Here is a 42,137-nt window from a genome sequence, read left to right as displayed (position 1 = left end):
TCCGCCCCCCAATCCACTTCCTACGTCATTGACATCTGCCACAGCTTCTTCTTCTACATCTTCTGATCCTGTTGATCTTCCACCTTCTCCCCCCGATCCACTTCCTACCTTGTTGATGTCTGACTCGCCTTCTGTTTCGGAATCTCCTTCATCTACAGATTCTGTTTCTCCTGCTCCTATTGAACCAAAGCCTTCTACATCTTCTGATCCTGTTGATCCTTCGTCTAATCTTCCTGTGTCGCTTGATGTTCAGTCTAATCTCCAAATTAGAGCTGTTGTTCCTCAATTGCCAACTTATCTTCTTTTGCCAAATACCTTATTTCATGCTGGTTTATTGGATATGACCACGCAAAATAAGACGGTAGAGACAATGCGGAATGCTATTCATTCCTCTTGGAAGGATGATGAAAAGACAGCCTTTTTTCTGCATGCTTATGGTGGTAGTCATCATTATGCTTCCAATTTATCTGCTTTTGAATATGGCTATGGCGCTGAGCTGAATTATAGTGCACTCGAAGCAGGTGTTTTGTTAAACGAGATTGAGAGTTTATACAGTCGTACATTCTTTGGGGCTTTGGGGAACTATGGAAATCTTTTTCTAAACCCACAGGATGTTGAACAGAGCAAAAAGAGTCCATTTGATAAATGGTCTGTTGGAGCCTATGGAAGTTTACAGCATGATACGGGTTTTTATATCGATGGAGTATTATCGTATGGATTTTTTAAGGGAGATGTTTTGACACTAGCACGGGGCAAGGTTGTGGCGTTAAAGGGTAAACAGTTTAGCGGTTCTTTAACCAGTGGCAGAATGTTTGCAACAGGGTATAAAGGTGTTATTTTTGATCCGCAGATTCAGGTTGTTTATCAGCATCTTCAGTTTAATCCGGCACATGATGTTGATAATATTGAGGTTGATTTAGGAAAATTTCATCAATGGGTGGGGCGTGTTGGTGGGCGTTTAAGCAAGACACTTAATGTTTCTGAAGAGGGACGTGTCATTTCTTTTTATAGTAAGCTTTCTTATTTGCATAGTTTTGAAGATAAGCAATTTGTTTCTTTTAAAAATGATTTCCAATTAGGTGATTTTGGTTCTTCTTTAGAAGCGGGGCTTGGTTTTAATGCCAAATTATCTTCGAAATTTGTACTTCATGGAGATATAAATTATCAGCATAGACTGACAAAAGCAGGGTTTTCTGGAATGAGCTTTTCTGGTAGATTACAATATCATTTTTAGTTATCCATGAAATATAGAATAATTTATATATAAGTATATAAGTGTTATATTAATAATTAAGTTAACTATTTATCGTATATTTATTTTATTTTAAGAAGTTTGTAATATACATTATTTGATTGTTCTTCGTTAATAAATAGGGGTAAGGAAGAATGGTGATAAATGTATTTTACAAACATGCATTTTTATATAATTTTACAACAGCTATTATTTATTTTTTGCAAATTTCCCATCTTGAAGCTGCTGGAAGTTTATGTGATCCAGAGGCTCCATTTTATAAATGCGATGATAGAAAAACACACTTTCTCGCAGATAAAGTTTATTACTTAAAAAATTCTCAGGAGGCTGCGCCTATTGCAGCTATATATGTAGCAAAGCAAGGCACAATTGTTAATGCGTCTCGTATAACTGTTACGGGTGATAATCCAGATGAAATATCTCAATATGGTGCATTCGTACAAGATAGCGGAAAGCTTATTCTAAGGGATTCAAACTTTAAGGATATCCCCGGTCTTCGTGTTCTAAATGGAGTTATTCAGATGAATGACGGGAAGATTGAGGGAACTTCGCACGCTATTTATGCATCGGGGAAAGAGACGGATGTTATTTTAGTTAGTGTCAATGTTGAGATTAAACCAGACAATTTGAATGCAAAGGGTATAGGGATTGTAAGTGGTCTTAATGCATTTGTTAGGATGTCAGGTAGCACTGTTACTTTTAATGAGATTGGCGCGTTTTCAACAAAGTTTGGGGGGAGATATCTTCTCGATACCATGACGATTGAGGGAAAAGGAAAAAAATACACTGCTATAGTTGATAATGAAAGTGTCGATAAATTACCAGAGGCTTTTGACATATTGCAAGGTGGGGATGTTCATTTGAGGAGTAGTTCTATTGTGCTTAATGATATGCATGGCTTTTTGGTTAAAAATTTTTCAGCTTTTGTAAATAGTAGAGGCCAGCCTATTCATAATTATGATCTATCAGACGCTTTTAAGAAGACAAATATTGAGATTGAGAGCTCAAATATTTCTGTGCAGGGAAAGGGAGTTTATGGTCTGTATTTTAATCTATTAGATCCAAACACAGTGGCAGAATATTATGGACAAAAAGGTGTTTCAAAAGAGCCAAGAATCACTATGGGAGAGGCATCTGTTCGTTTAAAACAGACAACTTTCACAGTTCCAGATGGTACAGCTATTTATGTTACTGGGCAGGGCGGTTATGGAGCCAGTGTTTCTCTTGATTTATCAGAAGCAACAAAGATCTCTGGTGATTTGTTATTAAAAGCTGAAAAGAACTCTTCTATATCTATTAAAGCAAGCGCTTCTTCCCTTACAGGGGGTGCGCACGTTGAAGATACTTCTACTGCTAGATTAGAATTAACGCGTGGTTCTACTTGGTATCTCACAAAAAGCAAATATAAAGGTTTGCAGGGTTCTGTTTTTACAGATTCATCACTTTCATCTGTGAGTCTTTCTGATAGTACATTTATTTTCAATCGGGATGTATCCAGCGGTTATCAAACATTGCGTATCGGGAATGAACGATACAAGGAGGCATACAATGCGGAGGGTAATGTTCAGATTAAGCTCAGTACGTTTTTGAATGATGATGGTTTGTTTGATTCTCAAAAAACCGATCGTATTTTGATCGATGGAGATGTTTCCGGCGCTACATTGCTCGTGATGGAAAATTTTTCCAAAACTTCAGAAAAGGAAGTAAGCAGTGAAGGAAGCAACAGTATTTCACTTATCCAAGTTTCTGGATATGCGCGTGAAGATTCTTTTAAACTAATGGGCGATTATACTGCAATAAATGGTTTGCCTTATCAATATCGTCTTCGTGCTTATGGACCAAGTTCTTCTTTTGGAAAAGCAGATCCTATGAATAGATTAGTTGCAGGAGATCGGGACTTTTGGGATTTTCGTCTCGAGGGTATTTATATTAGTCCTAAAAAAGATTCTTCTACGATTTTACCTATTCCACCTTCACCTTCTGCGCCGGTAGATCCTACACCTACAGACCCTGTTCTCACTCCATTACCTACACCTATTACACCAACACCTGCTCCGTCTGCGCCCTCTGATCCAAGTGATCCTATACCTACAGATCCTTCATCATCTTCTTCTGTGCCTATTACACCAACACCTGCTCTGTCTGAGCCCTCTGATCCAAGTGATCCTACACCTGCAGATCCTTCACCTTCTTCTTCTGTGCCTATTACACCAACACCTGCTCCGTCTGCGCCCTCTGATCCAAGTGATCCTACACCTGCAGATCCTTCATCTTCTTCCTCTGTGCCTATTACACCAACACCTGCTCTGTCTGAGCCCTCTGATCCAAGTGATCCTACACCTGCAGATCCTTCATCTTCTTCCTCTGTGCCTATTACACCAACACCTGCTCCGTCAGCGCCCTCTGATCCAAGTGATCCTATACCTACAGATCCTTCACCTTCTTCTTCTGTGCCTATTACACCAACACCTGCTCCGTCAGCGCCCTCTGATCCAAGTGATCCTACACCTGCAGATCCTTCATCTTCTTCCTCTGTGCCTATTACACCAACACCTGCTCCGTCTGAGCCCTCTGATCCAAGTGATCCTACACCTACAGATCCTGTCCCCACTCCGCCTGTTCCTGTTAAGCCTGATATTCAGCCAGAAATGGGAATTAGGGCGGTTGTCCCACAGTTGCCAACTTATCTCCTTTTACCAAATGCTTTATTCCATGCCGGCTTGATGGATTTTGCCTCTCAAAATAAAAAATTGAAGGCAATACGAAGCTTTTCTGGAGGTTCTTTGAAAAGTGATGAAAATCCAGCATTTTTTATCCGTGGTTATGGTGGAAGCTACCACTATGCTTCAAATCTTTCTGCTTTTGAATATGGCTATGGAGCAGAACTTGATTATAGTGCACTGGAAGCAGGTGTTTTGCTGAAAGAAATTGAGAGTTCAGAGAGTTGCACATTCTTTGGGGTCACGGGAACTTATGGAAAACTCTCTCTCCATCCTCTAAATGTTGAACAGAGAAAAAAAAGCGCATTTGATAAATGGTCTGTTGGAGCCTATGGAAGTTTACAGCATGATACGGGTTTTTATATCGATGGAGTATTATCGTATGGATTTTTTAAGGGAGATGTTTTGACACTAGCACGGGGCAAGGTTGTGGCGTTAAAGGGTAAACAGTTTAGCGGTTCTTTAACCAGTGGCAGAATGTTTGCAACAGGGTATAAAGGTGTTATTTTTGATCCGCAGATTCAGGTTGTTTATCAGCATCTTCAGTTTAATCCGGCACATGATGTTGATAATATTGAGGTTGATTTAGGAAAATTTCATCAATGGATGGGGCGTGTTGGTGGGCGTTTAAGCAAGACACTTAATGTTTCTGAAGAGGGACGTGTCGTTTCTTTTTATAGTAAGCTTTCTTATTTGCATAGTTTTGAAGATAAGCGATTTGTTTCTTTTAAAAACGATTTCCAATTAGGTTTTTTTGGTTCTTCTTTGGAAGCAGGTCTTGGGTTTAATGCGCGTCTTTCTTCAAAACTTTCTCTTTATGGAGATATAAATTATCAGCATAGACTGACAAAAGCAGGGTTTTCTGGAGCAAGTTTCTCTGCTGGTTTGCGCCACCTTTTTTGACAAAGTATGATATGTCTTTTTATAAAAAAGGCAGTAGAAAATGCTGCCTTTTACTTTATTAAAATCTTCTCTTATTTTTTCTAAATGGTTCTTTTGTCTTGATGAAAAAGGTCCACAATATATGATTTCTTTGGTTTGTGATTGAAAATGCCTCGTAAGTGTGTTTATTTTTTAGAGAGGAAGATGGGTTTCATGCGCAATTGCTTCTGGAGGATTGTGCGGCTATTTTAGCTGTAATGGTTGTTGTTTTTTTCTTAAACAGAGATGTTGATAATACCACACTCACCATTTTCGCTACCAAAGGCAAGGTTGTGTCCTGCCTGATCCCAGTTGAGCGCTGAAATGGCGCTTTTTCCATAGCCTTTTAGAAGAACCTCTTTTCCATCGTGAAAATGTGCACACAAAATCATTCCGTCATTGAAGCCTATTGCTACAATGTCTTCGCTTGGATGGCATGCAACGGTGCTGACAAGTGCATTTGCTCGTGTGCCCAGTTCTAATGGTGTTTTTCCCATGGGGCCATCTTTTGTATGAAAGGGCCAGACAATGGCTGCTGATGCACCGGATGTTGCTAACCATTTTCCCTTCGCGCTCCAAGACCAGCTTTTGACTTTGCTTGGGTAGCCACTCATGCGGAGATGCTGATTATCAGTGAGACGCCAGCCATGGAGGGCATTTTCTTGCATGGTAGAAATGACATAGCGGTTGTCTGGTGAGAAGGTGACACCAAAGTGTGCTCCTTTCCAGACCAATGTGGTGGGAGATGTTTGCGTTGATAACCAATGAAGAGTAACACCATTGTAATGGGCAACGGCAAGGCGTAATCCCTTTGGAGCAAAAGCAAGACCTTCTATACTGCGTTCATGTGTGAGCTCTTGCAGTTCTTTGCCAACATTTGCCAGTGTGATACGTGAGGAGGAAAAAGCAAAAACTTTCCGTGGTCCAAATGCAACATTGCTTATCCATTTGCCTTCCTGTTTGCCCAGTACTTTTGTATGACCATCTGCTGTTGTTTGACAGACCTTTCCGTCTTCTCCACCTGTAATGATAGCTGTGTTATCATGGGAAAAATGGCTAGAAATTATTCCTTGGTGAACTTCAATGGTTTGTGGGATTGGGTTAAAAAAAACAATAAAACCTTCAACCGAGACAAAAGCTGGTTTGTTATCAATAAAACCGGAGGAAAGACAATAATTTTGTAAATTGTAATTGGTAATGCTTGGCATTGTTACTCGCTTATGCACAATTTTCAAAACCCGTTCTCAGTTTTTCGGCATCAAGGGTGCGGCCAATAAAAACAAGTCGGCTTTCACGTTTTTCATCTTCACGCCATGGACGTTGGTGCTGTCCTTCAAGGATCATGTGGATGCCTTGAATGACATAACGATCATCGTCTCCTTGAAATGCGATAATGCCTTTTAAACGCAAAATATCGGGACCCTGTTGTTGCGTGATCTGTTGAATCCATGGGAAAAATTTTTCTGGTTGAAGGGCACCTGTTTTTAAACTTACAGAGGTTATTGTAATATCATGAATGGTGGATTTGTGGTGATGTGCATGATCATGATTACAATCGGGACCACAGACATGGTCTGCGTGCTGATGGTCAAGAAAATGGGGATCATTATCTAAAGTGCGTTGGAGGTCAAAGGAACCTCGATCGAGGAGTTTATCAAGAGGGATGTTAGCGCGCTCTGTTGCGTAAATTATGGCTCTGGGATTAATTGCAAGAATGAGCGATTGCGCGTGTGCACGTTCTCCTTCGCTGACAAGATCAATTTTATTTAAGAGAACAATATCAGAGAAAGCAATTTGCTCTTCAACTTCTCGGCTTTTTTTAAGTTGGTGTGAAAAATGCTTTGCATCAACGACTGTGATGACACTGTCGAGAGCGGTTTTTTCATGGACCGTATCATCCATAAAAAAAGTTTGTGCAACGGGGATTGGGTCAGCAAGCCCTGTTGTTTCTATAATGATAGCATCAAATCGATGAGAGCGTTGCATTAGACTTTCCAAAATGCGAATAAGATCGCCGCGCACGGTGCAACAGACACAACCATTATTCATTTCATAAATTTCTTCGTCCGATTCAACGATAAGATCATTATCGATGCCAATTTCACCAAATTCATTGACAATGACTGCGTAACGTTTGCCGTGGTTTTCACTCAGAATGCGATTGAGAAGAGTGGTTTTTCCTGATCCAAGATAGCCTGTGAGAACCGTAACAGGAAGTTTTGTGGGAGTGTTTTGCGTCTTTTCCATGGTTCATGCCTTTTTATTGAAATGTGTTTATTTTAAATCGATTGATATCATCAAGTAAACCATGAAGCCCACAAAGAACATGAGAGAAAATTGCTTCACCGGCTTGCGGTGTTGCTTCACTTGCATTGCCTGCTGCTCCTTGTTTGTTAAGGTCACGCATTGTCCATCCAAAGGCATGAGGACCATAAGCGCGTAAATACTGATAGTTAGCAATCATATCAGCTTGCTTATTATGAAAATTTTCTGCTTTCTCCATATGCACTTTTTCGGGTGCTAAATAGAGCATTAAAGAGGTTTCTATAAATCCTCCATGGATATCAAGATGCTGTTGAGACGGTGCCATTAAACCTTGTGGTAGGCCAAAACGACTCCAACTTGTTGCTACCGCAAGCATTGAAAAACGCCTCCGTAATTCGGTGATAACAATGCTCATTAAAGGCGAATTGCCTCCGTGGGCATTGAGAAGAAGAAAACGCTTTATTCCTTTGCGATAGCAGTTCTCACCAATGCTTATCCATCGCTCAATAGCCTCGAAAAAGGTGAGGGTTTGTGTGCCTGTAACATCCATATGTTCTATAGAATAGCCAATCTTTTCAACCGGTAAAAGTGCGATATGAAATTGCTCTTTTGTTTGTAAAGTGAGGGCTTTTGCAAAAGCTTCAGCAATGATCCAGTCGGTTTCGAAGGGAAGGTGCTCTCCGTGATATTCGTGTGCGCCCAAAGGTAAAAGAGCGAGAAAAGGCGTGTTAGATATCATAAATTATTGCCCAAAAGAGAAGTTAACACAGATAAAGTGATCAAAAGTGCTGTCACTATTTAATCTATCTATAAGAGAAACGCAAATAGGCGTTTTTTTACATCACATATGGATGCTATAAAAATGAGAGTTTTGTTAAAAATAGTGAAGATTTTATTGAGCAAAGCCAACTCAATTTTTTTGTAATATGAGGCGAACTTTCTAAAGATAGCTATCTTTGGTAAGACTTTCTGATGAAGATTCTCATTTTTAATAAGTAAATATTCATACAGATTAAATACTTAACATCATGTAATGAAAAATAATTTTTCATTGTTTATTGAAAACACAATTTTTTCTGTAAGTTGCATATTCTTCTTTTTACTATGGAGCGAGGATAACCAAACTATTTCTATTGTTGCAATAGTACAGACTTTGGTTGCAATCAGAAGTTCTAAATTCTTAATTCAAGTATCTGTATATTACAAAAGAATAGAAATGTTTATTGATTGATTTTACTTTGGATAGTGTCTTAATAGACTTTAGTGCTCATGAGAAAAAATGAATATAAAGGGAAGGATTCACGTAAGATAAACTTGCAGTCTCAGAGAGCTCGATGAGTTTATAAGATGATTCAAGAAGAAACACCGTTGGATACATGATAAACAGAACGCCATTGTGTTGCACATTGATATGCTTGTTTTAAAGAAACCTTTCCTAAGGTATTCAAGCCTATTTTGCGACGCTGTTCGTGAAGGGTATAACGGTAAATCCTCATAATATAAAATATATTGTACTTCACTATATTTACTTTTTTAAAGTAAAAAGCGACACCACCATTCACTTTGCCAGTTTTCAATATTGTGTTAACAGCGCTTGATAGTTAAAATATCTCATAAGTGAAATTTTCCTTTTTTCAAGTGTGTTTACACACACATCGTTTTCTTTTGTGATTTGAAAGCGAAGAATTTTGATTGATTCAATATAAACAGAGTTAAAATTAAGAGAGTCTTATAATAATCAGCCCTCTCATTCAACATGCAAAACAAGAAATTATTATTATAGATTAGTATCCTGCTATTAATTAAAATGATCGATTGCTAAATTTATCATTCAATATCAGTTTTCATGGCGTTATTTTTTCAATGCGCTTACTTAAGTTGGTATCTCAAAAATGCAATTTTTAGTCAGTTTCTCTACCACTTTTCTTTCAAGCATTTGATTAATTATTTATTATTATTTATTTTGCACAAATTGCAGACAGTTATGTGAATATTGCCAAAAATTTATTTCAAAGAGAATTATTTTTTACTAATACAGAGTAAATATAATTACTCAAAAGATAAATAGGGCTGCGCTCTACAATATTGACGAAAAATATGGAATAACTTTTATGAGAATTAAGAAAGAAAATTGCTTTTCAGTATTTTGGGGGATCATCTCATTTTTCATGACTCTCTTTTTATTTAATTTTAGGTAGTTTGTTGGTGCTCTAGTGTTGCTTATAATGTTTTTGTAAATCTGATAGATTTACTTATTTTATGCGTTTGTTTTATTGGGTTTTAAAGTCAATATTTAAGTTCTTTATGCTGTATGAGATAAAGGTGCTGAATTACCTTTTTGAAGATGCTATGCGCTATTTTTCTTTATATATCAGTAAAAGTTGAGAATCATTTTATTAACGTCTTTTCTATTTGAAAATAGAGATCTTGATTTATTTTTACATTTTATAACTGTTTTATAGAAAAATAATACACTATTTTAAGGTTTATTTATTAGGATAGATTTGTTTTAGATCGAGCTTTTTATTCGCTATCAATTTTATTTTCAAGTTTATTGATGAGCGATATAATAAAAATTCATTAAGTAATATTTCATTTTTATATTTATTGAAATAATAGAGAAGAATTATCATTAGATTGACAGTTTTAAATGTTATAGTTCTTTAAAATTTAATTACATTTTAAATTATTTTTATCATTTGTTGTTTTTGTGTCTTTACATGCAATACACAATGTGTTATATCTGTAATATAATTACAGATAATATTTTATTATGTGTAATTATATAAATAATTAAATATAAGTTTTGGTTTTTATATATGTGAATATTCTTTCATTTTTTCAGTGAAGAAAAGAGGAGCAAAGAAAGCTATGTTTAAAATATTTAAAAATCGTGTATGTTCATTTACTTTTACACTATTTATTCTTTTTTTTGTACAAACTATAGAGGGAAATGCAAGTTTTGTAAAAAATCAATTTCAAGAGAGAGTGGCAGTTACTATTTCTACACTAGAAAAAAAAGTAGTTATTAAAGCTGTGGATAGAGCTGTTATTCAAGGCGTTGAGGAACAAAATGCTATTGCTTTGGGGAAAGCTGAAAAAACTGCTGCCTTTTCAGGTGCAGCTTTTTGGGGGGGAATAGGTATTATATCACTTCTTGCTTCTTTATGTATTGGGGATGTATTAGGTGCTGTTGTATCTCTTTGGGGAATATTCACTACACTTTAGTAGAAAGCTCATCGACAAAGTCGATGATTTTTTTGTTCATTTCATGATTTTGAAAAAATAAATATTTGAACTTATTTATACTGTATTGGATGGAAAAATCACTATTATTAATACCAAATGTAGCTTTTATTAACATTATTAAAGTTCAATGTCCTACATTTATGTTTTTTTACAAAATAATGTAACCTCATTTTTTACAGTTTATGGTTATTTCCTAGTAATAAGGCTAGTATACTTACTATCTTTATCAGCCTTTTAATATTGTTTACCTTCTCTCATATGAAGATTATTCATTAAAGGCATATTTTATCCTTTTTAAATTTTTTTATCTTTTATAAGAGGATAAAATAAAAAGATTCCTGTATTCATAGCTCTTATACAATAAGAAAAATGACAAATTATCATTTCAAATTTGTTTATGTTAAATCCATCAAAAGTATTTTTTACATAGAACAAGTTGCGTTCGTGTATGGATAAGATTATCAAAAAAAGAGTAAAAATTCTTCTCATGAATCATCTCAAGGCTCAAGGGCTGTCGTAATATTGACAAATAAAATGATGATGCCGGTTTGTATCTTTATAGAGTAAAGATAGTGATACACAATGAATCTTATGCCATCTCATGGGGTGGTTTATATTGTAGCATTTACGCGCCATATTGTGAGAAGGAAGTGGTGATATGCATCGTTGAAAATGCCTTTATTAAAAGATAAATACTTTTATTTGCGATACAAGTGTATTCTGGGTTGTTCTGTCGTGTCAGGGAAAGATGCTGTTAAGTAAGGTAATTAAGGAGTGTTTATAGCTTAGCGGAAGAAGGGACATGAAGTAAAAGGTCTTGTTTAGCACGAAGACGCGCAATCCATTGATCTTCACGAATAGCAGTATTATGTATTGTAATGAGTTCGTTTTTTTTAATTGCAGCTGTTACTGTTGCTTTTTCTAAAAGACCACAAGGAATGGCGTGGTGAGCGCGTGCTTCTGCGATGTTCATTATCCAAGCGCGATAAGTATAAAGACCGATAAAGTCTAGCTGATCACCTGGATGTAAATCTTTTTTAGCAACAGCACAGACTTCTACTACGGGATGGCTAAGAGGAACCATATCTTTTTTGCCATAAAGCATAGCGCGTGCGCAGGTGAGGGGAACTTCCATTGCTGTTAAATGATAGGGACGGTGAAAGGTGAAATAAGGCCCCTGACCAATTTTTAAATCTTCCATACGTTCGCGTAAACGTGGGTGTGCTATTTCTGCAATGACAAAGACACCTGGGGAAACACCTTGGCCTGTTGAATAATCTACAATACCATATCGCTGCAAAATGCCTCCATCTTGTTTTGGGATAAGCACTTTGTTTAGATCTTGCAACGCCGCTTGTGGTCCATGCATTCCTGGGCAATCGGGGAGAAGTCCAGTGGCATTGGCAATTGCTGCCATTTCAACCATTGTTTTGGAACCATCAATAAATTCAACCAACATGCGCACATTCATATTACGCCGGAATGCTTCTTCTTCGTAAGCATCAGGTGTAGCATCAAAGCGCAGAGGATTATTTTTTCCTTTACCTGCTGCAACAATCTTATGTCCAAGGGCTGAAACAAATTCTATGAGTTCCATACAAGAAGTTGGTTCATCTCCGGCACCAAGTGTATAAATGAGCCCTCGTTTTTCTGCTTCATGTTTGAGATAAGCGCCAATTGTAACATCTGCTTCAACATTCATCATGACAAGATGTTTGTTATTCTCAAGCGCTTTGATACCAATTTCTGCTCCTGCTTCGGGATAGCCTGTTGCATCAACGATAATATCAATTTGTTCATGACGTAAAACAAGGTTAATATCATCTGTTGCTGCAATCAAATTTTTTTCAATGCTTTGCGTGAGAGCATAAGTATTTTCAACTTCACAGACATGTCCATCCTCGCCATAGGCCATTGTAGCGGCATCAAAAATACGTGACGGCGTCCTAGTGGCTACTGCAGCGACTGTTATACCATCCATATGCGCAATACTTGATAATAAATCTGTGCCCATTTCACCACAACCAATCAGTCCAATACGGATGGGGGGATGCTTTTCTGCACGTTGTTTCAAATCATGCGCTAAACCTGTTAGGTTCACATTGCTTGCCATTCTTTTTTCCCATTTGAAAACTATTCTGCTAAAGAGCTTTTCTCATTCATAAGGTGCATTTGCTTTTAAGACAATTAATCTTTTATTCTTGATGCTCTAATCAATGGATTTTATAAAAGCAAGAGGGGTGGTTGTTTTTATCAAATAAAATAGGAATAGCGTTATGCAGCAAAAAATAGCAGTACAAGATGTCACCAGTTTTATTGGGAAAGAAGTGGGATTATCGGGGTGGCGTCTTGTTACACAGGATATGATTAATCAGTTTGCATGCGCTACAGATGATCATCAATGGATACACGTTGATGAGGAAAAGGCTAAAAAGACACCTTTTGGAGGCACAATTGCTCATGGGTTTTTAACATTATCGCTTTTGTCTACGCTCGCTTATGAGGCACTTCCAGAGTTGGAGGGGAGCACAATGGGGATTAATTATGGTTTCGATAAAGTACGCTTCATGAGTCCTGTGAAAACAGGGGTACGGGTACGTGCGCGTTTTGTGTTAGATGATGCAGAAATTCGCCCTTCTGGTCGAGTGGTTTTCCATTATGGGGTTACGGTAGAAATTGAACAGTTAAAAAAACCAGCTCTTACGGCTCAGTGGCTTATTGTGGCAGTGATGGGGGAAAAATCTTCCAATATCTAGATTAGTTTGAGTACTTTATTTTATAAAATTTTTGTACAATTCTATGAGAAGTTTCTTCAATGATAATATTGAGAATAATCTATAGGGTGATAGATATGCTGGAGCTATCATAGCGTTGATAGCTATAGCAGATTGCTATCTTTCCTAGATCTTTTTGAAGAGGAGTTTCTTGGTGAAGATAGTGCATTGCCTCACGCTTTTGTTTATAGCATTCTTTAATGGGATCATAGCCCTCACATAAACAGAATGTTTCAAATGGAATATACTTGCGTTGCTAATTCACGGGCTTATTTTAAAGAAACATCTCTCAACGCTCGTCACACCCATTTCGCAATGGCGCCTGTGAATAGTATAACGGTAAAGCCATTGAGCACCCCATATCTTTATGCTTGTGAAGAAGAAAACCGGTACTATCATATTATATGCTAGCACCTTATATGCTAGCACCCAATGTTAAGACAGGTCTTGGTGCTTGAGACAATTCATAAGAGGCACGCCTTCCTTGCTTGTATAGTTTTTACTCACACGGCTCTTCCTGCTTGTAACATGCAAGCGAGAGATTTTGATTAATTCGATATGGAACAAATTGGGAATGAGAGGACCTTACGGTATTCAGAGTTCTTATTCAATATGTTGTCTAAGGTTGGGAAAGGTCGTGACCAATGTCTTAATTTGACATGATAATTTATCATTTTTATGTTAAGAGAGAGTTTCAAATATTGTAAGATCTCTCATTTCATTTCCTTTTATATTCAATCAGTTAAAACTATTTTCTTTCATGTTACAAACGGATGGGGAGAGATAAAAACGGTTTAAGAAAAAAGTTCCTAATCTCTTATGAACGTTTTCGATAACCAAGGGTTGTTGCACTTGGAAAGTGGCAAAGAGGATGATGATACTGGTATGTGAAATTCTAAGTCTTTTAATGTTTTGTTTTATCAAGTTTTTGTACGATTTTATCAGAAGTCCATTGGGTTATAATATTGAGCATGATCAAAAGAATGATGACAATGGTCATGATGAAGGTATTATAGCGTTGATAGCCATAGCGGATTGCCATATCCCCTAAACCGCCTCCACCAAGATATCCAGCAAGTGAGGTGGCTCCTATGAGAGAAATGACCATGACTGTAAAACCTGTAATCAGGCTAGGGAGAGCTTCAGGAATAAGAACATGTCTGATAATTTGAAGACGGCTTGCACCCATAGAGCGGATCGCTTCAATGAGACCGTTTTCAACGGTTTTAAAAGAGAGTTCCGCCATGCGTGCATAAAAAGGAATAGCTGAAATGGTCAGTATAAAAATTACAGCAGGCATTCCTATTCCTCTTCCTACAACGATACGCGTAACGGGAAGAAGATAAAATGCAAGAATAATAAAGGGAATGGCACGAATACTGTCAATGATCATGCTTAAAGGGCGATTGATGAGAGATGAGGAAAAAATCCCCCCGCGTGCTGTTGTGTGAAGAAGAAGACCAAGGGGAAGTCCTATAATAAATGCCATAAAAGAAGCACTAAGTGTCATCAATATTGTATCAATAACAGCTTGGGGAAGTTCATGAGACAGAACATTAAACATAGCCTAACACCTCACAATATCGTCCTTTTTTCGTTAACCATTGAACAGCTTTTTCTAAAGCTTCTTTATCTTCTCCAGGAAGAGCCAAGAAGAGTCGCCCGATGGTTTCATCTTGAACTGTATCAATGCCACCATGCAAAATACGTGCTTTTAAACCACTCTCATTTTCTAGAAGATGAAGAAAAGGCTGCTGGGCAATTTCACCGGCAATATTGATTTCAATGACAGCTTCTCGCCCGATTGGTTTGAGATTTTTCGCAAATTTTTCAGGAAGTTGCGGGGTGACAAGCTTGAGCATGGCTATGGTTGTATCGTCTTGCGGTGATGTAAAGATGTCTTTCACACGTCCTTCTTCTACGATGTTCCCCTGATTAAGAACAACAACGCGATGCGCTATGGTACGCACAACTTCCATTTCATGGGTGATGAGCACAATCGTGAGATTGAGGTGTTTATTAATATCAGCAAGGAGCTCTAGAATAGATTGTGTGGTTTCAGGGTCAAGAGCAGAGGTGGCTTCATCTGATAACAATATTTTAGGATTAGCAGCGAGCGCACGAGCAATGCCAACGCGTTGTTTTTGCCCCCCTGACAATTGTGCCGGATAGCAATATTCTTTTCCATATAACCCAACCAATTCAATCAGTTCAAGGGCACGTTTGTGGCGTTGTTTTTTACTTACACCACTTAATTTAAGCGGCAATGCAATGTTATCAAGAATATTTTGCGATGAGAGAAGATTGAAATGTTGAAAAATCATCCCAATTCGTTGACGGTAAGGCGCCCACTCTATCTCTGATAGATTTGAAATATCAACACCTTCAAAAAAAATGGACCCTGCATCAATCTTCTCTAACCCATTTAAACAGCGGATAAGTGTTGATTTTCCTGCTCCACTGCGCCCAATAATGCCAAGGATTTCACCAGCATGGATATTTAAAGAGAGATTATTAATTACCGGAACACCAGCCGTTTTGTTAAAACAACGGCTGATGTTTTTTAAGGAGATAAGGGTAGGTTTTTCCATTCACAATTACTCGGATATTTGGCACAATTACCAAGAAGTTTGGGCGGTTTTGCCAAAAATCTCTTTGATTTTTGCACGGATAAGATCGTTGTTGTAAGCGGCAACTAATTTTTTAACCCATGGCTCATCTTTTTCGCTCGTGCGTACAACGATGATATTATCATAAGGATTATTTTTTGCGCTCTCCCATGCGACGACATCTTTTTCGAAGTTTAATCCGGAAACAATAGCCCAGTTTGTGTTTATAATTGCAAGATCAAAATCGTCAATAGCTCGCCCTAACATACCAGCATCGAGCTCACGAATTTGCAGGTTTTTAGGATTTTCGATAATATCAAGTGGAGATGCAAGAATATTATGGGGGTCTTTTAACTTAATGAGACCTAAAGAATTGAGAAGAAGTAAGGCTCTTCCACCATTAGATGGGTCGTTTGGAATACCAACATGTGCACCATCACGTAGATCTTTTAAGTCTTTGATTTTGTGCGAATAAACACCGATTGGAGCAATAAATGTATAGCCGACAATTGAAAGTTTATAGCCACGTTGTTTCATTTGTTCATTAAGATAAGGAGCGTGCTGAAAAGCATTCGCATCGATCTCTCCTGCGTTAACAGCGTCATTAGGCAAAGCGTAATCAGAAAAATAAACGAGTTCAATATCTAAACCGGCCTTTTTAGCCTGTTCAGCAGCAGTTTTCCAAATAATCGCATCCCGCCCTTCCATAATACCAAGTTTGATTTTTGATTTGTCTGTAGCCATGACAAAAACCGTAGATAAAAAAAGTGCAAAGAGAGAGAGGAATAATCCTATAATCCGACTACGAGAAAAAAATTTTAATGTCATGTGCTTTTAACTTTCTTTTCCAAGAGATTTTTTGAGGGAAGTTTCAATATACTCTGTATTTTTCTAAGGAGATTTAAAGTTATACAAGCTTTAGAGAATATTCAATCACTTTTATTTTTAAAAGAGTATTATTTTTCCTTCTATTTTTAGTATTTTGGGGGCTTATCATCATTCATTCTCAGTAATTCTCTGAAATTTAGGAAATCAATTCTTTTATTGCAATCATTTGTTGAGGGAACCAATAACACTTGAAAAACTTCTTTAAGGGACGATTGGTTGAAGAACCAGACAATCAGATGATGCTTTAGCTGTAAATTTATGAGGAGCATACTGCGCAATCAAGATCAAAAGGCCGTGTTCGTGTAGAGGGGGAATAAAGAGAGATTTTGTTACAATGTTGTGGGGTCTTTTGGGCGGGAAATAAAAGTTGCGGATCATTGGATTTAAACGCGGCAAATTTTTGCAAAGGCGAAATTTTGCCCTTCACATGTTTTGAGAGAGGAAGAAAAATAATGTTAAGAAAGAAATTTTTATCAACAACAATGATTTTATGGGCTTTGGGAGCGTCGGGGGTGGCTGTGACTGCTTCTCACGCGGAAGCTGGAACCATTGCAGGAACAGTTGCTCGTGTTGCTTCAGGTCAGGTATCTTTACGCACAGGTCCTGCGACAGCTTACAAAGTGATCTCAATGGTTCCAATGGGAGAAAAAGTGCAAATTTATGGCTGTCTATCCAATAAAACTTGGTGTTCTCTTGGTTATCACGGAAAGGTTGGTTGGGCATCTGCACGTTATGTCAATGTCAACAATGTTCCTACCGTTGCTTTTACAAAGATGCCAGTAAAGCCAAATGCTATGAGAAAATCGCCAAAAGTAAAAAAAGAAAAAGTAAAACAGGTTGTTTCTGGTTTTAAAGCTCTTCCGGCGATTCAAAAAACACGGAAAAACATACAAAAACTCTACAGAACAGATATGATTATCGATTCTACAGGTGTCAAAAAAAGAGATGAACGGACAATTTTAAATCCTTCGCCCAAAGCACAAGGAGTTTCTGTAAAGCACGTAAATGCTTATAATCCCTTCTTTCCTGATAATGTCAATTATAAAAATTTTGAACGTAATGAAACACGTTACCGTGTTGTGACTTATCCTGCTCGATAAGGGTAAGTTAATTTCACAACCGGAATGATAAAAAGGATCAGCAGCATGAAGCAAAAAACGCTTATGCTGCTGATCCTATTGTACCGTAAAATGGCATTAGGGCGGCGATGATTAATTAAGGTGGCGAGGTATTCATGGATATTCAGAGTAAAATTTGTCAATACCCCGAATTACAGTCCTTTAGGCTGGTGATATGAATCTCCAGCAGGGGAAGATCCTACTGAAGAGAAGCCGGACTTTTGACAGACCGGCTAAGGCTCTTTATCCTTTCGGACAGGGCGTTAATTTACGGACTTAGGCTTTATCAAATTACGAGAAATGAGCAATTCAGCAATTTGAACTGCGTTCAATGCTGCTCCTTTTCTTAAATTATCGGCGACAACCCAGAAAGCTAAACCATTTTCAACGGTAATATCTTCACGAATACGGCTAATAAAGGTGTCATCTTCTCCGGTACATTCATAAGGTGTGGTATAGCCACCATCTTCGTGTTTATCGATAAGCTGACAACCGGGAGCATCGCGGAGAAGCGCTTGTGCTTCAGATACGCTTAGTGGTTTTTCAAATTCAACATGGACAGCTTCGGCATGACCGATAAAGACAGGGACACGAACAGCAGTGGCTGTTAATTTAATCTTCGGATCGAGAATTTTCTTCGTCTCAGCAGTCATTTTCCATTCTTCTTTTGTATAACCATCTTCCATGAAAACATCGATATGAGGAATGACATTAAAGGCAATGCGTTTAGTGAATTTTTTTGATGTAATTGGGTCAGCAACAAAAACAGCACGTGATTGTTCGAAAAGTTCGTCCATTCCTTCTTTACCAGCTCCAGAAACCGACTGATATGTAGAGACAACAACACGTTTAATGATTGCAGCATCATGGAGAGGTTTTAAAGCTAAGACCAGTTGAATTGTTGAACAATTAGGATTTGCTATAATATTACGCTTAGAAAAGGCATTTATAGCTTCGGCATTGACTTCAGGGACGATCAACGGAACATTGGAATCATAGCGCCACGTGGAGGAATTATCGATGACGACACAGCCAGCGGCAGCGATTTTAGGAGCATATTCTTTGGAAATGCTTCCTCCCGCAGACATCAGACAAAAATCTGTGTCAGAAAAATCGTAAGTATCCAGTGCTTTTACTTTTAAAGTTTTATCTCCATAAGAAACTTCTTGTCCTAATGAGCGTCGTGATGCTAGAGGGACAATTTCATGCGCAGGAAAACCACGTTCCTCTAAAATTGTAAGCATTTCACGACCAACATTTCCGGTTGCGCCGACAATTGCAACTTTAAAACTCATTTTCTATATACTCCTCATGTCTCTCCACGTTTATTCCCCGTGCTATACTCAGGAGAGAGTGAGTTGGTCAAGGAACATCATTAAATTATATTTTTGATTTTCAACAACTCAATTTTGTACACATCAATCACCATCAGCAGCACAATAAGTTGTTTTATTTCAAATGATACGTCTTTTTAATCTTTCAGAATTGAAAAATTGAATATTGTACGCGAAACTGTTATCTCTTTTAGAGAGCACTTTAATTAAGTGAATTCCATATCTTCTGTCAATTGTTTACCTTCACACTTTTGAATTTTTTAAGGATGCTATTACGTATTGCGTTGGGGGAATCTTTTAATACCTTATCTGTTAAGTGTTGAAGTATTTGATCTTCTCCCTATGCCTTTAAAAGCGAAGCTTCCTATTACAGTCTGTAAACAGCCAGATTCTAGCGGTTACTTTTAGCGACTTCCCATTTTTCACTTGAACTTAAGGCTCAACAAGCAAGTCTAAAAATATTTAAAAAGACATTTGGCGCCTAAAAAACATTTGAATGTTTCAAGGAGGTATGCATGCTTCATATTCTCATACCTTAAATGATAGAATTTATGGCACAACAAGATAAACTTAAGTATCCATTATATAAATAAATTCTTATGAAAGTTATACATATAGTTTTTCGTGTCTTATTTTTACTTTAATCCTGTTATGCCGTAAAATATCGTCATTTGAAGTATGGTGGTATAAGATCTTTAAGCTTTTTTGATATATTTAAGTATTTTTTTAGTGCGTGGGAATGTTCTTAGGCTTGTTTGGCGAGCTTTTTGTTTCAAGTGGATTATATGAGTGGAAAGCCGTTGAACACCTCCATGTTTAATGTTTAAAAAAAAGAGTAAGTTAGCACCATCATACATTTTTTCAGCACTCAATGTGGCTACAGTTCTTGGTATGTGAGACGATTCAATTAAGAGGTATGCCTTTTTGTACATTTTTACTCACACGTTTATTTACATGCCAACTTTGCTTGTAATGTGCAAATAAGTGATTTTGATTGATTCAATATAGAACAAGTTTGAAATGAAAGAATTTTACGATATTCGAGACACTCATTCAATATACATAACGTTAGATTATCATTATGAATCAAAGCGCTATAGCTAAGTTAAACTCGTTAGAATTCGGACTATTTACAGACCAGATTAGATTTAAGAAATTTCGTTCTCATGAGGTGTGGGGAGACAGTCAAAATTCTTTTCAATGTTATTAAGGACGTTGATTGTCCTTTCAGTGAATTTATGAAAATAAGGGGCCATTTTTTTCACCAGAAATCAACTGCAAAATAGCCCTTTGTTTTTTGCGGGTCATCATTCTGAAACTTTTCAAAAGTAAATATTCTGCTTTGCTTTCTACTCTGTCATCACAATGATAGAGGGGATCTTCTTTTTTTGTGTTATCAGCATAAAAGAAGGAAACGGGAACATCTAATATATGAGCAATTTCTTGTAAACGTCTTGCACTTACGCGATTTAAACCTTTCTCATACTTTTGAATTTGTTGAAATGTTACGCCCAAATGACTCCCTAATTGTTTTTGAGAAAAACCCATGAGGTTTCTTCTAAAGCGAATTTTTTTGCCTAAAGAAATGTCGTAAAAATGTAAATTTTTGGCTCGCACTTTGCTCCCCCTCCGGTTGCGAGCGCCCTCGCATTAGTATTCCGGGGTCTGGAAGTGCTGAAACCGAGCCAGCCTCTTGCTTTTAGTGCTGAGAGCACTTGGACATAACAAGAGCCCCCGGAAATTCCGGGATATCCGCAAAAAGCGGGTTTATTTTATACTCGGTTTTAGGGCTTCCAGGCCCTATTGATCGCTGCGTATACGATCAAAAACACAAGTTCATTCATAGGATAATTTCTTTAAATCGTCAACCAGAGTGACAGCAGTTGGTTTGGTTGTTTTTTGCAAAGTTTACATGCAACTGTTGCAATGCATCCCTTTATTTTGATGAAATTTAGGACAATTTCTTGGTGATCATTATGGGGAATATTTAAAATTGTAACTATATGACTTTTATCCATTTATTGTGTATAGAAACGGAAGTTTCTTTTCGCATTCAGAAGCAAAAGACTTTTTAGAGTAAGTATAACATTGGGAGTTGGTAAAGAGAAATGCTGGTGCTGGCGTGTGGTGGATTAGCGTTTAAAATACCAATATTAAAAAGATTGCATGAGCAAAAGAGAGCGTTTCATAGAGCAGTAATTGATAACAGCTTTCTCCAGAAAAAATGAACGAAATTTTCTTATTTTTTATACGCTACGTTTTCATTGTTTTGCAAAGGGCGTGCTTCTGAGGCAAGCATAATGGGAACGCCATCACGAATAGGATAGGCAAGTTTGGCTTTGAGAGAAATGAGCTCTTGTTTTTCTCGGTTGTAAGAGAGTGTGCCTCTCGTTATTGGACAAACGAGCAATTCGAGCATTTTGGGGTCTGTGGTCATTTTTTTCATGTTTTGACATTTATTAGTTTAAACGGTAATCTGTACCTGTTTGTTTCATGAGTGAGCGTTCTGTTAATGCAAGAAGAGTTTGGGCACGGCTTTCGATATCTGGAGCTTCAAGGAGAGCTTGTTTTTCTGCTGGTGTAAAGGGGATAAGAGCTGAAAAAGCATTAACCAATATAGGTGTAGGGGCTTCTATGATACTGCTCCAATTATATTCCATTTCATGTATGGTTAGATATTTTTCTACAACGTCGAGTAAGCTCTCTCGGTTAATGCTTTCTTCAACATCAAATTCTTGCAAGTCTTTTATGTTTGATTGGATGAGAGCTGTTCGATAGGATTTTGTGTTTGTCAATTCTTGTTCTAAGGTGAAGCGGCAAACACCTTGTAAGATTATGAACAGTTGTCCATTTCCTGTTTCACTGTAGTTTGTAATGCGCCCTATACAGCCTGTTTTATAAAGTTGTGTAGAGAAGCGGTCTGTGTTCGATGAAAGTGGTTGAATAATGCCCAATAGACGATCAGTTACCATAACGTTTTCAATCATTTCAAGTGATTCTGGTTCAAAAATGTTGAGTGATAAAAAACCGCCGGGTAGTAAGAGTGCACCTTCTAAAGGAAAAAGGGCAATTTGCTTTGGAAGATCATTTTCGCAATTGTAAGAGATATTACCAGCTTTCATGAGTATTTTGTCACCTTTGTTCGGTAGTTTTAGTCTGTAAATAGTCGCAATTTATGACACTATTGAGAAAGCAGAAAACCTACTTCTTGTACATTAAAATCATACTTATAAAATACTTGAAGTCCTTATTCTAAAAAAAGAATATGAAACCCTATCTTTAAGGTTGAACTGCGCGAGAAAGAATATTGCTTTGCGATCTTTTTAGTGTGTGACGTTTTGCATGATTTTCAAGAGGTATTTTTGTTTATAGCTTTTGATTTTTGTCTTAAATTTCCTAAAATGTGTTCCTTGCAATTTTTGTAAGGTTCAAAAGGATAATGCTATTATAAATCTTTTGAAGCAGCTTACGCAAGTTTTAAAATGAGAACATTTTCATCACTTTACTAATGACAGTGTGATAAAGATAGGTTATAGGTTAGAACATGCTGGAAAGAGCGTTATCGTTTCTTTCATTCTTTTGCGGGAGAGTGCAGATTGCGAATTTTCGCATTGCCGCCGAAGGGGAAATAGCCCATAATCTCTCAGGCTTTAAGGACCGTAAAAGGAAGAAGGCAGATCTGGAAAGTCGGGAGAGCCCGCGCCGAAGGTGTAAGCGAAAAATCTTTTCGCGAGTCTCTCAGGTTGATGACAGAGGGGTGCAGAGACGGTCATATTCTGTGGGCGTTAGCGCAGCTTTGGAGTTATTATGGGCACAGCACAAGAAACATCTTTTTTAAAAACACTTCCTTTATATGATATGCATGAAAAAGCAGGAGCAAAATTTGGTGCTTTTGCGGGGTGGAACATGCCTTTAACGTATCCTCTTGGCGTTTTGAAAGAGCATCTTCATACGCGTGCACATGCGGGACTTTTTGATATTTCTCATATGAAATTGATTGCCGTTGAAGGGGCACAAGCCGTGGAATTTTTGTCCTATGCTTTTCCCATTGATGCAGCAGCTTTAAAGATTGGGCACTCACGGTATAATTACTTGCTTAATGAGCAGGCTGGTATTCTTGATGATCTTATCATTACCCGTTTGGAAGAGGACCGTTTTATGTTGGTCGCCAATGCTGGGAATGCACAGGCTGATTTTGTAGAATTGGAAAAGCGTGCGGTTGATTTTGAATGTCAAGTGATTGCTCTTGAAAGGGTATTGCTTGCTCTTCAAGGTCCTGAAGCGGCCGCTGTTCTTGCTGATGCCGATTTGCCAGGGAATGAATTGTTCTTTATGCAAGGATTCGAACCACAACAAGATTGGTTTATAACGCGTTCTGGATATACGGGAGAGGATGGTTTTGAAATTGCTTTGCCTATAGGGCATGCGCATATGTTGGCTGAAAAATTGCTGAGTGATTCTCGTGTTGAGTGGATTGGACTTGCAGCACGCGATAGCTTGCGGTTAGAAGCAGGGTTGTGTTTGCATGGAAATGACATTACCCCTGATACGACACCTATTGATGCGGCTCTAACATGGGCTGTTCCTAAAAGTGTTCGAGAAAAAGCACAATTTTATGGTGCGAAGGCTTTTCTTGAAGCGCTGCAAAAAGGACCTGCTCGTTGTCGTGTTGGATTAAAACCGCAAACGCGCCAACCTATTCGTGCTGGTGCGGTGCTTCTTGATGATCAAGGTAATGAGATTGGAGTTGTAACATCAGGTGGTTTTGGTCCTTCTTTTGATGGTCCTGTCGCGATGGGTTATGTTTCTGTTGATTGTAAAGTTGAAGGGACACAAGTCTTTACAGAACTGCGAGGCAAAAAGATTGTATTATCAGTTCATTCACTTCCCTTTGTTGAACAACGTTATTTTAAAGGATGATTTTTTATGTCTAAAACTTATTTTACACAAGACCATGAATGGCTTAGCGTTGAAGGAAAAGTGGTGACTGTTGGGGTTACGCATTATGCGCAAGAGCAATTAGGAGATTTGGTTTTTGTTGATTTACCACAAAGTGGGACAAAACTTTCCAAAGGAGAGGCAGCTGCTGTTGTGGAATCGGTGAAAGCCGCTTCAGATGTTTATGCTCCTCTTGATGGTGAAGTGGTCGAAATAAATGAAGCATTGGCTGATAATCCTGAATTGGTAAATCAGAAAGCCGAAACAGAAGGCTGGTTATGGAAAATGACATTGCAGGATGAGACACAACTGGAAGGGTTGTTGGATAAAGATGCTTATAAGGCTTTGATTGGATGAGTATCATGATCGAGCGTTCTTTTTCTTCTCGACATATTGGGCTGCGTCCTGATGAAACACAAAAAATGCTTGATGTTTTAGAGCTTGATTGTGTTGATACACTCATTTCTCAAGCTGTTCCACATTCTATCTATTTGGGACGTTCACTTAATTTACCAAAGGCTGCTAGTGAAGGACAAGCCTTGGAAGAACTCTCCAAGATGATGGAGCGTAATTGTGTGCACAAAAGTTTTATTGGGCAAGGATATCATGGAACTCATGTGCCCCCAGTTATTTTACGAAATCTGTTTGAAAATCCTGCTTGGTATACTGCTTATACGCCTTATCAAGCAGAAATTAGCCAAGGTCGTTTAGAACTTTTATTTTATTTTCAGACATTGGTGAGTGAACTCACAGGTTTGCCTGTTGCTGCTGCTTCCCTTCTTGATGAAGCAACAGCTTTAGCTGAAGCCAATGCCCTCGCTTTTCGCTTTTCCCGTGAGAAAAAGACGAAGATTTCTCTTCAGAGTCTTTTACATCCTCAGACTTTAAGTGTTGCGCAAACGCGTGCTGAAACACAAGGTATTTGTATCAGCCCAGAGAGGAAAATTTGTTCTAATACAGCGGCAATTGTTTTGTCTTGGCCAGATACAAAAGGTGCTTTTCATGATTACAGCGAGATCATAAAGGAGGCAAAGGAAAAAGGAGCTTTAGTTATTGTTGTGGCTGATCCTTTAGCACTTACCCTTATGGAGCCACCTGCTCAATGGGGGGCAGATATTGTTGTTGGCTCTATGCAGCGTTATGGCGTTCCAATGGGCTTTGGTGGTCCACATGCTGGTTACCTTGCAGTGAGTGATGCGTTAACGCGTCTTATTCCAGGGCGTATTGTTGGTCAATCCGTGGATACGAGAGGGCGTGTTGGTTTTCGTTTAGCTTTGCAAACACGTGAACAACATATTCGGCGCGATAAAGCGACGTCAAATATTTGTACAGCACAGGCTTTGTTGGCTAATATGGCAACCGCTTATGCTGTTTGGCATGGGCCGAAAGGTTTACAAGAAATTGCGCAGCGAATTCATCATTTAACATGTCGTTTTGTTGCTGGTTTAGAGGCTGCAGGTGTTTTTTGTGAAGGAGAATCTTTTTTTGATTGTGTAAGCATTGTTGTGAAGGGAAAAGCGAAAGAGATTGCACATCAAGCCAAAATGAGTGGACGCCTTATTCGTGTTCTCGATGATGACACCATTGCAATCAATTTTGATGAATTATCGACAGAAGAAGATGCTTGTGCTTTAGCGCAGCTTTTTGGGGCACAATTAGGCGATCAGGTTTCTCCACGACTCTTTGGCAAAAAGCGGAATGCTGCTTTTCTTTCCCAGCCTTTTTTTCATGCGGTTCATTCAGAGACAGATATGATGCGCTTTTTGCGTCGTTTGGCGGATAAGGATTTGGCGCTGGATCGTGCTATGATTCCTCTTGGCTCTTGTACAATGAAGCTTAATGCGGCGGCTGAATTGATGCCTGTAAGTTGGGCTAGTATGGCCAATATACACCCCTTTGTTTCACAAGAGGATGCAGCGGGTTATTTAGAGATGATTAATCAGTTAAATGCATGGTTGTGTGAAATTACAGGATTTGCGCAAGTTTCTTTTCAGCCAAATTCTGGTGCTCAAGGTGAATATGCGGGGCTTTTAGCTATCCGACGATATTACCAATCACGGGGAGAACATCAACGTACAGTTTGTCTTATTCCTGCATCTGCGCATGGTACCAATCCAGCTTCGGCACATATGGCAGGTATGGAAGTCGTTGTGGTAAAATGTTTAAGCGATGGTGATGTTGATGTAGACGATCTCAAAATGAAAGCGCAATTGCATAAGGATAAATTGGCTGCTCTCATGATTACTTATCCTTCAACACATGGTGTTTATGAGGAAAGCATTAAGGAAATTTGTTCTATTATTCATGAAAATGGCGGACAAGTTTATTTCGATGGTGCTAATCTCAATGCGCTTGTGGGGCTTGCTCGTCCTGCAGATATTGGCGCTGATGTTTGTCATATGAATCTTCATAAAACATTTGCCATTCCCCACGGAGGTGGTGGTCCTGGTATGGGACCAATTGGAGTTGCAGCGCATCTCAAACCATTCTTACCAGGGCATGAACAGGATGGGACAACACATGCGGTTTCGGCAACTCCTTATGGAAGTGCGTCTATTCTTGCGATTACATGGATGTATATTCGAATGATGGGGGCTGATGGCTTAAAATATGCAACACAAATAGCCATTTTAAATGCCAATTATATTGCTGCACGTCTTTCACCCGCTTATTCCATTCTTTATCGGGGCAAGCATGGACGTGTTGCTCATGAATGTATTGTGGATACACGTGTGTTGAAAGAGCAGTATGGGGTGAGTGTTGATGATATTGCAAAACGTCTCATTGATTATGGATTCCATGCGCCCACGATGTCGTTCCCTGTTCCGGGAACTTTGATGATTGAGCCAACGGAATCAGAACCAAAAGCAGAAATTGATCGTTTCTGTGATGCTTTACTCTCTATTGCTGAAGAAGCGAAGAAAGTTGGTCGTGGGATTTGGCCAAAAGACAATAATCCGTTGGTTAATGCCCCTCATACAGTGGCAGATGCTTTAGATGATGCTTGGGAACGACCCTATTCGCGACAAGAAGCTGCTTTTCCCAACAGTTCTCTTGATCCAGCCAGTAAATATTGGCCTCCTGTATCGCGTATTGATAATGTTGCGGGAGACAGAATGCTCATTTGTTCGTGTCCGCCATTGGGAAATACCTATTAAATAACAAATATGTATTTACTTTGTTTATTTACATAAACAAAAAAGCCCACACATTTTGTGTGGGTTTTTTACTTATTGATCATGTTATTATGGAGTTATTTGTCTATTTTCTAGAATTTTGCATAGTTTTTTATAACATGAGAAAAATCGGAAAAGTCGACAAAAAACTGTGTTTTGTGGGCAATAGGCATGCTCTCCTTTGCCTTCTACCGTATGACATGGTTTTAGTGACTAGGCGCATCGGTCTAGCCAGCTAATTCACGTAAACGAGAGTGAAACCTACGGGGGATAGGGTCCAGTCTGTTGCATGTGTTGTGACATACGACTCTCACTAAGGTGACTACGACCGGTTGCAGAAAGAATAAAATCAAATTTAGTGTTATCTGATGATAAAGCCCCGCGAAACTCTGTTGTTGCATGTTCTTAAGTCAAGCATTGTCTAAATATTTCTCTTTAATCTGCTTTTTATAAATATGACGCAAAAATACGTAAGAATACCTGTCAGAATGAGTAAATGCAAAACCAAATGTATTATGGTTGTTTTTTTACAGGGTGTCTTATAAAAAGCCGGCACATCTTTCCAATCCATTGTAGGTCAGTTTGTGACTTTACGGCGTTGTTTTCCTAAGAGCCCGTGTGTTTTAGCTGTTGCCTGTAAATCCACATCCAAACTTAACGCAGCGACATGTTTTAAGTCAGAGATTGAGACAAAAAAGAGCTTTATGAGTAGTTCAAGCTTTTGTATGCCAGATGATGGCGAGGGGATTGCGTATTTCTGTTGACGTAATCTTTGAAACTGGAAGACAATCTAATTTCAGAGAAATATAAAGCCGTAAAGGTGAAACTCAATCCTCAGTTTGTCATCTCCTTTTAATTCAGCTTTACGGCTTTCAGAAGCATCTAAAGCAATGTTTTTTTATAATGGGGATTACATATTGTCCCATGCTTTTATTTATTGTGTTCTTAATGGGATACCCTCATGTAAAACAGAACACTCCAAAAAGAATATACTTTGGTTGTTAATTCACGTGTTTGTTTTAAAGAGACATTTCGCTCCCAATCCCATTTCGCGACGGCGCTCGTGAATGGTACAACGATAAATCTATTGAGAGAGCTCCCAATCTTTACGCTCTATGAAGGAAGAAGTTGGCACTATCATACACTTTGCCAGCCGCTTAATGTTATAGCTTTTGGTACTTGAGATGGTTCATAAGAGGTATTATTCCTTTCTTAAATCATTTTTATCTATACATAGTCCAGTTTGTGGTACGCAAGCGAATGATTTTGATTGCTTCACTATGAACAAAACTGAAAATAAGAGAAACTTATGAGACTGGATGTTTTGTTTGATATATAGAGAATTAATACTTTAGTTTAATTGGGCATTTAATTTTAAAAACTTTGCAGTAGATTCTTTTTTGTCAATTTGTGGGAAAAAGGCTAAGCTTTTGTATTTTGGGTGAAAGCTACTTCCATAAAACAGTTCATCAACTTGTCTATTTTGAGATTTCTGTGAATGTGCGGTGTCTATGATCATTCTATGTGATTGATTGTTGTAAAATCTTTCATAAAAAACCCTCAATTTTCTAAAATGATGATTTTTATCAATTTATTTCTTTAAAGAGTTTTTATGTGTAAATGTATTTATAGCGGGAGCCAAGAGATGTTAGAATTTCATTGGGAAGGGTATCGGCATCTATAGATACTCTTTCAAGTGTTTGATGGGGTCCAATGAGTTCTACCCAGTCACCTGTTTGAGGTTTTTGATCAAGATCGGTCGTATCTACAATAATGGAATCCATAGAAACCCGCCCAACCATGGGAAGTTTATACCCGTTGAAATAAACTGTTCCTTTATTCGAAAGAGCACGGAGCCAGCCGTCTGCGTAGCCTATAGAAATGGTTGCAAGAGTGCTTGGTCTGTTGGTTATAAAGCTTTCTCCATAACCAACAGGTGTGCCTATATCAACAACGCGGTTTTGAATGACTTGGGCTTCAAGTTTTAAAACAGGTTTCAGAGGTGATGGGTGTTTCCCCCGCGGATCAACTCCGTAAAGTGCAATGCCGGGGCGAACAAGATCAAAATAAAAATCTGATCCTAGAAAGATACCTCCAGAATTGGCAAAGGAAACTTTGCAAGCAGGCAATTGCGCAAGGATGGTTTTTAAAGTAGCCAATTGGGCATAATTGGATGGGTGGGTATCATCTTCTCCGTTAGAAAGATGACTGAGAATATATTTTATTTCTGCTTTTTCGAAAATTGTAGGGTGTTTGATGAGTTTTTGTAATTCTTTTTGATCCAGTCCTAATCGGTTCATATGGGTATCGATTTGAATAATTGCTGGAAATTTTTTATCTTTTTTTTGACAAATTTTTTGCCAATTTTCAATGGCATTCCAAGAGTTTAGAACAGGAACAATACCAGATTGTGCGACAAACTCTTCTGCTAAGTGTGGAAGTCCATTCAGAACGGCAATCGTGACATGTGATGGTAAGATGCTTTTTAATTGGAGGGCTTCTATGATTTGGGCGACAAAAAAAGTGCGACAACCAGCTTGATAAAGGGCAGGAGCAATTTTGTGAGCTCCTAATCCATAGGCATTTGCCTTTACAACTGCTGAACATTGTGTTGGAGCTACACGTTTGGCTAAAGTGATATAATTGGAAACAATGGCACTGACATTGATGGTTGCTACAGCTACATAGAGTGATGTATTGATTTCATCATTAACGGATTTTTTCATTTTAAAAGCTTATCTGTGTTCGTGAAATACGGAGTTTTTGGGTTATTTCATTGAGGTTCTTTACGATATAGGGAAAGACACTACTTTCTATGGTTAAAATCATAAGGAGCTTATACTGAATTACGCACCATTAAAGTCGTTTTTTTATGTAAAATGCTACTCTGGATATAAGAGATATTTTAGTTTTATTTGTGTTGTTAGAAACACGGTATCTTCTAATAATTTGTAAGACATAGACTTTTGTTTTTTACTTATTTTCCCTAGTTGAGGCATATAAAAAATAGAACATAGTTTATTGTATTGTATCATTTTGAAGAGTGCAATATTAGGCTGTTGTTGCTGGTGCGATTGTTTTGATTAAACATTGCATTGGCTGCTTATTCAGAGAAGGTAAAATGATTAAATTAACCACTCTAAATCAATGCATTACAAGTTTTCTATCATGGGGGGAAGATCACTTATCTGTGCAATTTTGGATGTCGTCTCATGCACTTAAAGTTATTTTTGTTAAATAGAAAACAGTGTGTAAACACTTTCTGATATATTAAAAACTGTTGATTTAGAAAGCCCGTTGATTTGGATATTGTCGATTTTCAAGATGGATTGGGTATCCAATATTTACTTTCTATTGTTTGATTGGTTTTTAGTGAAATCAATTTTGTCGCTTATAGAGCGCGTTAGACTCTTTTATTTATGGATATTTATGGAAAGCGCAGTGTAAAAAGGTCAGTAACGAAAACAATAGATGTAATGCCGGAAATCTTGTTGAAGATTCGTGCGGTTATCGTTCAATCAACAAAAATTTTATCTCTCTTATTTGAAGGTTTTAGGTCATAAGTTTTGTTAAGCGAGAGAGTGTTATAGCGTTACAATGGAAATATGCATTATGTGTTAAAGGGGAAAAGAGTACCGTGATTGTTTAATACTCAATGTTTTTGTTTTTCTTTGAATGTGATTTGTATTCGTATTTTCCTCATTCGTTTAATAAAGTGTTAATCTTGAGATTTTTGTTTTAAGAAAATTGTTGGCAGATGGTTATGCAAGTACTATATCACGTCAAGGATTCGAAATTTAACGTTCAATAAAATATGGGGAAGAGTATGAATACGTCTGCTACCAATGTTCCGTCAAACATCAGTAGCGTTGCAAATTTTCCGATTCCTGAGAATGTGTTCGCCCTTACTGTCCAAGAGGTTTGTCACTATACAGATCGGTTATTTAAATTTCGTTTGAATCGTCCGGATAGTTTTCGTTTTCGTTCGGGTGAGTTTGTTATGATCGGTTTGCCAAATGCAGAAAAGCCGATTTATCGCGCTTATTCGATTGCAAGTCCTTTTTGGGACGAACAGCTTGAGTTTTTTTCGATAAAAGTTCCAGAGGGACCTTTAACCGAGCATCTCCAAAAAATTAAAATTGGTGATACAGTTCTCATGCGTAAAAAATCTACAGGAACACTGGTTCTTGATGCTCTTATTCCTGGAAAACGTCTTTATCTTCTTTCAACTGGGACGGGGGTTGCTCCTTTTGCAAGCCTTATTCGTGATCCTGAAACTTATGAAAAATTTTCAGAAGTTGTCCTTATTCAAACAACGCGTGAGCAGAGTGAGTTAGTTTATGCAAAAGATCTTGTTTCCTCTTTGCAACAAGATCCACTCATTGGAGAGTATGCACAACAGTTGAGATTCTATCCTATGACTACTCGTGAACCTTCTGAGCATATGGGCCGTATTACGACTGTTATGGAAAGTGGGGACTTTTTTGAAACAACTGGACTTCCTAAAATTCATCCTGATGAAGATCGGGTGATGATTTGTGGTTCCATGGCAATGTTAAAAGATTGCGCAAGGATGTGTGAAAGTTTTGGTCTTGTTGAAGGGGCTAATAATGCTCCTGCTACTTATGTTGTAGAGCGCGCTTTTGTGGAGTAATGAGTGGAAAAGTTGAGGCTTTATCTTCTTTCAAACCGGTACGGTTTTTTTCCTTTTGCAAGCTTTATTCGTGATCTTGGCACTTATGAAAAATTTTCAGAAGTTGTCCTTACTTTAAATAATGCGTGAGCAGAATGAGTTAATTTATGCAAAAGATCTTTTTCCTCTTTGCAACAAGATCCACTCATTGGAGTATATGCACAACAGTTGAAATTTTATTTTATGACCACTCGTGAGCTTTCTGAGCATATGGGGCGTATTACGACTGTTATGGAGAGTAGGTGCTTTTTTGAAACAAGCGGCTTTGAAACAATAGCACTCTCCTAAATTCATCTCGATGAAGATCGGGTGATGATTTGTGATTTTATGACAATGTTAAAGATTGCGCAAGGATGTGTGAAAGCTTTGGTCTTGTTGAAGGGGCTGATGTTCTTGCATTTTACATTATATTGTAGAAAGAGCTTTTTTCGAGGGAGAGGGAAGTTGTGATGCAGTATATGCTAATGCAGTAATCGAATCCCAATCACTTATTGCAATGAGTTGTTGGGGCGCTATCCAAGAACCGCCAACGCAGAAGACGTTAGGCAGTTGGAGCCATTGTGTTGCACTTTTTTGTGTAATACCGCCTGTTGGGCAAAACCGGATATCAGAGAAGGGAGATGCTAAAGCTTCGATGAAGGCAATACCTCCAGCGGCTTCAGCTGGGAAAAATTTGAGATATGAATAGCCTTTGTTTAATGCTTGCATGAGTTCACTTGGGGTCATTGCAGCGGGAAGAAGGGGAATTTCACTATTTTTTGCACAATTGATTAATTCATTTGATAATCCGGGGCTTACAATAAACTTGGCTCCCGCTTGTTCGGCTTTTTCGTAATGTGTTGTGTTGAGAATTGTTCCGGCTCCAACAATTGCTTCAGGGACTTCTTGTGTAATTTTCTGAATTGCTTTGAGGGCATTTGGTGTTCGCAAGGTGATCTCAATTGTTTTTAATCCGCCTTTGACAAGAGCGCGTGTTAAGGGTACAGCACTTTGTAGATTGTCAATGAGCAAAACAGGTATAACAGTTTGTCCTTGGAGATATAGTAAAAGCTTTTCTCTTTTTTGGCACATGATATTTTTTCTTCTTGGAGATGATATTATTTGTATCGTTTGATTAAGCACAATATGTTAAAGAGTACATGAATAAATCTTGAAATTGAATGAAACGCGCGTTATGGCAAAACACATGGAAAAGAATTTTAAAGTTGCTGCACTTTATTGCTTTGCAGATTTGAAGCATTATCATCAATTACAAAAACCTTTGCAGGATTTATGTCAAGCAAAGGATATCAAAGGCACTCTGCTTTTAGCACAAGAGGGAATTAATGGAACGGTTGCTGGTTCTTGTGCTGCGATTGAGGCATTGGTGGATTTTATTACGGCTGAGCCAGCGTTTCAAACGCCGGAGATTAAATATTCATGGGCATCAAAAATGCCTTTTCATCGCATGAAAGTGCGGTTGAAAAAAGAGATTGTGACAATGGGGGTTGAAGGTGTTGATCCGCTAAAAGTTGTTGGTACTTATGTGGATCCTGAAGATTGGAATGCTCTTATTCAAGATGAAGAGACAATTTTGATCGATACGCGTAATGATTATGAATATGCGATTGGGAGTTTTCAAGGAGCGATTGATCCGCAGATTAAAACATTTCGCGAATTTCCTGAATGGGTGCGTCAACATGAAGCTGATTTAAAGAAGAAAAAGAAAATTGCTATGTTTTGTACAGGCGGTATTCGGTGTGAAAAATCAACAGCTTATGTACGTGAACTTGGTTATGAGCAGGTGTACCATCTAAAAGGAGGTATTTTAAAATATTTAGAAAAAATTCCAAAAGAGGAAAGTTTATGGTGGGGTGAGTGTTTTGTTTTTGATGAGCGTGTTTCTGTTCAACATGGTCTTGAAGAATGTGGACGCGAATTATGTCGCGCGTGTCGTTCTCCTCTTAATGCTGAAAGCAAATTATCGTCTCATTATGAGGAAGGTGTTTCCTGTGATGCTTGTTATAACACGCGTAGTGAAGCCGATAGAGAGCGCTTTCGTGAGCGCCATAGGCAGTTTCAATTGTTGAAGTTGCGTGCTATTGATTCTCATCAAGGGACATAAGGATAGCGCAGTGTAGGGCTGTAAATTTTAGCGTTTTTCTCTTAAATTTAAGAGAAAAGAGTTTTTTGATATTGGTAGAAAAATATTCTATAAGACCGGATATTATTCGGTCTTTTTGTCTATGTTAAATTATTTGATTTATAAATAATCATTATAGATCGTTTGCTCTCCTTACATTTTATAGGATTGAGTTTTTAAATACTTTTCATTTTAAAATAGAAACTTTCTTCACCAACAGCGCAGGGGAGGGAGATTCATAGCTTAAGAGAAAAGCGTATGAATAAGATGTGATTAATAAGAGGAGATGAAAAAGCAGATGCTAGGTGGGAAAAATAAAATGATAATAGGAGTTTATGATTCCAAAGTTTAATATAATACATTAATTTATAATGATAAATTATTTTTATTTGAATAAAAGAGTTAAATATTGTGAACTTTATTGCTTTCAAATTAGATGAGAACAAATCACCTAAAACTCATTCACCTGTACGTTACAAATGGGAGAAACGTGTGGACAAAAATCATTTTAGATAAGGTGTTATGAAACATTTCAATGTAGGAGTTTCTGCAATATTGGGAGTTGGCAGATAGAATGGGGGCACAGGCTTGTACTTTCATAAGTATAAAGAGGGTGCGATGTAGTTAATCTATACTACACAAGCTATATTATATGGGGAATTTTCATGATATTTTGCTTAAGCGATGCTGTGAAATGAATGTGGAAACAGGGATGTTTTTTTAGGATGTCAATAAGAAAGATAATGGTATTTGTTGGAGGAAGGACATCGTTATCTTTAAAAATGATAGTGCTTCAGTCGTTACTATCCCCAGTTTTCAATGTTGGTCATCCTTGCATTTGAGAGGATATATAAGAGGTTCCCCTTTTTTCAGTTGTTTTTTATTTGTAATGCGCAAAAGAATGATCTTAACGAATTCATTGTAAGAGGGTTGAAATAAGAGAATTTTATGATGAGATTGTTGTTTAAGGGCAAAATAATAAATTATCATTATAAATTAATGTGTTGAGTAATTTACTTTGCGTTATTTTCTGCTGCGGATATTAGGAGATAGAATAGGGCAAAGAAATGAGGGGCTTTAAAAGCAAGACAGTGATTTATGTTGCACGGATGATGTAAGGGGTGTCATCTCATGAAAGCGGATGGATAGCTTTGTCTGGTGGAAGAGAGTGTTGTTTTTTCGCATCATTTTATCTTTAAGAATTAAAAAATGTTTAAAATTAAAAAAATGATTGAAATGAGCAAGAATTCGTTTTATAGGATGCATTGCCCAAAGTCGCACGTGCCTGTGGGTGTCCGCTGGTTCTCAAATGGTGAGATTAACCGGTACGGTACCTGGAACTAACCGCTCCAGTCATTCTTACAGCCAATTGCAAGAATGAGGACATCTTGAAGCAACGACGGTGCGGGCCTTTCTGGTGTCTTCCAGTTTTAAATACTGGGATAACTATAGAGGCACACCTCATTGCCTTCAGTGCGGAAGTGGTTTTCTCAACTCCAATCAAAAAGGCAGATAAAATAGAATGACGCGGCTTCGCGCTGTTCTTTCGCTGCATACAATGCTAATTTCTGGTTTTTTGTAATCAGAATGGGGATAGTTGTTGTGTGTTTTTTGTCCTTTAGCTTTTGGCAGTTTTGGCTGTCCAAGCATAGAGTGGGGGAGCTTTCCCTCAAGGAGAATTGCAGATGGCAACGCAACGTATTCGCGATTTTCTTGCAACACATCGTTCTGAAGGTCCATGCTTAATTGTTGACCTTGATGTTGTTCGTGACAACTATTTAAATTTTGAAAAAGCTCTGCCGCAGTCGCGTATTTTTTACGCAATAAAGGCAAATCCAGCACCTGAAATCTTGCGTTTGCTTGCTTCTTTAGGATCTTCTTTTGATGCGGCTTCTGTTGCAGAAATTGAAATGGCTTTAAAAGCAGGAGCAACGTCAGAGCGTATTTCTTTTGGGAATACGATTAAAAAAGAACGTGATATTGCACGAGCATATGCATTGGGTGTTTCACTTTATGCAGTTGATTGTGTTGAAGAAGTGGAAAAAATTGCGCGTGTTGCTCCAGGAGCACGTGTTTTTTGCCGTGTTCTTACCGATGGAAAAGGTGCAGAGTGGCCATTGTCACGCAAATTCGGTTGTGTCCCTGCTATGGCGGTTGATGTTCTAAGACGGGCACACCAATTGGGTTTGCAAGCCTATGGTGTTTCTTTTCATGTTGGGTCTCAGCAGGTTGATCTGAGTGCGTGGGATCGTGCTTTATCGGATGCTGCTACAGTTTTTAAGCGTTTGGAACAAGAAGGCATTTCGCTGAGGTTGGTGAATATGGGGGGCGGTTTTCCAACGCGTTATTTGAAAGATGTCCCTACAGAACAAGCTTATGGTACAGCAGTTTTTGATTCATTGAAAAAGCATTTTGGTAATCGTATTCCTGAGACGATTATTGAGCCTGGGCGTGCGATGGTTGGTAATGCTGGTGTTATTCGTACAGAAGTGGTTCTGATATCTAAAAAAGCTGATAATGATAATGTACGATGGGTTTATCTTGATATTGGAAAATTTAATGGTCTTGCTGAGACTATGGATGAAGCCATTCGTTATCCTATTGAGACACCTCATGATGATAAGGTTATGGAGCCTTGTATTTTGGCTGGACCAACATGCGATTCGGCAGATGTTCTCTATGAAAAAACACCTTATCCGCTTCCTCTATCCCTAACGATAGGAGATGAAATATTGATTCATGGGACGGGTGCTTACACAACAACTTACGCATCGGTTGCTTTTAATGGTTTTGAGCCTTTACGATCATATGTGATCTGAGGTTTCCTTTTAACTATAGGTTTTTTAGATTTTTTGCTATGCTCGTCATGGCGCTATAAGAGGGCGGTCATTGAGATGAACATGATGAATTTTCAAACAAAAGATGGGGCATGTTTTACACTTTTATTGGAGCAAGAAGCAGATAAGCCTTATCGAGAAATTTTGCTTGATTCAACGATGGGGTATGGACGTAAACGTAAATCATCAGAGGCTTTACGTCGTGGTCGGTTAGCTGCTCAAGGACTTTCTTTTGTGGTTAAAAATGCGCTTGGAGAGCTTGTGGGAAGTGTCCGTCTTTGGCATGTTTCTTTTTCTAAAGGAAAAAATAAAACACAACATGCTTTACTTTTGGGCCCCTTGGCTGTTGCATCTGAATGTGCTGGTCTGGGAATAGGATCAATTTTAGTCCGCCACGCAATTGAAACAGCAAAAAAATTGGGATATGGCGCCATTTTGCTGGTAGGGGATTTTGAATTTTATCAACGTTTTGGCTTTTCAAATAGTTTAACAGAAAATTTGGCAATGCCTGGTCCTTATGAAAAGCATCGCTTTCAAGCGTTGGAACTGATACCACATTATCTTTCTGGGTGTTATGGCACTTTAGTTCCTAGGGGAGAACGAGAAGTTTCGAATCGTTTTCAGCATCATAAAGTGGCTTGAAGATAGTGTTTAAATTTGTTTTTCAACAGCTGGCGTTGAGGAGAGCATACTATTCTGACTAGTGCCAAAGTATTTAGCGGTACAAAGTTTTGGGGAGTTGTATTGCGATTTTATTATATGGCTTTTTCTTTATGTGGCTGGTTTCTTATTTTTGATAATTTCAGTTAAGTGAGTAGGAATATATTTAAAGCTCATTTTTTTGGAATAGCGTCCTGTTTTATAATATTAAGGAACCGGATTTTTGAGTGGTCTTGTATTCTTTTAAAGCCGGTATCATCATGCAGTTTTCCAGTTTTCAATATCGTTGGTAGATCATGCATCGAAACGGTTGGATATTTTACTTTTTTCTTAAGCAGTTTTTATCTCTTTGCTTTTTATGTGCAAGGGAATAGTTTTGATTGATTCAATAGAGAGACATTTTGAGAAATTTTATACAATTTTAGCGCTTGTTCAAAGAGTATAAAAAATAAAATTATATGTTCAAAAGCAACTTTTTTGAAAAAAATATATCATTATTTTTTTTGCTATAAAGGTAGATCGTTTTGCAATTGGCATGAGAGTATCAAATACAAAATGATTTTCTCATGTAAAATTTTGTATCCAGAATCAAAAAAATGTTCTCCTACATATTATAAGGGAAATAGGTGAATGAATAAAAATCACAAGAATCATCAATCTTTTATGAATATTCTTGTGAGAATCAAAAGAGTGAAGGGCAAAGAATCTTACAGAATAGTTTTTATGAGGATAGTAGCGTAAAAGGGGGGGTAGATAGATGAGAGATTTAATGACAGGCGCAAATATTGTTTTAATGTTTTTTGCCCTACGGTGGTAAATCAAAAATCCTATAGAAATAGCTGCTTTATCTTTATGGTGTGGAGCACTTTAGATAAGCTCTTTGTTTATTATCATCCAAAACAATTCTTGTATGCGAGAAGTTATTTTTAAGTGCGTAAAGAGCCCGCATTGAAAAGAATTTTTATCAGAAGAATCATTTAGAATCATATGTTGATTTATACTGTCTCTTGAGAAGAGATAAAGTGCATAGGAAGCGAGGAAGGTGATAAAGATAAAAAATATTTCTCAATTTTAATTAAGCTTAGTGACTTGGTGGTGCATCCATGAGAGGTGGTATTTTTTTAAGAAAAATGGTCATAAATGTCAAAATAACAAAGATAATGGTCATAATAAAGAAAATATCACTAAAAGCCATAATCGTTGCTTGTATGCGTACCATACCAAACAATTGAGAAAGAGCAAGAGTATACGAATCAAAGGTTTCTGTTTTGAAAAATAAAGTAAGCTTTGAAAGCATTTCAGTTGCTTGTCTGTTTGCGTGGTTAAGCGTTTCGGCTATTCGTTCATAATGGAAGTCTGTGCGTTTTGTCATGAGAGTGCTGATAATCGCAAGCCCTACAGCACCACCTAGATTCCGTGTGAGATTAAAGAGTCCAGAAGCATTTTGCATTCGTTCTGGCGGGAGTGTTCCCAAGGCAATATTATTAACAGGAACCATACATAACATCACAGAAGCACCACGGAAAACTTGCGGCCAAAAGAGTTGCCAAAAATCCCAGTTATCTGTGATAGAGCTCGCCATCCAAGTGCCTATTGCAAAACCCAAAAGTCCTATTGCCATCATTAAACGTGCATCCATTCGGGCTGAAAGAAATCCAGCAAGCGGAGCAGTTAATAACATGGCGAATCCTGAAAGAAACAATGTTTCTCCAATCATGAGGGCATCATAATGGCGGATTTGGCTTAAATAGACAGGATAAAGATATGTGAGTCCATAAAGACCTATTCCCAGTGCAAAGGAAAAAATGGATGCAGCAGAAAAATTAAAATTAGAAAAAGTAGAGAGATCTACAATGGGTTCTTTTGCTGTAAAAGCACGCCAGAAGAATAAGACTGCAGCAAGAATCATGATAATGAAAAAATCCCGAATCAGCCTATCACTCAGCCAATCATGACGTGCTCCTTCTTCTAGAACATACTCTAAAGTTCCCAAGAAAGTAGCCATAGAAATGAGGCCTAACCAATCAAATTTCTTCATTAAAGAGGGATCAGCTTTATCAAAATCAATTAATTTCCAAGCGAGAATTGAGATGATAATCCCGAAGGGTACATTGATGAGAAAGAGCCAATGCCACGATGAGAGATGACAAATATAGCCTCCCACGGTTGGACCAATGGTGGGGGCTAATGTTGCGACCAGTCCGACGATAGGGGTAACAATGGGACGTTTGGAAGGAGGAAAAAGGACATAGGAGGCAACAAAAACACTAGGGATAATTCCACCACCAATAAAACCTTGTAGTGCGCGATACAAAATCATCTCTCCAATAGATGTTGCCGTTGCACAAAGAACAGAAGTAATCGTAAAACCGATAGCTGATAAGGTAAAGAAAACACGTGTTGAAAGCAATCGTCCTAAAAATCCAGAAAGCGGCAACATGATGACTTCAGCGATGAGATAGGAAGTTTGAACCCATGAAATTTCTTCAGAGCTTGCTGCAAGACCCGCTTGAATTTCAGCTAAAGAAGAGGAAACGATTTGGATATCTAAGATTGCCATAAACATGCCAAAAGACATAGCAATAAAAACTATAATTTTGTGCATTCCGATGCGTTCTTGAGATTGTATGGGCTCTGGTATGGAAGATGTCATAGTAAGATCTTCTACTTTTTTGTTATAAGAGACTTTTATCTTGTGGCTTTGTACGTGTATCAACTTTCACTGAAACACTCATCCCTGCTCGGATATGTCCGGTTTTTAAGACTTCTTCTGGAATAGAAATACGTACGGGAATGCGCTGGACAATCTTTGTAAAGTTACCAGTAGCATTTTGTGGAGGCAAAAGAGAAAAAACAGCGCCTGTTGCGGGCGAAATAGAAAGCACGTTTCCTGTAAAAAACTCCTTTTTGAATGCATCAATAGCAATATAAGCCTTTTGTCCTGCGTGAATATTTTGCAACTGTGTTTCTTTATAGTTGGCTTCAATATAAAGTGCATGTATGGGGACTAACGCCGCAAGACGTTGGCCATTTACAACAAAATCTCCCGTTTTTGCTGTTAAATTTCCTATAACGCCATCAAATGGCGCTCGTATAACGGTCGAATCAAGATCACGTTGTGCTTTTTCACGCGTGAGTTCTAAACTCTTTGTTTGGCTTTCTATTTCACTTCGTTGCGCTTCTAGCACTCGGATATTCGCACGTGCTGCAGCCATTTGTGCGTCCGCTCTGTTAACATTCGCAACGGCTTGTTCATAAGCTGATTTGGCATCATCAACCTCGGATTGAGGAGCATAACGATTTTTTTTCAGTTCTGTTACACGTTTTAAGGTGAGTTGTGCATTGGTTGCTATGGCTGAAGCGGCTGCTTTTTGTGCTTTTGCATCATCTAAAGCACTATGAGCGGCTGTGATTTGTGCATCAATGCGTAGAAGTGTTTTTTTCTGTGTGTTAAGATGTGCGTCTGTTTGATCCAAGGCTATTTGATAATCACCGTTGTCTAGGTAAAATAAAACATCGTTCTTTTTTACAACTTGGTTGGCTTTAATGGCAATTTTTTCAATATATCCATTTAATTTAGTCGCAATAGCTGCTATATCCCCTTGCACGTAGGCATCGTCAGTGGAGAGTATATAACGCCATTGCGTTATATACTTATAGCTAAACCAAAGCACAGAAAGTGCAAAGACAATAAGAAGAGCTTTGATTACTTTCTTTTGTTGCGTTTTATTGAAGTTTTTGGTTGAAAAAATTGTCTCAGTTACGGACATGATTTTATACTTTCAATATTTATGTTCCACTGAGTATAATAAACCCATCACTATAGACTAGGGTGATATACATGCAAGGACGATAAGAGCTTTTCAAGCAATAAGATGATTTTTGAAACATAATGCTAAAAATATGAACTTGCAAGTTCAAGGTCTTATTTTGTTACGCATTTTTTACAAAGGCCTCGTACTTCTAGGGTGCTTTTGTGGGCTTGGAAGTCAACAGCTTGAACCATCTGTTTTAAACTCGATACAATCGTTTGATTTTGTATTTCGTTGACTGTACCACAGTTTTCGCAAATTATAAACGTTGTAAGTTCATGTTGACAGTTTTCAGGGTGTAAACAGACCATAAAGGCATTTACACTTTCAAGACGATGAATACACTTTAACTGTACGAGTTTTTCTAACGCACGATAAACTTGGAGAGGTGCACGAAAACCTTCTTCGCGTAAGTGATTGAGAATCGCATAAGCACTTAAAGGCCCTTTTGCATTTTTTAAAGTGTTTAAAACCAATGTTTGGTTACGCGTCAGTTTAGATGACATTGACATCTTCCTTTTGCTCTTATGGCAAAGCATAAAGCGTGTAAGAGGTTTATGCAATGGTGATTATAGAATATGTACTCTATCTTTAGCCTTATTGTGATATGTAAGAAAAGTTGCAATCGTTGTGAGGAGAGGGGTATTATAATCTGAAAGCCGCTGTTATCTAGCAAGGAACTTTTTATACGCTTTTTATTTTAGTGTAATGTATTGAAATACAACCAGTTGTTTATGTTATTTTATTTTAAAAAAAAGTAAAAAATGAT

The 42,137-nt window shown here is 37.9% G+C and carries 29 protein-coding genes, 1 pseudogene and 1 riboswitch; of the genes and pseudogenes, 13 read left to right on the top strand and 17 right to left on the bottom strand.

What is annotated here, in order from left to right:
- Both ACFIJ7_RS07905 and ACFIJ7_RS07900 read left to right on the top strand, forming a co-directional pair.
- On the top strand, window positions 1–1,234 hold a 1,234-nt coding region (locus tag ACFIJ7_RS07905), incomplete at its 5' end, for an autotransporter outer membrane beta-barrel domain-containing protein (protein ID WP_375644972.1).
- A gap of 152 nt (window positions 1,235–1,386) precedes the next feature.
- Window positions 1,387–4,875: an autotransporter outer membrane beta-barrel domain-containing protein gene (locus ACFIJ7_RS07900; RefSeq protein WP_375644971.1), complete on the top strand. Its 3,489-nt coding sequence runs from the start codon at window positions 1,387–1,389 to the stop codon at window positions 4,873–4,875.
- A gap of 254 nt (window positions 4,876–5,129) precedes the next feature.
- Here the strand turns inward: ACFIJ7_RS07900 and ACFIJ7_RS07895 are convergent, their stop codons facing one another.
- From ACFIJ7_RS07895 to ACFIJ7_RS07880, 4 genes are all read right to left on the bottom strand, one after another.
- A complete protein-coding gene (locus ACFIJ7_RS07895; RefSeq protein WP_375644970.1) occupies window positions 5,130–6,101 on the bottom strand; it encodes a WD40 repeat domain-containing protein in 972 nt (323 codons plus the stop codon).
- A gap of 10 nt (window positions 6,102–6,111) precedes the next feature.
- Complete coding sequence (locus tag ACFIJ7_RS07890; RefSeq protein WP_375636447.1) at window positions 6,112–7,140, bottom strand: CobW family GTP-binding protein; 1,029 nt, start codon at window positions 7,138–7,140, stop codon at window positions 6,112–6,114.
- Between the two features lie 13 nt (window positions 7,141–7,153).
- Window positions 7,154–7,897, bottom strand: a complete 744-nt coding sequence (locus ACFIJ7_RS07885; protein ID WP_375644969.1) for a creatininase family protein — start codon at window positions 7,895–7,897, stop codon at window positions 7,154–7,156.
- Between the two features lie 613 nt (window positions 7,898–8,510).
- Window positions 8,511–8,678, bottom strand: coding sequence for a hypothetical protein (locus tag ACFIJ7_RS07880; protein WP_375644968.1), 168 nt, complete (start codon window positions 8,676–8,678; stop codon window positions 8,511–8,513).
- 1,351 nt (window positions 8,679–10,029) lie between these two features.
- Between ACFIJ7_RS07880 and ACFIJ7_RS07875 the strand changes: the two genes are divergently transcribed.
- Entirely contained in the window at window positions 10,030–10,386 is a 357-nt protein-coding gene (locus ACFIJ7_RS07875) for a hypothetical protein (protein WP_375644967.1), read from the top strand.
- Window positions 10,387–11,185: 799 nt separating this feature from the next.
- On the opposite strand, the gene ACFIJ7_RS07870 is transcribed toward ACFIJ7_RS07875, so the two are convergent.
- Window positions 11,186–12,520: an NAD(P)H-dependent oxidoreductase gene (locus tag ACFIJ7_RS07870; protein ID WP_375636451.1), complete on the bottom strand. Its 1,335-nt coding sequence runs from the start codon at window positions 12,518–12,520 to the stop codon at window positions 11,186–11,188.
- 163 nt (window positions 12,521–12,683) lie between these two features.
- Between ACFIJ7_RS07870 and ACFIJ7_RS07865 the strand changes: the two genes are divergently transcribed.
- The gene (locus tag ACFIJ7_RS07865) at window positions 12,684–13,163 is read left to right on the top strand and encodes a MaoC family dehydratase (protein ID WP_375636453.1); all 480 of its coding nucleotides are present in this window, start codon (window positions 12,684–12,686) and stop codon (window positions 13,161–13,163) included.
- Window positions 13,164–14,085: 922 nt separating this feature from the next.
- Here the strand turns inward: ACFIJ7_RS07865 and ACFIJ7_RS07860 are convergent.
- From ACFIJ7_RS07860 to ACFIJ7_RS07850, 3 genes are read right to left on the bottom strand one after another with little or no spacing between them, the layout of a single operon-like run.
- Complete coding sequence (locus ACFIJ7_RS07860) at window positions 14,086–14,745, bottom strand: methionine ABC transporter permease (RefSeq protein ID WP_015856780.1); 660 nt, start codon at window positions 14,743–14,745, stop codon at window positions 14,086–14,088.
- A complete protein-coding gene (locus ACFIJ7_RS07855) occupies window positions 14,738–15,772 on the bottom strand; it encodes a methionine ABC transporter ATP-binding protein (RefSeq protein ID WP_015856779.1) in 1,035 nt (344 codons plus the stop codon). Before ACFIJ7_RS07855 ends, ACFIJ7_RS07860 begins: the two co-directional genes overlap by 8 nt.
- A 27-nt stretch (window positions 15,773–15,799) precedes the next feature.
- Window positions 15,800–16,618 (bottom strand): MetQ/NlpA family ABC transporter substrate-binding protein, encoded by an 819-nt coding sequence (locus ACFIJ7_RS07850; protein WP_015856778.1) that lies wholly within the window; start codon window positions 16,616–16,618, stop codon window positions 15,800–15,802.
- 512 nt (window positions 16,619–17,130) lie between these two features.
- Here ACFIJ7_RS07850 and ACFIJ7_RS07845 point away from each other — a divergent pair.
- A complete protein-coding gene (locus ACFIJ7_RS07845; protein WP_375644966.1) occupies window positions 17,131–17,778 on the top strand; it encodes an SH3 domain-containing protein in 648 nt (215 codons plus the stop codon).
- A gap of 281 nt (window positions 17,779–18,059) precedes the next feature.
- On the opposite strand, the gene ACFIJ7_RS07840 is transcribed toward ACFIJ7_RS07845, so the two are convergent.
- The 4 genes from ACFIJ7_RS07840 to ACFIJ7_RS07825 all read right to left on the bottom strand — a co-directional run bounded on the left by ACFIJ7_RS07840 (window position 18,060) and on the right by ACFIJ7_RS07825 (window position 22,252).
- Window positions 18,060–19,091, bottom strand: a complete 1,032-nt coding sequence (locus ACFIJ7_RS07840) for an aspartate-semialdehyde dehydrogenase (protein WP_375644965.1) — start codon at window positions 19,089–19,091, stop codon at window positions 18,060–18,062.
- 1,275 nt (window positions 19,092–20,366) lie between these two features.
- A complete protein-coding gene (locus tag ACFIJ7_RS07835) occupies window positions 20,367–20,747 on the bottom strand; it encodes a helix-turn-helix domain-containing protein (protein WP_015856775.1) in 381 nt (126 codons plus the stop codon).
- Window positions 20,748–21,369: 622 nt separating this feature from the next.
- Complete coding sequence (locus tag ACFIJ7_RS07830) at window positions 21,370–21,576, bottom strand: Trm112 family protein (protein WP_375644964.1); 207 nt, start codon at window positions 21,574–21,576, stop codon at window positions 21,370–21,372.
- Between the two features lie 13 nt (window positions 21,577–21,589).
- A complete protein-coding gene (locus tag ACFIJ7_RS07825) occupies window positions 21,590–22,252 on the bottom strand; it encodes an LON peptidase substrate-binding domain-containing protein (RefSeq protein WP_375644963.1) in 663 nt (220 codons plus the stop codon).
- Window positions 22,253–22,702: 450 nt separating this feature from the next.
- Window positions 22,703–22,800, top strand: a riboswitch (glycine riboswitch).
- A 137-nt stretch (window positions 22,801–22,937) separates the two neighbouring features.
- Between ACFIJ7_RS07825 and gcvT the strand changes: the two genes are divergently transcribed.
- Genes gcvT through gcvP form a run of 3 tightly spaced genes read left to right on the top strand, consistent with a single transcriptional unit; the run spans window position 22,938 to window position 27,226 of the window.
- Window positions 22,938–24,050 (top strand): glycine cleavage system aminomethyltransferase GcvT, encoded by a 1,113-nt coding sequence (gcvT, locus tag ACFIJ7_RS07820; RefSeq protein WP_375636460.1) that lies wholly within the window; start codon window positions 22,938–22,940, stop codon window positions 24,048–24,050.
- 6 nt (window positions 24,051–24,056) lie between these two features.
- A complete protein-coding gene (gene gcvH / locus ACFIJ7_RS07815; RefSeq protein ID WP_273723568.1) occupies window positions 24,057–24,425 on the top strand; it encodes a glycine cleavage system protein GcvH in 369 nt (122 codons plus the stop codon).
- Window positions 24,426–24,430: 5 nt separating this feature from the next.
- Window positions 24,431–27,226, top strand: coding sequence for an aminomethyl-transferring glycine dehydrogenase (gene gcvP / locus ACFIJ7_RS07810; protein ID WP_375644973.1), 2,796 nt, complete (start codon window positions 24,431–24,433; stop codon window positions 27,224–27,226).
- 1,628 nt (window positions 27,227–28,854) lie between these two features.
- Here the strand turns inward: gcvP and alr are convergent.
- Window positions 28,855–29,970 carry an alanine racemase gene (gene alr / locus ACFIJ7_RS07805; RefSeq protein WP_375644962.1) on the bottom strand — a complete coding sequence of 372 codons (1,116 nt, stop codon included), beginning with the start codon at window positions 29,968–29,970 and terminating at the stop codon, window positions 28,855–28,857.
- Window positions 29,971–31,070: 1,100 nt separating this feature from the next.
- On the opposite strand from alr, the gene ACFIJ7_RS07800 reads away from it, so the two are divergent.
- Entirely contained in the window at window positions 31,071–31,898 is an 828-nt protein-coding gene (locus tag ACFIJ7_RS07800; RefSeq protein WP_375636462.1) for a ferredoxin--NADP reductase, read from the top strand.
- 15 nt (window positions 31,899–31,913) lie between these two features.
- Window positions 31,914–32,364: pseudogene (locus ACFIJ7_RS07795) on the top strand (ferredoxin--NADP reductase); the annotation flags it as partial.
- Here ACFIJ7_RS07795 and eda read toward each other — a convergent pair.
- A complete protein-coding gene (eda, locus tag ACFIJ7_RS07790) occupies window positions 32,343–33,008 on the bottom strand; it encodes a bifunctional 4-hydroxy-2-oxoglutarate aldolase/2-dehydro-3-deoxy-phosphogluconate aldolase (protein WP_375627437.1) in 666 nt (221 codons plus the stop codon). The pseudogene ACFIJ7_RS07795 and the gene eda overlap by 22 nt on opposite strands.
- 115 nt (window positions 33,009–33,123) lie before the next feature.
- Between eda and ACFIJ7_RS07785 the strand changes: the two genes are divergently transcribed.
- The 3 genes from ACFIJ7_RS07785 to ACFIJ7_RS07775 all read left to right on the top strand — a co-directional run bounded on the left by ACFIJ7_RS07785 (window position 33,124) and on the right by ACFIJ7_RS07775 (window position 37,538).
- Window positions 33,124–34,041, top strand: a complete 918-nt coding sequence (locus ACFIJ7_RS07785) for a rhodanese-related sulfurtransferase (protein WP_375636464.1) — start codon at window positions 33,124–33,126, stop codon at window positions 34,039–34,041.
- Window positions 34,042–35,744: 1,703 nt separating this feature from the next.
- Window positions 35,745–36,878 carry a type III PLP-dependent enzyme gene (locus ACFIJ7_RS07780; RefSeq protein ID WP_015856754.1) on the top strand — a complete coding sequence of 378 codons (1,134 nt, stop codon included), beginning with the start codon at window positions 35,745–35,747 and terminating at the stop codon, window positions 36,876–36,878.
- A gap of 75 nt (window positions 36,879–36,953) precedes the next feature.
- Window positions 36,954–37,538 carry a GNAT family N-acetyltransferase gene (locus tag ACFIJ7_RS07775; protein ID WP_375644961.1) on the top strand — a complete coding sequence of 195 codons (585 nt, stop codon included), beginning with the start codon at window positions 36,954–36,956 and terminating at the stop codon, window positions 37,536–37,538.
- Window positions 37,539–38,637: 1,099 nt separating this feature from the next.
- Here ACFIJ7_RS07775 and ACFIJ7_RS07770 read toward each other — a convergent pair.
- From ACFIJ7_RS07770 to ACFIJ7_RS07760, 3 genes are all read right to left on the bottom strand, one after another.
- Window positions 38,638–40,209 (bottom strand): DHA2 family efflux MFS transporter permease subunit, encoded by a 1,572-nt coding sequence (locus ACFIJ7_RS07770; protein WP_375644960.1) that lies wholly within the window; start codon window positions 40,207–40,209, stop codon window positions 38,638–38,640.
- 22 nt (window positions 40,210–40,231) lie between these two features.
- A complete protein-coding gene (locus tag ACFIJ7_RS07765; protein ID WP_375636469.1) occupies window positions 40,232–41,326 on the bottom strand; it encodes an HlyD family secretion protein in 1,095 nt (364 codons plus the stop codon).
- Window positions 41,327–41,481: 155 nt separating this feature from the next.
- A complete protein-coding gene (locus ACFIJ7_RS07760; protein WP_015856750.1) occupies window positions 41,482–41,874 on the bottom strand; it encodes a Fur family transcriptional regulator in 393 nt (130 codons plus the stop codon).
- Window positions 41,875–42,137: the final 263 nt, after the last annotated feature.

The organism is Bartonella sp. MR100HLJHH (genome assembly GCF_042194215.1).
Lineage (GTDB): Bacteria > Pseudomonadota > Alphaproteobacteria > Rhizobiales > Rhizobiaceae > Bartonella > Bartonella grahamii.
Note: the sequence above shows the minus strand (reverse complement) of the source record. Positions and strands in the feature narration are given on the sequence as shown.

What these genes read in the sequence shown, in the direction of transcription:
- ACFIJ7_RS07840 (WP_375644965.1), bottom strand. Translation starts at nt 19,091, where the DNA reads ATGAGTTTTAAAGTTGCAATTGTCGGCGCAACCGGAAATGTTGGTCGT.
- ACFIJ7_RS07890 (WP_375636447.1), bottom strand. Translation starts at nt 7,140, where the DNA reads ATGGAAAAGACGCAAAACACTCCCACAAAACTTCCTGTTACGGTTCTC.
- ACFIJ7_RS07830 (WP_375644964.1), bottom strand. Translation starts at nt 21,576, where the DNA reads ATGAAAAAAATGACCACAGACCCCAAAATGCTCGAATTGCTCGTTTGT.
- gcvP (WP_375644973.1), top strand. Translation starts at nt 24,431, where the DNA reads ATGATCGAGCGTTCTTTTTCTTCTCGACATATTGGGCTGCGTCCTGAT.
- eda (WP_375627437.1), bottom strand. Translation starts at nt 33,008, where the DNA reads ATGTGCCAAAAAAGAGAAAAGCTTTTACTATATCTCCAAGGACAAACT.
- ACFIJ7_RS07825 (WP_375644963.1), bottom strand. Translation starts at nt 22,252, where the DNA reads ATGAAAGCTGGTAATATCTCTTACAATTGCGAAAATGATCTTCCAAAG.
- ACFIJ7_RS07850 (WP_015856778.1), bottom strand. Translation starts at nt 16,618, where the DNA reads ATGACATTAAAATTTTTTTCTCGTAGTCGGATTATAGGATTATTCCTC.
- ACFIJ7_RS07845 (WP_375644966.1), top strand. Translation starts at nt 17,131, where the DNA reads ATGTTAAGAAAGAAATTTTTATCAACAACAATGATTTTATGGGCTTTG.
- gcvT (WP_375636460.1), top strand. Translation starts at nt 22,938, where the DNA reads ATGGGCACAGCACAAGAAACATCTTTTTTAAAAACACTTCCTTTATAT.
- ACFIJ7_RS07860 (WP_015856780.1), bottom strand. Translation starts at nt 14,745, where the DNA reads ATGTTTAATGTTCTGTCTCATGAACTTCCCCAAGCTGTTATTGATACA.
- ACFIJ7_RS07760 (WP_015856750.1), bottom strand. Translation starts at nt 41,874, where the DNA reads ATGTCATCTAAACTGACGCGTAACCAAACATTGGTTTTAAACACTTTA.
- ACFIJ7_RS07885 (WP_375644969.1), bottom strand. Translation starts at nt 7,897, where the DNA reads ATGATATCTAACACGCCTTTTCTCGCTCTTTTACCTTTGGGCGCACAC.
- ACFIJ7_RS07800 (WP_375636462.1), top strand. Translation starts at nt 31,071, where the DNA reads ATGAATACGTCTGCTACCAATGTTCCGTCAAACATCAGTAGCGTTGCA.
- ACFIJ7_RS07895 (WP_375644970.1), bottom strand. Translation starts at nt 6,101, where the DNA reads ATGCCAAGCATTACCAATTACAATTTACAAAATTATTGTCTTTCCTCC.
- ACFIJ7_RS07785 (WP_375636464.1), top strand. Translation starts at nt 33,124, where the DNA reads ATGGAAAAGAATTTTAAAGTTGCTGCACTTTATTGCTTTGCAGATTTG.
- ACFIJ7_RS07875 (WP_375644967.1), top strand. Translation starts at nt 10,030, where the DNA reads ATGTTTAAAATATTTAAAAATCGTGTATGTTCATTTACTTTTACACTA.
- ACFIJ7_RS07765 (WP_375636469.1), bottom strand. Translation starts at nt 41,326, where the DNA reads ATGTCCGTAACTGAGACAATTTTTTCAACCAAAAACTTCAATAAAACG.
- ACFIJ7_RS07855 (WP_015856779.1), bottom strand. Translation starts at nt 15,772, where the DNA reads ATGGAAAAACCTACCCTTATCTCCTTAAAAAACATCAGCCGTTGTTTT.
- alr (WP_375644962.1), bottom strand. Translation starts at nt 29,970, where the DNA reads ATGAAAAAATCCGTTAATGATGAAATCAATACATCACTCTATGTAGCT.
- ACFIJ7_RS07870 (WP_375636451.1), bottom strand. Translation starts at nt 12,520, where the DNA reads ATGGCAAGCAATGTGAACCTAACAGGTTTAGCGCATGATTTGAAACAA.
- gcvH (WP_273723568.1), top strand. Translation starts at nt 24,057, where the DNA reads ATGTCTAAAACTTATTTTACACAAGACCATGAATGGCTTAGCGTTGAA.
- ACFIJ7_RS07865 (WP_375636453.1), top strand. Translation starts at nt 12,684, where the DNA reads ATGCAGCAAAAAATAGCAGTACAAGATGTCACCAGTTTTATTGGGAAA.
- ACFIJ7_RS07770 (WP_375644960.1), bottom strand. Translation starts at nt 40,209, where the DNA reads ATGACATCTTCCATACCAGAGCCCATACAATCTCAAGAACGCATCGGA.
- ACFIJ7_RS07900 (WP_375644971.1), top strand. Translation starts at nt 1,387, where the DNA reads ATGGTGATAAATGTATTTTACAAACATGCATTTTTATATAATTTTACA.
- ACFIJ7_RS07775 (WP_375644961.1), top strand. Translation starts at nt 36,954, where the DNA reads ATGAACATGATGAATTTTCAAACAAAAGATGGGGCATGTTTTACACTT.
- ACFIJ7_RS07780 (WP_015856754.1), top strand. Translation starts at nt 35,745, where the DNA reads ATGGCAACGCAACGTATTCGCGATTTTCTTGCAACACATCGTTCTGAA.